Genomic DNA, 56,205 nt, shown 5'->3' with positions numbered 1-56,205 from the left:
AACAAGTATTCGTGCGGCGCCTTCCGCGACCTCACCCCCGGCAACCCTCCGTTTCCCCGGCGCGCCGCCTTTATATCGGGCATACGAGGTTCTGCCGGGCTTCTCAGCCGGCACTCAGGAACGTCTCATGGACGGGCGACAAGCTCGGAGACATGACCGAGAGCTTCCGCCGCAGCGGCGAGTACGAGAACCCCCAGGGGCACGGACACCACGCTGACTACCCCATGCAGTCGGCGGCCCCCCAGCAGCAGCACGCCTCCTCCCCGGTGAACCCGGAGTGGCCGCCCCCGCCCGCGTACGACCCGCAGGCGCCGGCGAACGCCGGGTACCAGGCCGGTGGCACGCACCAGGAGCCCGCCGCGGCGACCACCGCCACGGCCACCGCTCTCCTCAACGAGCCCGTCTCCTCCGGCCCCGCCTCGGCTCCCAAGAAGCGCGCCCGCGGCCCGCTGGCCCTGCTCGCGGCCGTGGCGATCGTCGCGGCGGCCATCGGCGGCGGCACCGCGTACGGCATCCAGGAGCTGACCGGCACGGACACCGCGGCCTCCGCCACCACGAGCACCAGCGTGGTGCCGACCAGCCAGAAGGGCACCGTCGCCGGGGTCGCCAAGGCGGTGAGCCCCAGCATCGTGGAGATCAGCGCGAGCTCGAACGCCGGCGAGTCCACCGGTTCGGGTGTGATCATCACCAGTGACGGCGAGATCATCACCAACAACCACGTCGTCTCCGGCGCCGACTCGGTCAAGGTGACGACCAGCACCGGCAAGGAGTACACCGCCAAGGTCGTCGGCACCGACAGCAAGAAGGACCTCGCGCTGATCAAGCTGGAGAACGCCTCCGGGCTGAAGGCCGCCTCGCTCGGCGACTCCGCCGACGTCCAGGTCGGCGACGAGGTCGTCGCGATCGGCTCGCCGGAGGGCCTGAGCGGCACGGTCACCAGCGGCATCGTCTCCGCGCTGAACCGGGACGTCACGGTCGCCACCGACGAGGGCCGGCCGCAACAGCAGGGCGATGGCTGGCCTTTCGAGTTCGGCGGGCAGCAGTTCAACGGCGACACCGGCTCGTCCACGACGACGTACAAGGCGATCCAGACCGACGCCTCGCTCAACCCGGGCAACTCCGGCGGCGCGCTGATCGACATGAACGGCGACATCATCGGCATCAACTCGGCGATGTACTCGGCGGCCGGCTCGGGCTCCTCCGACGCGGGCAGCGTCGGCCTCGGCTTCGCCATCCCGATCAACACGGTCAAGTCCGACCTGAGCACGCTGCGGGCCGGCGGTTCCGACAACAACTGAGCCGCCCCCGCGGGGCAACGGACCAAGGAGTTCGACATGACCACGCAGATCACACAGATCACACAGATCATGCAGATCAGGCAGGTCGCGCACGAGTACGGTCCCGACGTGTACGGAGACCCGGCCGGGCTCGCTCCGGCCCTCGCCGTGGCGTACGAGCTGCACCCGCCGGCGCCGCGCGCACCCGAAGTGGCCACCGCCCCCGCGGAGGTCCGCCCCACGGCCCGCCGGAACACCGCCGCGCGCACCCGCCGCCGTACGGTCCGCGGCTGACCGTCACTGACCGTACGTACCGCACGGCCACCTGACGTGCGACGCTGAAGGCGCCCGTCAGGTCCCACCGCACCCGAGGAACGACACACCATGAGCCCCGCCGAAGGCGACCGTGAACCCCAGCGCATCCTGATCGTCGACGACGAGCCGGCCGTGCGCGAAGCACTCCAGCGCAGCCTGGCCTTCGAGGGATACGACACCGAGACGGCCGTGGACGGCGCGGACGCCCTGGAGAAGGCGACCGCGTACCGGCCCGACCTGGTCGTCCTCGACATCCAGATGCCGCGGATGGACGGCCTGACCGCCGCCCGCCGTATCCGCGGCGCGGGCGACACGACACCCATCCTGATGCTGACGGCCCGTGACACGGTCGGCGACCGTGTCACGGGGCTCGACGCCGGGGCCGACGACTACCTGGTCAAGCCGTTCGAGCTGGACGAGCTCTTCGCCCGCGTCCGGGCCCTGCTGCGCCGGAGCTCCTTCGCGGCTGCGGCGGCGGCCGGCGCGGTCCGGGAGGACGAGGCGCTCACCTTCGGCGACCTGCGGATGAACCTCGCGACCCGTGAGGTCACCCGCGGATCCCGGCCCGTCGAGCTGACCCGTACGGAGTTCACCCTCCTGGAGATGTTCATGGCCCACCCGCGCCAGGTGCTCACCCGTGAGCAGATCCTGAAGGCGGTCTGGGGCTTCGACTTCGAGCCGAGCTCGAACTCCCTCGACGTGTACGTCATGTACCTGCGCCGCAAGACGGAGGCGGGCGGCGAGCCCCGCCTCGTGCACACCGTGCGCGGGGTCGGCTATGTGCTGCGGTCGGGTGGCGCGGAGTGAGGAAGGTCCTGCGCCGCTACCGGTCGCTCCCGCTGAGGGCGCGCCTGTCGCTGCTGGTCGCGGCGGCGGTGGCGTTCGCGGTGGCGGCGGTCTCGGTGAGCTGCTGGTTCGTGGTGCAGGGGAAGCTGTATGACGAGGTGGACAACGATCTGAAGAAGGCCACGGACAGGCCGCAGATGGCCAGCGCGGTGGCGGGCGTCCTCAACAACTGCGTCCAGGAGCCTTCGGGGACGTTCACCGGCGTACGGGCGCACGACACCTTCTACGTCCAGCTGGTCAAGGAGGACGGCACGGCCTGTGTCTCCGGTCAGTCCGAAGGCACGGTGAAGGTCACCTCCAGCGACGTCAACGTGGTCAAGAACGCGACGAGCCGCCAGGGCGTCCTGCGCAACGGCACGGACTCCGACGGCAAGGACGTGCGGGTGCTGACGGTTCCGCTGCTCGTCTCCGATGGCTTCGGCAGCGAGCCACAGCTGTACCAGGGGGCCGCGTTCACAATCGCCGTCTCGCTCAGGGACACCCAGAACACCCTCAACGACCTCGCCCTCCTGCTCCTCCTCGTCTCCGGCATCGGGGTCGTGGGCGCCGGAGCGACCGGCCTGTTCGTCGCCCGCGCGGCCCTGCGCCCCGTCGACAAGCTCACCGACGCCGCCGAGCACATCGCCCGCACCGAGGATCTGATGATCCGCATCCCCGTGGAGGCCGAGGCGGAGGACGAGATCGCGCGCCTGTCCCGCTCGTTCAACTCGATGACGAGCGCCCTGGCCAACTCCCGAGAGCTGCAACAGCAGCTCATCGCGGACGCCGGCCACGAACTCCGTACGCCCCTCACCTCCCTCCGCACGAACATCGAGCTCCTCACCCGCAGCGAGGAGACGGGCCGCCCGATCCCCGCGGCGGACCGCAAGGCGCTGCTCGCGTCGGTGAAGGCCCAGATGACGGAGCTGTCCTCCCTGATAGGCGACTTGCAGGAGCTGTCCCGCACGGACACGGGCCAGCAGGGCGACCGCGTGCAGGTGGTGGACTTCCAGGACACGGTGGAGTCGGCCCTGCGCCGCGCCCGTCTCCGGGGGCCCGAGCTGACGATCACGGCGGACCTCGACCCCTGGTACGTACGGTCGGAACCGGCGGCCCTGGAGCGGGCGATCGTCAACATCCTCGACAACGCGGTGAAGTTCAGCCCCGAGGGCGGCACCATCGAGGTGGCCCTGGCGGCCGGCGTCCTGACGGTCCGGGACCACGGCCCCGGCATCCCCGCCGACGAACTCCCGCACGTCTTCGACCGGTTCTGGCGCTCGCCTTCAGCACGCGCGCTGCCGGGCTCGGGCCTGGGCCTGTCCATCGTGGCCCGCACGGTCCAGCAGGCGGGCGGCGAGGTGACCCTGACCCGCGCGGAGGGCGGCGGCACACTGGCGACGGTACGGCTGCCGGGGGCGCCTACGCCGCCGCCCGAGGTGCCCTGAGCTACTCCTGGCCGGCCGACTGCCTGGCTACGCGCTCCAGTCGGCTGCGATAGCTCTTCCACCACTCCTGGTCCCGGGGCGGGATGCTGTTGTTGCCCGGTTTCTCTCCCACGGCGCCGTCGATGAGCTCCCGGACGATGTCGGCGTGCCCGGCATGCCGGTGGGTGTCCGCGATCACACGCGTCACGGCGTGGTGCAGGGTCACCTCGTCCTTGCCGTCCGGCCACCACGGCACCCTGCCGGTCGTGTCCAGCGGCAGCGCGTCGATCGTGGCGTCGGCGTGCGCCCAGGCCCTGCGGTACAGCTCCACGATGTACTCACGCGACTCGTCGGCGGCGGCCCACATGTCCGCGTTGTCCTCGGCCCCCTCGTCGAACCAGGGCATCGACTCACCGGACGGCCGCCCAAAAGTGTCCCCGAGGTATCCCAGCTCCACGCTCGCCACGTGCTTGACCAGCCCCAGCAGGTTGGTGCCGGTCGGTGTCATGGGGCGGCGGACGTCGTACTCCGAGAGCCCGTCGAGCTTCCAGAGCAGGGCGTCGCGGGCCTCCTGAAGGTAGCGGTGAAGGTCGGCTTTGGGGTCCGGGGTGGTTTTGGGTGGGGTCATGGGGTCAGTGTGGCGGGTGGGGGATATTTGTCGCCCGTCCTTTTCGTGAGCCGACGGAGCCGGTGCGAGCGCCAGTCACTCGCCGGGCTCCAGTTCTCGGAGCCGGTAGTGAATCTTCGACGCCTCTTCGAGGAGGGCTTTGGCTTCGGCGATGTCGGTGCACTCGTACGCGGCTCGGTGTTCAAGATCGCGAACATGCGCATCCAGCTCGGGGTCGCGGGCGATGGCGTACTCACCCCACCAGCGGGCCATGAAGGCCGGAACCGGACCGAGGTCGTAGGCGTCCGCGATCGCCCCATTCCAGTGCGCGTCGAAATCCGGGAGGAGTTCGGGAGTGTGCTCGGCAACGGCCTCTCGCAGCGCCTTCGGGGTCCGTTCGGGCATGCCAGGGATCCCTGGCGGGGGTTCCGCAGCGGGGGTGGTCACGGTCGATGTGCCCCTAAGCCGAGCATGCCGGGTGCGAGACGTCGCTCACTGCCAGAAAACCTCTTCCACGACGATCTGCGGGTCCTCAGAGCGCCTCACGAAGGTGTGCTTCAGCCAACCGCGATGGTTGTCGAAGAGCAGGATGTGCGCCCCCTTTGGATTGGTGGACTGCACTGGTTCCACGGACATGGCGTCGGGAAGGTCAGCGTCGGCGTCGATTCCCCGGAAGTACGGGTCTTTCGCCGTGACCAGTTCGGCGCGCGCTGCATCGACGGTCTCCCGTACGTGCACAGGCAGCGCGTCGCGTGCTGCGAGAGCATCAAGTCGCCTGCCAAGGCGGCCCCATGAACCCGTCGGTCACTCGCCGGGCTCCAGTTCTCGCACCCGGTAGCGAATCTTCGCTGCCTCTTCGAGGAGGGCCTTGGCTTCGTTGATGTCGGTGCACTCGTATGCGGCGCGGTGCTCAAGGTCGATCACGTGGGCGTCGAGCTTAGGGTCGCGAGCGATGGCGTACTCGCCCCACCAGCGGGCCATGAACGCGGGCAGAGGCCGGATGTCGTATGTGTCAGCGATTGCCCGCTTCCAGTGCCCGTCGAAGTCAGGGAGGAGCTGAGGGGCATGCCGGGCAATGGCCTCGCGCAGCGCCTTCGGATTCCGTTCGGGCATGGGGGGGATGACCGGCTGGGGTTCCGCAGCATGAGCAGCCATGATCGATGTCCTCCTTCGACGCGCCGCATCTACGACCATAGTCGCCTCACATTCCTTGGATCATTCGTTCGTGTCCTGGTCACAAGATCCAGCTTGTTGGCTGCGAGGCCCTGAGATTCAGAGATCCCGGCAGGTATCACCCAAAGGTGTGCAGACCCGCCCCTTGACCCCCTCCACGAAAACGGACCAGGAGGCGGCGGGAATGAGTAGCGGGCGGGCTGTCGGGGTCTTGCTGTCGCGGACGGGGACTGTGCCGGGGTGGCCGTCGGCGACCTCGACGCAGTTGTTGGCTCCCCCGTCGCTGTAGGACGACTTGCGCCACACGGCGGCACCGAGGTCGAGGGTGCGCCTCATGACCTGGGCCCCTCCCTGAGGCCCTTGACGAACGAGGTCCACGACGCGGCGGCGAACACGAGCGCGGGGCCCTGTGGGTTCTTGCTGTCGCGGACGGGGACCATGCCGGGGTGGCCGTCGGCGACCTCGACGCAGTTCGTGCCGCCTCCGTCGCTGTAGGACGACTTGCGCCACGCAGCGGTGCTGAGGTCGAGGCTTCGGTTCATGATCTGCACTCCTCCAGAAGGCGCTTGATGAACGTCGTCGACTCCGTCGGAGTCAGGGCCGCATCCCGGACGAGATCGTAGGACGAACGGTAGGCCAGCACCTTGTCCGGATCGTCGATCAGCTTGCCGAAGCCATTGCCTTCCACGTAGGCAACGGGATCTCCGGTTCGCTGCCAAAAGAGCCAGAGGTGGCTGTCCATGAGGTCATGGACCCCAGCCGCGAAAGGCAGCACCTGAAGTGCGACCGACGGCAGTTCCGCCGCGTCCACCAAGCGCGACAGCTGATCCGCCCACACCTTGGCATCGGGAACCGACCGCCGCAGTGCCCCCTCATCCAGGATCACGCGCACGTTCGGCGCCGAGTCGCGGTAGAGCAACTCCTGCCGTCCCATGCGCGCGGCCACCTGTTCCTCGACTTCGTCGCCGTTGCCAGCCGTTGTCTGGGCTCCAGACAACCCTGACAACACCGTGCGGGCGTAGTCCTCGGTCTGCAACAGGCCGGGCACGCGCAGCTGGAACATCCACATGACGCGCGCCGTCGCCTCCAGCTCCATGAACGCCTTGTACTTGTCCTTGATGACATCCTTGCGCGCGTCCCTCCACAGGCGAACCAGCAGGTCACCGGCCCCGTAATACGCGTCCAGGTCCTCCATGACCGCCACCTTGGACAGTCGCTCCCCCGCCTCCAACCGGTACAGGTAGCTCTTGTCGTAGCCGGTCTCCTCGGCCAGTTGCCCGAGCGACTTCCCCGCCTTCTCCCGCAGGAACTTGAGCGTCCGCCCCAACGCGACCCGCCCTGACTCCCGCTCCCCGTCAACCATTTCGCCCACGTCACCCCTCACCGTTGCCTGGGGCCGCAGACAACGCCGACCCCCTTCCGCAGCGTATGCCGCATCAGTGACGATCTGAGCGCGAACGGTAATCGCCGCTCGTCATCCCCCCTGCGAAAGAGCACCGCCATGCGCGTACGCATCGCCCTCGCCGAACTCTGCGAGTCACTCCTGCTGCTCCTGGTGCGACTCCTGCTGCCCTCAGAAGGACGCCACCGTGCCGTCCCCGACGAGCCCCTCGACCACGAGCGCTCGCCGACTGCCACCCACTCCCCACCCGTACACCCCCGCCCCCACGCCCGCGACGTATGGCCCTTCGAGCCCGACACCTACGACCTCGTACGCCCCTACCTCCTCACCCCGGAGGAGCACCGCGAGCGCAGGCTGCGGCGCCGTACCCACGGAAGCGGAATGGGGGTCGCCGCGTGAACTCCACCGACGACGTACAGCCGCCGGCCCACCTCCGCCTGCTCCCCTGGACCACCCCCGACGGCAAGCCCTGCTACCTCAGCGCCGACCACGACGCCAGCACGCTCTCCCGTCTCGCCGACGACGTCGAAGCGGCCCAACTCCACTCCGGCGAACAGGTACTCGCGGGTGCCAGAGCCGTCCTCGACGACGCCGAAGCGGGTGAGCGGGCCGTGCGTTTCGCGCTCACCCGGGCGACCGAGTCACTCGGGGACGTGATCCGCATCGCAGTCAGCCGAGGTGAGCGCATCAGTGACGTGTACGGCGGCGGGAGACCGTGGGGTTTCTGAGGAATCTCTGATCTTCTCGTAAACCTGATGTGAGATTCTGCGTGTTCACTACAACCTCCCCGGCGGTCGCTGCGAACGCCCCTCCCCGCCGGGCCTGTTCCCCCACAACAGTGTCCCGGGGTTATCCACCCCCTGTGGACAGCAGGAGAGTGCACATTGAGTCTCGTATCCGGAGTGAAGACCGGGCTGAGGACCGGCCTGAAAAAAACCGGACTGAAAACCGGCCTGAAGAAGTGGGCCGTCGCGAGCGCGACCGCCGCCCTCGCCGTCACCGGCCTGGTGGCCAACGCCGGGACCGCCCACGCGGCGGGACCGGGCGGTGCGATGAACGTCCGCGGGGTCGACCCCGGCGACACCGACCTGATGATCGAGCGGCTCTGCAGCCAGGAGACGAGCCTGACCGGCGTCTACGGCGCCCTCAACGTCCGGACCGGTGAGTTCAAGACCCAGGACGAGTACCTGCGTGACGTCGTCGGCCTGTGGGTGCCCGCGGGCGACTGGGAGATCTTCCGCGGCTGGTGCGGCAACGTCCAGGCCTCGACCTGGTCCATCAAGGGCGAGCCCGTCCGCACGTCCCCGTGGATCGGCAACCGGGGCTCGAAGGACGACAAGGAGACCTTCGTCAGCAGCTACAGCACCAAGACGTTCGCGAAGAAGAGCGTCGGGGCCGAGATCGGCTTCTCCGTCGCCAAGAGCATCTTCTCGGGCAGCGCGGGCGGCAGCTTCACCTACGAATGGGGCTGGGAGAAGGAGTCCCGGTACGAGCGCCGCAGCGAGAAGACCATCCCGCCGTGCACGCAGGTCGCCGTGACGTGGACGCCGTACCAGCGCGTGGTGCGCGTGAACCCGGTCTTCTACGTCGAGGACTACCAGTGGAACAAGGGCGACGGCGAGGTCACCGCGCACACCTGGCGCGGACGGGACGCGAGCTGGAAGACGATCTACTCGTACGGCTACTACATCGACGGCATCTCCGACAAGCTCCTCCCCAACGGCCAGCCCGACGGCCGTGAGGACAAGATCGAGCAGAAGCTCGACCCGGACACCTGCAGCAGCTGATCCCCGCATCGCCAAGTGGCTCGCGAGTCCCAGCGACACGCCGCTTCCACGGCGTGTCGCTGGGACTGAGAAGCCAATTGGCGCCATCTGCCCCCGCCCCCGTGGCGCCACCGGAGGAGACCGCCCGGGCGCTGGTTCGTCATGCTGGGCATCGTCGTGGCGAGCGGGGCCCTCCGCCTGACGACCAGCGACCTCGCAGTCTGGCTCGGGGCAGCTTTCGTGGCCGTCCTCGCGGGGCTGGCCCTCTGGTTCACGTTGTTCGTGCGGCGAGCCGCCACCCTCGTGCACGCCGACGGGATCACCGTGCAGGGAGCCCTGCACCGGCGCACGTGGTCGTGGCACGACATCTACGACGTCCGGGTGGAGCCCCTCTCACGCAACCACGCCTCCCCGTCGCCCCGCTGGATCGCCTACCTCTACGGCACCGACGGCCGCAAGTTCTCCCTCCCCCACCTCAACGACTGGCAGCTGGACGCCCCGCACAGCGAGGTCGCCGCCCTGCGTGCCGCCGCCCGGGAGCACGGCGCGACCTGGGACCCCCGCCCGGAAGTGGAGGCCCGTATCCGTCGCCGCGCCGGTCACCGCAAGGCCTGGGAACACGCGCTGGCCGGTGCCGTGGTCGTGCTGCTGTGCATGATCGTGGTCCTGCTGGTGCTGCTCACCCTGATGGACGAGCCGCCGGTGCTCCTTCTGCCGGCCTGGATCCCGCTGGCCTCGTTCGTCCTGCTCGCGGCCCTGCTCAACTGGCAGTGGGAGACCCAGGTGCCCCCGTCACTCCGCGAACCGTGACGCGCGCCGCGACAGCTGTCACCGGCCGACAGCCAGCCCCGACCCGCTCAGCGACACCCGGATACCGTCCTCCTCCACCCGTACGTCCCGCAGGCGCACCTGACCCTCCGTGGGCTTCGGCAGGCTGAAGCCGAGGGAGAGGCGGTCGGCGAGGACCGGGCGGGTGAGACCGGTGAGCGCGTCGAGGAGGGCGGGGTCGACGCCGACGAGGCGCTGCAGCAGTCCGGGGTTGTCGGCGGCGACATCGATGAGGTTCAGGTCCATGGCCTGGCGGGCGAACCGGTCGGAGCCCGTCAGTTCGGCCAGCCGCGTGTCGTCCTGGAGCGCCGCCCGCACCGCGGACTGAGGAACACCGAGACGGTCCACGATGGTCGGCACCGCCAGCATCTCCCGCGCCCTGCTGGTCTCCCTGGCGAGCAGGGCGGCGCCCTTCGGGGTGAGGTGGAGTCCCTCGGACGGCCCGGCGCCCGGCCGGTACGTCGCGAGGTCCCCGATGTCGAGGCGCATCCCGTCGATGTCGGTCGCGATGCCGCGCTCGCCCTCGCGGCGGATACGGGCGTCCGCGCGGACCTTGAGGTCGTGTCCGGCCACGGGCAGCGTGCCGCGCGCCCGCACCTCGTCGCGGCCGTGCCCGGTGAACCGCACCTGGGAGGCGCCCAGTTCGCGGTTCAGGTCGTCGAAGGAGAGCAGGACCTCGCCGTCCAGCTCGGGGATGGAGGCACCGCGTACGGAGGTCAGGCCGTCGGTGTCGAGCCCGACGTCGTGGGCGGTCGCCGAGACCTTCGCCAGCGACACCCGGTCGGCGGCCACGTCCGGGACGGTCACGGACACCGACTCCAGCCGCCTGTCTGCGAGTTGGGTGAGGAAGGGGAAGCCCTCGATGCCCACCTCGGGGGCCGCGCTCAGGTCCAGCTGCTTCTTGAGCGTCTCCCCGGCCCTGTGCTCCGCGTACAGCACCGCCCAGCGGTCGCCGAGGGCGAGGAAGGCGGTGAGGCCGACGACGAGGACGGCGGCCTTCACGGCGAGGGGCAGCCCGGCGAAACGTTTCCTCCGACGGCGGCCGTCGCGGCGGTGGTTGGGCGGGCTCCAGTCGTCCTCGGCCGCACCGCCGGCCTCACCGTCGGGTTCACGCCGGGCCTCGGCGGGCTCGCCCTCGGCGGGCCCGTCCTCCCGGAGGAACTCGTCCAGCGGCCCGTCGTCCAGCGGCCCGTCGTCCAGAGCGCCCAGCTCGTCGTAGGGGTTCGGGCGGGAATGCGTCGGTATGTCGTGGGGGGTACGCATCACCTCATCCCACCACGCGGACCGGCCTGCCCTGCAAGTCGGTTCGGGGATAAGGGAGATAGCTCACGCGGGTCCGCCCCGCACCCCGGGACGGGATGCGGGGCGGACCCAGGCCGGGGATGCTCAGCTCACCACAGTGATCCGGTTCGCCGCCGGAGGGGCGATCGGGTCGCTGGCCGACGAGTTGGCCAGCAGGTACTTCTCCAGCGCGGCGAGGTCGTCCCCGCCCACCAGGTCGTTCGTGCCCTGTCCCAGCGTCGGGAAGCCGTCGCCGCCGCCCGCGAGGAAGCTGTTCGTCGCGACACGGTAGGTGGCAGCCGGGTCGATGGCGGCACCGTTCAGCTTGATGGAGTCGGTGACCACACGGTCCGCGCCGGTCTTCGTCAGGTCCAGCGTGTAGGTGAGCCCGGACGAGACCTGAAGGACCTTGGGCGCGGCGGTGTTGGACCCGCTCACCTGCTCCTTGAGCACCTGGACGAGCTGGGCGCCCGTGAAGTCCTGCAGGTTGACCGTGTTGGCGAACGGCTGGACCGTGAAGCCCTCCGCGTACGTCACCACACCGTCGCCCTCGGCGCCCTTGGCCGCGTAAGTGAGCGGGGCGCGGATACCACCCGGGTTCATCAGCGCCAGGTCGGTCCCGGGGTCGAGTTCCCTGCCGTGGGCGAGCTGCGCGTCGGCGATGAGGTCACCGAGCGGGGACTCGGTGCCGGTGTTGCCGATGTCCCCCGAGATGTAGCCGATGGCGCGGTTGCCGATGGGCGCGGCCAGCGTGTTCCACTTGCTGATCAGCGCGGTCATGTCGGGCGCCTTCGGGACGTCCCGGGTGACCACGTGGTTCGCGGACTCGACGGCCGTACGGGCGATGTCGCCGGTCCAGCGGTCGTACGTCAGCGTGGTGTCGGTGTAGAGGCGGCCGAAGGACGCGGCCGAGGTGACCGTGCGCGGCTTGCCGGCCGGGTCGTTGATCGTGCAGGCGTACGCGGTGTGCGTGTGGCCGGTGACCAGCGCGTCGACCTTCGGCGTGATGTTCTTGGCGATGTCGACGATCGGGCCGGAGATGCCGTCGCCCGCGCCGGGCGAGTCGCAGTCGTAGTTGTACGCCGTCGAGGCGGGGAACCCGCCCTCGTGGATGAGCGCGACGACCGACTTCACGCCCTGGCGCTCCAGCACCTTGGCGTACTTGTTGATCGTCTCGACCTCGTCCTTGAACTTCAGGCCCTTGACGCCGTCGGCGGAGACGATGTCCGGCGTGCCCTCCAGGGTCACACCGATGAAGCCGATCTTGACGCCGTTCTTCTTCCACACCCAGTACGGCTTCAGGATCGGCTTGCCGGTCTTCTCGTCGAGCACGTTGGCGGCGAGGTAGGGGAAGTCGGCGCCCTCGAAGCCCTCGTCCGTGTAGCACCCCTCGGTGGGGTGGCACCCACCGTTCTGCAGCCGGCCCAGTTCCCTGGCGCCCTCGTCGAACTCGTGGTTGCCGACGCTCGTCACGTCGAGGTCCAGCTTGTTCAGGGCCTCGATGGTGGGCTCGTCGTGGAAGAGGCCGGAGATCAGCGGGGAGGCGCCGACCATGTCACCACCGGCCGCGGTGACGGAGTACTTCTGCCCCTCGCGCGCCTTGCGCAGATGGGTCGCCAGGTACTCGACACCACCGGCGTCGATGGTCTTGGTCGTCCCGTCCTCGTGCACCTCGGTGACGCGGCCGGACGAACCGGTCGGCGGCTCCAGGTTCCCGTGCAGGTCGTTGAACGACAGCAGCTGCACGTCCTGGTAGCGGCTCGGCTTCGGATGCCCCGGCTTGTAGGTCGTGGCCTCACCGGCCGAGGCCGGCAGCGCGGCGGCGAGGGCCCCGGCGGTGGCGAGCCCGACGGCCACGGCGGTGATCCGGAACGTACGGCGTCTGCGGCGTTGCGCATGGGGTGTGGCTGACATGTGCCCCCCTGGGAGTCGAATGAGAAACAGGCCCCGTCGGCCCGAAGCGTAGGGTCAACGCGCGTAGCGCGACAGGGGTTTCAGGGTTACGACCTGGTTGCCGTCGAGGATGATTCACCATGAACGGGACAAGACGGCTCGTCATGGCTCGTCATGGCTCGTCAGTGACGCGGGACTGTGCCGATACGCGGCACTTTCACCGCGCAGTCCAGATCCAGCCAGGCCCTGAAGGGGCGCGGGACTGTGCCGACATGGGGCTCCGCCGCGCGGGCGCCCTGAAGGGGCGGGGGACTGTGTCGATATGCGGCTCCGCCGCGCGGGCGCGACAAGCCACAACGAACCCGCACCCTCGACACCACCCCCACCACCCCTCCCGACCGAGCCCACGACCACCCCCACGGAGCTAACCTCGTACACATGACCAGCCACGACACCGCCCCCACCGGCGGAGCCCGAAGCATCGAGAGCCTCTCCTCGCTGACCACCGACCAGGTGGACGCCGTGCTCACCCTGCTCGCGGAGGCCGCCGGTGCCGACGGCCAGCAGGCGGTGTCCGAGCAGGGCCGCCTGCAACTGCGCGGCGGCGAACGCGCGGGCGTCCGGCACCTGCTGCTCACCGTCACGGACACCCCGGCCGGAGACACCCCCGCCCCCGGCACCCTCGTCGGATACGCCCAACTGGAGGACACCGACCCGGTGGAGGCCCCGGCCGCCGAACTGGTCGTCCACCCCGCCCACCGGGGCCACGGCCACGGCCGCGCCCTCGGTACCGCCCTGCTCGCCGAGTCCGGCAAGCGCCTGAGGGTGTGGGCTCACGGCGGCCACTCCGCCGCCCGGCACCTCTCGCAGGTCCTCGGCCTCACCCTGTTCCGCGAACTGCGCCAGATGCGCCGCTCGTTGGCCGACTTCGACCCGCCCGAGCCGGTGCTCCCCGAAGGCGTCACCGTCCGCACCTTCGTACCCGGCAAGGACGACGCCGCCTGGCTGGCGGTGAACGCCGAGGCGTTCGCGCACCACCCCGAGCAGGGCTCCCTCACCCAGCGCGACCTCGACGACCGCAAGGCGGAAACCTGGTTCGACCCCGCCGGCTTCTTCCTGGCCGAGCGCGGCGGCGAACTGATCGGCTTCCACTGGACGAAGGTCCACGCGGCCGAGGGCCTCGGCGAGGTGTACGTCCTCGGCGTGCGCCCCGGAGCCCAGGGCGGCGGCCTCGGCAAGGCCCTCACCACCATCGGCCTGCGCCACCTGGCCGCCCAGGGCCTGCCGACGGCCATGCTGTACGTCGACGCCGACAACAAGGCCGCGGTGAGCGTGTACGAGCGGCTCGGCTTCACCACCCACGAGACGGACCTGATGTACCGCACGGAGACCTGACGGACCGTACCCGAGGACGACTCCGCGAGAGGTCCCCAAGGGCTACCCAGGGGCGGCGACTTGACGCCGCCCCTTCCTTGCACCACCCTTTCACTACTCAATTAGTGAAAGGGTGGTTGTCCGAGTGGTCGAGTACCGCATCGACCGGCGCAGCGGTGTCGCCACCTACGTCCAGATCGTCCAGCAGACCAAACAGGCCCTGCGCCTCGGCCTGCTGGTACCCGGCGACAGGCTCCCCACGGCACGCGAGGTCGTTCAGGCCACGGCGATCAACCCGAACACGGTCCTGAAGGCCTACCGCGAACTGGAGCGCGAGGGCCTGGTCGAGGCACGCCGCGGCCTCGGCACGTTCGTACGGAAGTCACTGGGCTCCGCGCCCGCCGACTCCCCGCTGCGGGCGGAGCTGGACGCGTGGGCGGTCCGGGCCCACGAGGCCGGACTCGAGCGGGACGACGTGGCGGCGCTCTTCACCTCCGTACTCGACGAGCACTTCACCGACGACCACAGCAAGCACGGCAAGGGGGACGAGGAATGACCGACACCGCCATGGAGGCGGCCGCCCTGGGCAGGAGATTCGGGCGGAACGGGGAGTGGGCGCTGCGTGACTGCACGTTCCGGCTGCCCACGGGGAGCGTGTGCGCGATCGTCGGCCCCAACGGAGCGGGCAAGTCCACCCTGCTCGCCCTCGCGGCCGGACTCCTCAGGCCCACCGAGGGCACGGTGACGGTGCTCGGCACGACACCGGCCGAGGCCCGCGAGCGCTTCGCGTACGTCGCCCAGGACAAGCCCCTGTACCCCCAGCTCAGCATTGACGAAACGCTGCGCATGGGCGCCGAGCTCAACCCCGGGCGGTGGAAGCAGGCCGTCGCGACGCGGATCGTGGCGGGCGGCGACCTCGACCCGCACATCCGGGTCCGCACCCTCTCCGGCGGCCAGCGCACCCGCGTCGCCCTCGCCCTGGCGCTCGGCAAACGGCCCGAACTGCTGCTCCTCGACGAGCCGATGGCCGACCTCGACCCGCTCGCCCGGCACCAGCTCATGGGCGCGCTGATGGCCGAGGCCGCCGAGCACGGCACGACGGTCGTGATGTCCTCGCACGTCATCGCCGAGCTGGAGGACGCCTGCGACCACCTGCTCCTCATCGGCGACGGCCACGTCCGCCTCGCGGGCGCGCTCGACGACCTCCTCGCCGCGCACGTCCTGGTCACCGGCCACGACGGCGACCTCGACCAGCACACCGTCGTCGAGTCCCGTACGACGGGGCGTCAGCGCGTCGCCCTGATACGGCCGGACGGGCCGCTGGACGACGAGTGGCAGACCTTCGAACCCACCCTGGAGGAGCTGGTCCTAGCCCACCTGCGTTCCCCCGGGGCCCCGGTGCTCACGCTCACCGGCGAGGACGTGGACGAGTTCGACTTCGAGTTCGACTTCGAGTCCGAGTCCGAGTCCGAGGACGACGAGGACCGGGGCGAGGACGAGGCCGACGAGGCCGACGAGGACGACGACAACGGCGAGGACGACGACCACGGCGACAGCGGCGACAACGGCGACAACGGCGAGGACGACGGCGAGGACAACACCGAGAACAAGGAGACCGCCGTATGACGGCCGTGACCACCGCGCCCGCCAAGGCACCCGTCCTGCGCCGCTCCCTGAGGCCACGCGGCCTCGTCTGGACGATGCTGTGCCTGCACCGCGCGGCCCTGCTGTTCTGGACGCTGCTGGTCGCCGTGGCCGGCGGGGCGCTGCTGTGGGCGTGGGGGCCGGGGACGACGGGAGCCTGGACCGAGTACACGACGATGCGCTGCGCCTTCCCCGGCCAGAACATGAGCTGCGACTACCGGGGCGACGCCTACCTGGCGCTCGACATGGCCACATCCCTCGGCGGCCTGATCATCACGATCACGCCGTTCCTCGTCGCCGTCTGGGCGTCGGGCGCTCTGATCGCCCGGGAACTGGAGACGGGCACCGCCGACCTCGCCTGGACCCAGTCGGTCTCCCCGGCGCGCTGGCTGGCGGCCAAGCTCGCCGTCCCGGCCGCCGTGATCGCCTCCGGCACCGTCCTGCTCACACTGCTGCACCGGCTCGTGTGGCCGTCGGACAGGGAACTGCTCCGGTGGCTGGGCTGGCAGTGGTACGACGACGTGGTCTTCCGGAGCAACGGCACCGTGGCCGTCGCCTATGCCCTGCTGGGCCTCGCGGTCGGCGTGCTCGTCGGCCTGCTCACCCGCCGCTCCCTGCCCGCGCTGGGCATCAGCCTGGTCTGCCTGCTGGTCCTCCACTTCGTCCTCGGCGTGCTGCGCCCGTACCTGTGGCCGCGTGCCACCCTGGTCAACAGGGAGGAGTACTCGATCTTCACCGGCATGCACGTCGACGAAGGAGGCCTCACCTCGACCGGCGCCCGCGTCTCCGACCCCTGCGGCGGCACCCGCCAGTGCCTCGCCCAGCGCGACATCGCCGGCTTCTACACCGACTACCACCCCTCCTCCCATTTCTGGCCCCTCCAGCTCATGGAGACCGGCGTCGTCCTCGCCCTCACCGCGCTCGCGGTCCTGGCCGCCTTCCGGCTGCTGAACCGCCGAACGGGAGACGCCGCATGACCACACCGCCCGCCGTCCCGGCACCCACCCGGCCCTCCGCCCGAACACCGCGCGGCCCCGGGGGCCTGCTCTGGACCGTCCTGCGACTGCACCGGCCGGCCCTGATCCTCTGGGCCGTCGCGTGGGCCGTCGCCGTCGGCTACCTGGTCCGGCTGTACGCCCTCGGGGACGAGGCACGCGCCGGCAACAGGGCCTGCGGCTCACCGGGCACCGGGCTCCCCCTGTGCTCGGCGGTCGACGCGATCACCGCCGACGACACGTACTCCGGCGGCCTGTCCCTGATGGCCACCGCGCTGTCATGGCTGGTGTTCCCCGTGGCCGCCTGGGCCGGCGCCGCACTGATCGGCAGGGAGCTGGAGACCGGCACGGCGGATCTCGCCTGGACCCAGTCGGTCACCCCGGCCCGCTGGCTGGCCGTCAGACTCGCCGTCCCGGCCGCGCTGATCACCTCCGGCACCGGGCTGCTCATCCTGCTGCACGACTGGGCCAGGCAGGACGGCGACCCGAACCTGACCGGGGACTGGTACTACCCGGACGTCTTCCTCGCCACCGGCCCGGCAGCCGTCGCCTACGCCCTCGCGGGCATCGCCCTCGGCGCACTCGCCGGAATGCTGACCCGCAGGGCCCTGCCCGCCGCCGGCCTGGGCTTCGCCGCCTCCCTGGTGCTGTACAACGTGCTGGACCGCTACCGCGAGGACCTCTGGCCCGTGACCACCCCCGCCGACCCCACCGGGCTCGAGCTGCCCAGGAGCGCCTGGCAGACGGACAGCGCGGGCATCGGATGGCCCGCCTCGTTCCACCCCCAGTCCCACCGCTGGCCCCTGCACCTGGTGGAGACCGGCATCGTCCTCGCCGTCGCCGTCGCGGCCACCGCCGCCGCGTTCGCCCTCCTGCGCCGTCGCACGGCCTGACCAGCCGTACGACCGGGCGGGCCGCCCCGAAACCGGTACGCCCCTCTACGGGGGGAGGGGCGTACCACGGGAACCCGCCGGGCCGCCGTGCCCCTCGGGCGCCCCGAGAACTCCCGCGGGCCTCCCCCCGCTATCCCTCACGTCATGTCTCCTTAACCGGCGATTCAGACGGCCTTGCGACGCTCGGTCAATGAACCCCGCCGTGCCCGAGCCCTCGCCGCCCCCGGAGAAGGAGGTGAGCGCGGGGAGCGGCCGTCACGTCGCCGCGCTCCCGCCCGCCGCATCCGACGCGCCCGTTTTCCTGGCGGCGCGGAAGAATGGGTTTATGAGCCAGCAGAACGCCGAGGCAGAGGTCCAGCACGTCCAGCCCTCCGTGGGATCCCTCGCCGCGCACCGCCCGCACACAGTGGCCGCCGTGGTCTCCGACCTGGAACCCGACATCGACGCCGATCTCGACGCGTACGAGGAGGCGCCCTACGACGGCGAGCAGCTGCCCCAGGGCCGCTTCCTCGACCGGGAGCGCAGCTGGCTCGCGTTCAACGAGCGCGTCCTCGAACTCGCCGAGGACCCCAGCACGCCCCTCCTGGAACGGGCGAACTTCCTGGCGATCTTCGCGAGCAACCTGGACGAGTTCTTCATGGTCCGGGTGGCCGGCCTGAAGCGCCGTATCGCCACAGGCGTCGCCACCCGCTCCGCCTCCGGCCTCCAGCCCCGCGAGGTCCTGGAGATGATCTGGGGCCGCTCGCGCGAGCTCATGGCCCGGCACGCGGCCTGCTACCACGAGGACGTGTGCCCCGCGCTGGGCGAGGAGGGCATCCACCTGGTCCGCTGGAGCGAGCTGACCGGCGCGGAGCAGTCCCGCTTCTTCACCCTCTTCAAGAACCAGATCTTCCCGGTCCTGACCCCGCTGGCCGTCGACCCGGCGCACCCGTTCCCGTACATCTCGGGTCTCTCGCTCAACCTCGCGGTCGTCGTGCGCAACCCGGTCTCCGGTCACCGGCACTTCGCCCGGGTCAAGGTCCCGCCGCTGCTGTCCCGCTTCATGGAGGCGTCGCCGAACCGGTACGTCCCCGTCGAGGACATCATCGCCGCCCACCTGGAGATGCTGTTCCCGGGCATGGAGGTGCTGGAGCACCACACCTTCCGCCTCACCCGCAACGAGGACCTGGAGGTCGAGGAGGACGACGCCGAGAACCTGCTCCAGGCCCTGGAGAAGGAGCTCATGCGGCGCCGCTTCGGGCCGCCGGTGCGCCTGGAGGTCGAGGAGTCCATCGACCCGTACGTCCTCAACCTGCTGCGCCGCGAGCTGAAGGTCTCCGAGGCCGAGGTGTACCCGCTGCCGGGCCCCCTGGACCTCACGGGCCTCTTCGGCATCGCCAAGCTCGACCGCCCCGAGCTGAAGTACCCGAAGTTCATCGCGGGCGTCCACCGGGACCTCGCCGAGGTCGAGACGGCGTCGGCGCCCGACGTCTTCGCCGCCCTGCGCGAGCGGGACGTACTGCTGCACCACCCGTACGACTCGTTCTCCACCTCCGTCCAGGCGTTCCTGGAACAGGCGGCGAACGACCCGGACGTGCTCGCGATCAAGCAGACCCTTTACCGGACCTCCGGCGACTCCCCGATCGTCGACGCGCTGATCGACGCCGCCGAGGCCGGCAAGCAGGTCCTCGTGCTCGTCGAGATCAAGGCCCGCTTCGACGAGCAGGCCAACATCAAGTGGGCCCGCAAGCTGGAGGAGTCGGGCTGCCACGTGGTCTACGGCCTCGTCGGCCTGAAGACCCACTGCAAGCTGTCGCTCGTGGTGCGCCAGGAGGGCGACACCCTCGTCCGCTACTCCCACGTCGGCACCGGCAACTACCACCCCAAGACGGCCCGCCTGTACGAGGACCTGGGCCTGCTGACGGCCGACCCGCAGGTCGGCGCGGACCTCTCGGACCTGTTCAACCGGCTGTCCGGCTACTCCCGCCGCGAGACCTACCGCCGGCTCCTCGTCGCCCCCAAGTCGCTGCGCGACGGCCTGATCGCCCGGGTCCACAAGGAAGTCCAGCACCACCGCGCGGGCCGGCCCGCGTACGTCCGTATCAAGGTCAACTCGATGGTGGACGAGGCACTCGTCGACGCCCTGTACCGCGCCTCGCAGGCGGGCGTGCCGGTGGACGTGTGGGTGCGCGGCATCTGCGCCGTCCGGCCGGGCGTACCCGGACTGTCCGAGAACATACGAGTACGGTCCGTGCTCGGCCGCTTCCTGGAGCACTCCCGGATCTTCGCCTTCGGCAACGGCGGCGAGCCCGAGGTGTGGATCGGCAGCGCCGACATGATGCACCGCAACCTCGACCGCCGTATCGAGGCTCTGGTGCGCGTCAAGGACCCGGCCCACCGGGCGTCCCTCAACCGCCTGCTGGAGACCGGCATGTCCGACTCCACGGCCTCCTGGCACCTCGGTCCGGACGGCGAGTGGACCCGGCACGCGACGGACGGCGAGGGCCAGCCCCTGCGCAACGTCCAGGAGATGCTCATAGACGCCCGGAGGCGCCGGCGTGGCAACGCGACACCTTGACCCCACGGACCCCACGGCCGGGCCCGTCACGGCCGACGCCCTGGCGGCCTACCTGCGGGCCCAGGCCACGGAGTTCCTCCGTGCGCTGCGCGCCGGGCGGGAGACCGGCGACGCCGGTACCCCCGCCCGGGCGAAGCCGAAGGCGGGGGAGAACGGTTCCGAGGAGTCCGCCGACGCGGCGCTCGCCCTGCGCCGCTCGGCCCGCCGCATCAGCGGCACGCTGCACACCTACCACCCGCTGCTCAACGCCGACTGGTCCGAGGCCATGCGGCCCGAACTGGCCTGGCTGTCCGGCACACTGGCCCGCGAACACGCCTACGCGGCCCGTCTGGACCGCCTGCTCACGGCCCTGAACCGGCTGTCGGGCGCCTCCGCCTTCCCCGGGCAGTCACCGGGAGCCGCGGCGTCCGCGGGGGACGCCGCGAAGGGCAACCTGACCATCGGCGCGGCCAAGGCGGGCGCCCTGCTGGAGCGCCAGCTGACCCTGGCCCGGACCCGTGCCCACTCCGCCGCCCTCCAGGCCCTCGGCTCCTCCCGCTTCCACGCCGTCGCCGACAGCGTGGCCGTGCTCGCCAGCGAGGTGCCGCTGACCCCGGCGGCGGACAAGGCGGACCTGCGCCCGCTCGCCAGGGCCGCGCACGAGCGGCTGTGCGACGCCGTCTCCGGCCTGCCCCTGGTCGCCGCGGGCCACCCGTACAACGCCGAGGCCCTGATCCACGGCCTCTCCCCCGACCCCGCCCCCCACCCGCAGGACGCCCCGTGGCACCAGGTCCGCCTGCTGCTGCGCCTGCACCGCTACGCCCACGAGGTGCTGCTCGGCAAGGACGCCCCCGTCGACGTACGCCTCGTCGCGGCCGGACAGGCCCTCAACCGGCACCGGGACGCCTCGGAGGCGGCCGCGGCCGCCGCGGCGGCGGCCCGCACCCCCCGCATCGCACCCGCGACGGCGTACGCCCTCGGGGTTCTGCACGCCGACCAGCGTCACGAGGTGGAGGCGGCCCGTTTCGTGTTCCAGCAGTCCTGGGAGAAGGAAGCGGTGAGCACCCGTTGAGCGACGACACCATCCACGCGGCCGGCTGCGTCCTGTGGCGCCGCTCCCCCGCCGACGGGGGCCTGGAGCTCTGTCTGGTCCACCGGCCGAAGTACGACGACTGGTCGTTCCCCAAGGGCAAGTTGAAGCAGGGTGAGGAGCCGCTGGCGGGGGCGCTGCGCGAGGTCGAGGAGGAGACGGGGTTCCGGTGCGAGCCGGGGCCGCGGTTGCCCACGGCCCACTATTCCGTGAACGGGCGGCCCAAGCAGGTGAGTTACTGGGCGGCCGAGGCCGGTGAGGGATACTTCGTGCCCAACGACGAGGTGGACCGGTTGCGTTGGCTGTCGCCGGTCGCGGCGCGTGAGCGGTTGACCCAGGTGCGGGATCGGTACCTGGTGGACGACTTGCTGGCGGTCCTGCGCCACGCGTAGGGGAGTTCGCGTCGGTTCTCGGCTGCGGGCCGCTCCCCGGCTAGAGCGGCTCCGCCACATGCCCCTCCGCGTCCGTTCTCGCCTGACTCCGGGCTCTGCGGGCCGGGCCGCGCCATCCGCAGGTGCACTTGGCCACGCAGAAGCGACCCTGATCGACGGTGGTCGTGCGGTGCTCCGGAGTGGGGGCGATCTCGTGCTGCTGGGCCACGGGCGACAACGTTACCCAAGGCAAGGGAACGAACAGCAAAGCGCGTGACGGCAGCCCCCACCGGTCGTTAGCCCGACGACAGAAGGGACCCGGGACGGACCGGCTGGGGGTTGGCAGGCGATGGTGGCGGGGCAGCACAGACGGTGGGTCGCGACGGCCGTGGCGGCGGGGCTCATGGTCTGCGGTTCGGGCTGCGCGAACGACGGTCACTCCGAGGACGCGCGCGCGGCCGATCCCGTCGAGGAACTGCGCCGGGCCGTCGGCACCTTGGTGCGCGCGGGCTCCTCCAAGGCGCTGACCTCGATGGAGATGGCGACGGGCGGCACCCGCGTCACGATCCGCGGCGAGGGTGTGTACGACTACACCAAGCGGCTGGGCCGGCTCCAGGTGCGGCTCCCGCAGGACCCGGCCGGGACCAGCGAGCACCGCCCGATCACCGAACTCCTCGCTCCGGGTGCCCTGTTCATGAAGAACCGCGGCGCGGGAGTGCCCGCGGACAAATGGGTGCGCGTCGACACGGGCACGCTCTCCGACGGGAACCTGGTGACCGGCGGAGCGACCGATCCGTTCGCGGCGGCCGAGGTGCTGCGCGGGGCGCGTACGGCGACGTACGTCGGGAAGGCGAAGGTGGCGGGCACCTCGGTGCGGCACTACCGGGGGACCGCCGACCTGGCGGTGGCCGCGCGGAGCGCCTCCGAGGGCAACCGGGCTCCGCTGCGCGCGGCGGCGAAAGGGTTCGCCACGGCCGACGTCCCGTTCGACGCCTATCTCGACGACCAGGGCCGCATCCGCAAGATCCGACACCGCTTCAGTTTCGCCAACGGGCAGCGGAAGGACACCGTCGCGGTGGCCTCGACGACCCTGCTGTACGACTTCGGGGTGCCCGTGACCGTGACGCTGCCGGACGCGAAGGACATCTACGCGGGGAAACTCGCCGAGAACTGATCGAGTACCCGCGGAACTCGGAGGAACTGAGCCGAAAACCGGCTGGCGCGACGGTGCGTCGGTACCCTCGACGACGGAACCCCGGACCACGCGGGCCGTACCGGACGGGCGGCAGGAATAGCCCGTTGGTGCCATGCGCGGCGTGGAGGGCGCTCCCTACCCTAGAGAGTCGGTGACGGCAGAGAAGAGGTGATGCACGTGGCTCCGGCAGGCGGTACGACGGTTCAGGACCACGTGGCCCTCGCCGAGATCGAGCTGTGCGGCGAACTGATCATCGCGGCCTCCGCCGCCCACGAGGAGCGGCTCAGCCTGGTGCGCATCGACGAGGTGCTGCGGGTGGCCGAGGAGCGCGAGGAAGCCGCGGGCCGCTGAGCGGCCTCCTCTGCGCAGGCGCCCCGGCCGGCCCATGGACCGTCAGGTCCGCAGCAGTCGCCCGATGGCCTTCGTGGCCTCCTCGACCTTCGCGTCGATCTCGTCCCCGCCCTTGAGCGCGGCGTCGGCGACGCAGTGGCGCAGGTGCTCCTCCAGGAGCTGCAGCGCGAAGGACTGCAGAGCCTTGGTGGAGGCGGAGACCTGAGTGAGTATGTCGATGCAGTAGACGTCCTCGTCGACCATGCGCTGCAGGCCCCTGATCTGGCCCTCGATGCGGCGCAGACGCTTGAGGTGTTCGTCCTTCTGTTTGTGGTACCCGTGCACCCCACGGTCGTGGTCCGTCACCACGGCGTCCCCCGTGTCCACGGTGGTCTCGGAGGGCGCCGTCGCGCCGGCCTCGGTGGTCGTCATGACGTCCTCCCACAGACGTGTTGCGGCATATACCCCAGGTAGGTATATGGTAACGAACTTCTCTGGGTAGGGGGTCCTTCGGCCACTGCCCTTTCGGCGGCCCGACGGCCCCTCGTACCGCCCCCGTGCCGAGCATTCTGACCGATGAGCGAGACTGGGGGACGGCCCGATAGCCGTGGCCGGATGTTGCACCTAGCATCAGCCTGACCGAAACCGAAGCACCCCGAGGACCCCACGTGCGCTTTCGTCTGACCCCCAGGGAGACGAGCTTCTATGACATGTTCGCCGCTTCCGCGGACAACATCGTCACCGGCTCAAAACTCCTCATGGAACTGCTCGGGGCGGACACCGCCGGCCGGGCCGAGATCGCCGAGCGTATGCGGGCCGCGGAACACGCAGGTGACGACGCCACGCACGCGATCTTCCACCAGCTGAACTCCTCGTTCATCACGCCGTTCGACCGCGAGGACATCTACTCCCTCGCGTCGTCCCTCGACGACATCATGGACTTCATGGAGGAGGCCGTCGACCTGGTCGTCCTCTACAACGTCGAGGAACTGCCCAAGGGCGTCGAGCAGCAGATCGAGGTTCTGGCCCGGGCGGCGGAGCTGACGGCGGAGGCCATGCCGCACCTGCGCACGATGGAGAACCTCACCGAGTACTGGATCGAGGTCAACCGTCTGGAGAACCAGGCGGACCAGATCCACAGAAAGCTTCTTGCGCACCTCTTCAACGGCAAGTACGACGCCATCGAGGTCCTCAAGCTCAAGCAGATCGTGGATGTGCTGGAGGAGGCGGCGGACGCGTTCGAGCACGTGGCGAACACGGTGGAGACCATCGCCGTCAAGGAGTCCTGAGCCGTTCATGGACACCTTCGCACTGGTCGTGACCATCGGCGTCGCGCTCTTCTTCACGTACACGAACGGGTTCCACGACTCGGCCAACGCGATCGCGACGTCCGTGTCGACGCGGGCGCTGACGCCGAAGGCGGCGCTGGCGATGGCCGCGGTCATGAACCTGGCAGGCGCCTTCCTCGGCAGCGGGGTGGCGAAGACGGTCAGCGAGGGGCTGATCCAGACGCCCGAGGGCTCCAAGGGGATGGGCATCCTCTTCGCGGCCCTGGTCGGCGCGATCACCTGGAACCTGGTCACGTGGTACTTCGGCCTGCCCTCCTCCTCGTCGCACGCGCTGTTCGGCGGCATGGTGGGGGCGGCCCTGGCGGGCGGTACGACGGTGTACTGGTCCGGGGTCCTCGACAAGATCGTCATCCCGATGTTCGTCTCGCCCCTCGTGGGGCTGGTGACCGGCTACCTGGTCATGACGGCGATCATGTGGATATTCCGCCGCGCGAACCCGCACAAGGCCAAGCGCGGTTTCCGGATAGCCCAGACCGTCTCGGCGGCCGGCATGGCCCTCGGCCACGGCCTCCAGGACGCGCAGAAGACGATGGGCATCGTGGTGATGGCCCTCGTCATCGCGGACGTCGAGGACTACGGCGACCCGATCCCGGTGTGGGTGAAGGTCATGTGCGCGGTCATGCTGTCTCTCGGGACGTACGCGGGTGGGTGGCGCATCATGCGCACGCTGGGCCGCAAGATCATCGAGCTTGACCCTCCGCAGGGGTTCGCGGCGGAGACCACGGGTGCGTCGATCATGTTCACCACGGCGTTCCTGTTCAAGGCGCCGATCTCGACGACGCATGTCATCACGTCAGCGATCATGGGTGTCGGGGCGACGAAGCGGGTGAACGCGGTTCGCTGGGGCGTGGCCAAGAACATCATCCTCGGCTGGTTCATCACCATGCCGGCCGCCGCGGCGGTGGCTGCCGCCAGCTTCTGGATCGTGAACCTGGCGTTCCTGTAGGGCCGCCCGCCGGGTGCCTGTTTTCCTCGCCCCCGCCGCCCCTACCCGTCCCATCCTGTCCCTGGGGGCTGCGCCCCCAGACCCCCGCGTCGGCCTCGCGGCCTCGTCCTCGAACGCCGGACGGGCTGGATGTGCCTGGCCTCGGCTGCAAACCCAAGCCCCGCCTGGGAACTGTCCAGCCCGGCCTCGCCCGATCCAGCCCGGCCCGCACCATCCAGCCCGGCCCGCACCATCCAGCCCCGCCGGCACGACCCAGCCCCGCCCGCACCGTCCAGCGCCGCCGCGCACCCTTCAGCCCCTCCGGCGTTTGAGGAGCGGGGGTCCGGGGGCCGGCCCCCGAAACGGGGTCCGGGGCGGAGCCCTGAAAGGAGGGGTGTCCAGGGGGCGCAGCCCTCTGGGCGGGGTCGAAGGGGCGGAGCCCCTGGGGATGGGACTGGGTAGGGGCGGCGGGGGCGAGCCAAAGACCGCACGAACCCGCCGAACCCGCCCAACCGGCCACACCCGCCCCACCAGCCACAAGCAGCGCCACACCCGCCGCAGGAAACAACGAACGGGCCCGCCCCCGGGAGCCAGGGGCGGGCCCTCGTTCCTCGCGGTGGCACCGCCATGCAGCACCGCGAGGGGTCCTCACACACAAGGAGAAGCGGCTCGGCTCAGCCGAAGCGACCCGAGATGTAGTCCTCCGTCGCCTGAACCGACGGGTTGGAGAAGATCCGCTCCGTGTCGTCGATCTCGATCAGCTTGCCGGGCTGCCCGACCGCCGCGAGGTTGAAGAACGCCGTCCGGTCGGACACACGCGCCGCCTGCTGCATGTTGTGCGTCACTATGACGATCGTGAACTGCTCCTTCAGCTCACCGATCAGGTCCTCGATCGCCAGCGTCGAGATCGGGTCGAGCGCGGAGCAGGGCTCGTCCATCAACAGCACCTTCGGCTCCACCGCGATCGCCCGCGCGATGCACAGACGCTGCTGCTGACCACCGGAGAGACCCGAACCGGGCCGGTTCAGACGGTCCTTGACCTCGTCCCAGAGGTTCGCGCCCCTGAGCGACTTCTCGACGATGTCGTTCAGCTCGGACTTCTTGTACGAGCCGTTCAGCCGCAGCCCCGCCGCCACGTTGTCGAAGATCGACATGGTGGGGAAGGGGTTCGGCCGCTGGAAGACCATGCCGACCTCCCGCCGCACGGTCACCGGGTCGACCCCGGAGCCGTACAGGTTCTCGTCGTCGAGCATGACCTTGCCCTCGACCCGGCCGCCGGGAGTGACCTCGTGCATGCGGTTGAGGGTGCGCAGGAAGGTGGACTTGCCGCAGCCGGACGGTCCGATGAAGGCCGTCACGGAGCGGGGCTCGATGGTCATCGAGATGTCCTCGATGGCCTTGAAGGCGCTGTAGTACGCGGTGAGGCCGCTGACGTCGATTCGCTTGGCCATGTGGATCACTGCTTCTTTCGTCGCTGACTTGGGTTGATGCTGGCCGCGTCAGCGACCGGTCTTCGGGGCCTTCCAGCGGGCGATACCGCGGGCCACCAGGTTGAGGATCATGACGAAGGCGATCAGGGTGAGCGCGGCACCCCACGCACGGTCGACCGACTCCGCGGTGCCGATCGCGTACTCCTGGTACACGTACAGCGGCAGCGAGGACTGGGCGCCTTCGAACGGGTTGTTGTTGATGATCTTGGAGCCGAACACCAGCAGCAGCACGGGCGCGGTCTCACCGGTGATACGGGCGATGGCCAGCATGACGCCGGTGGTGATACCGCCGATGGCGGTCGGAATGACGATCTTCATGATCGTCTTCCACTTCGGCACGCCGAGCGCCAGGGAGGCCTCCCGCAGCTCGTTCGGGACGAGCTTGAGCATCTCCTCGGTGGAGCGGACCACGACCGGCATCATCAGGATCGCCAGCGCCATCGATCCGGCGAAGCCGGAGAAGCTGAACTTGAGGATCAGGATCCAGAAGGAGAGCACGAACAGACCGGCGACGATGGACGGGATGCCCGTCATGACGTCGACGAAGAAGGTGACGGCGCGGGCCAGCCTCCCCTTGCCGTACTCGACGAGGTAGACCGCGGTGAGCAGACCGATCGGGGCGGCGATCACGGTCGCGATGAGCACCTGCTCGATGGTGCCGAGCAGGGCGTGGTACACACCGCCGCCGGGGTCGGTGTTGAGCACGCCGTTCATCGAGTGGGTGAGGAAGTAGCCGTCGACGATCTGCGCGCCGTTGCTGATGGTGGTCCAGGCCAGGGACAGCAGGGGGACGATGGCCAGGACGAAGCAGACCCAGACGAGGCTGGTGACGACCCGGTCCTTGGCCTGGCGCGGACCCTCGATCCGCGCCGTGACCCCGTACGTGCCGATGACGAAGAACAGCGCGGCGATGAGACCCCACTGGACCTTGCTGTCCCAGCCGGCGGCCAGGCTGAGGCCGACGGCGAGCGCGATGGAGACGACGGCGATCACGGCCGGCGCCCAGCGGGGCAGCCGGGCGGTGGAGAAGGCCGGTGCCTTGGCGGGGGTGACGGTTGTCCGGGACATCAGGCGTTCGCCCCCGAGTACTCCTTGCGGCGGCCGATGATGTACCGGGCGGCGCCGTTGACCAGCAGGGTGATGACGAAGAGAACCAGGCCGGAGGCGATCAGGGCGTCCTGGCCGAGTTCGGTGGCCTCCTTGAACTTGGAGGCGATGTTCTGGGCGAACGTGCCGCCGCCCGGGTCCAGCAGATGGCCGGAGATGATGAAGTTCGGGGAGAGCACGGTGGCGACGGCCATCGTCTCGCCGAGGGCGCGGCCGAGGCCCAACATGGAGGCGCTGATGATGCCGGAGCGCGCGAAGGGCAGCACCGACATCCGGATGGTCTCCCACCGGGTGGCGCCGAGCGCCAGCGCGGCCTCCTCGTGCATCCGCGGCACCTGGAGGAAGACCTCACGGGTGACGTTGGTGATGATCGGCAGGATCATGATCGCCAGCAGGATGCCGACGGTGAACAGCGAACGGGCGGGGCCGGTGCCGGACTTGTCGAAGATGTACGTCCAGCCCAGGTACTCGTCGAGCCACTCGTTCAGGCCGCCCAGGTAGGGCACGAGGATGAGCGCGCCCCAGAGGCCGTAGACGATCGACGGCACGGCGGCCAGCAGGTCGACGATGTAGGAGAGCGGCCCGGCCAGCCTGCGCGGCGCGTAGTGCGAGATGAACAGCGCGATGCCGATGGCGACCGGCACGGCGAGCACCATGGCGATGACCGAGCTGACGATCGTGCCGAAGGCGAGGGTCGCGATGCCGAACTCCGGCGGCGAGTTCTGCGGCAGCCAGTCCTGGAAGGTGAGGAAGTTCGCCTTGTTCTCGGACAGGGCGAGGATCGCGCGGTAGGTGAGGAAGACCGCGATGGCAGCCATGATCACCAGCAGCGTGATGCCCGAACCCTTGGCAAGCCCCGAGAAGACGCGGTCGCCGGGCCTGACGACGGCCTTCTGGGAACCCGTGGGCTCTATTCGGTCCGTGGGAGAAGGAGGAGGAGGGGGTGGGGACTGCGTCGTTGTCGTATCCATGGCGTTCTCCGGTCTGCTGAGCCTGCTCCCGGCTCAGACATGGAGCCGGGGCGGCTCCTTGGCGGCGGTGCACCGGACGCGGCGGCCGGCCCGTGACTCTCGGTGGGCCGGCCGCCTTGTGGGGTCAGGCGATGGTCGGAACGATCTCGCGGACCTTGGCCGCGATCTCGTCCGGCAGCGGCGCGTAGCCCGCGTCGCTGAGGATCTTCTGGCCGTCCTCGCTGGCCGTGTAGTTCAGGAACGCCTTGATGGCGGGCAGAGCGTCGCTCTTGTTGCCCTTGTCGCAGACGATCTCGTACGTGACCAGGATGATCGGGTAGGCGCCGTCGGTCTTGGTGTTGTAGTCGAGCTCCAGCGACAGGTCCTTGTCGCTCGTGCTGGCGACCTTCGCGGCGGCGATGCCGGCGGAGGCGGTGTCCGTGGTGGCCTCGACGGGCTCGGAGGCGCCGGTGTCCACCTTGACGGTGGGGATGTTGTTGCTCTTGGCGTAGGAGAGCTCGAAGTAACCGATCGCACCGTCGGTGTTCTTGACCTGGCTCGCGACACCGGAGGAGCCGGAGGCCGACTGGCCGCCCTCGGCCTTCCACGCCTTGTCGGGCTCGTACTTCCAGGACTTCGGGGCGGCGGCCTGCAGGTACTTGCCCAGGTTCTGGGTGGTACCGGACTCGTCGGACCGGTGGAAGGCCTGGATGTCGGTGGACGGCAGCTTCACGCCCGGGTTGAGCTTGGCGATCGCCGGGTCGTTCCACTTCTTGATCTTGCTGTCGAAGATCTTGGCGATCGTGTCGGCGTCGAGGACCAGGTTGTCCACACCGGAGAGGTTGTAGCCGATGGCGATCGGGCCGCCGACCATCGGCAGGTTGATGCCCTGGCCGGTCTTGCAGACCTTCTTCGACTCGGCGGTCTCCTCCTCGTCCAGCGCGGAGTCCGAGCCGGCGAAGGCGGTGGTGCCCTGCAGCCACTTGGTGATACCGGCGCCCGAGCCGTCGGGGCTGTAGTTGATCTCCACGCCGGAGCACGCCGTCTGGAAGGCCTTCACCCAGGCCTGCATGGCGTTGTCCTGGGCGGAGGAACCGGAGGCCAGCAGCTGGCCCTTGGCGTCGTCACACTTGACGTTGCTCGGAGCCGCCGACTTGTCGCCGCCGGTGCTCGCGGTGTTGTCGTCGGAGCCGCACGCCGTCAGGACCAGGGCGCCGGAAATCGCGACAGCACCGAGGGAAAGGGCGCGAAGCCGGTTGCGCTGAAGCTTCACTTTCAGGGATTCCTTCCAGAAGCCGCCGTCCGAGGCGGCGTGCGATGTCGTGTCAGCCCGTCGAGACGGCGTCTCGCCGTGCCCGGGGACCATCTCTCAGACTGCTTTCGTCGGGCGCTGAGGGAGTGCCGTGGGGGGCTGCACGTCGCACCCAGCAAGGCCGAAAGTAGGCAGAACAGGTGAAGCCGCCGATGGCCATAAATGAACGACGGGTGAACCCCTGTCGACGGTGTGGTTAGGTCACGGAAGGCTTACGTCGAGGGCACATGCGGATTCCGACGCCGGCGTTACGCGGGCACGTCGAAACGTGCACCGATAAGGCCCCGGCCACCTGCTGCGGCCACCGCTGCGGCCCCTGCCCCTGGCCGCTGCCCCGGCCATGCGCCCGCCCGGCTCCCCACCTCCAAGTACCGGAGTACCGGAGTACCGGAGTGCCGGAGTACCGGAGTCCCGGCGCTGAGGGCGTGGGGCAGACCCTTGACGGACCAAAGGCCTCCGGCGCCGTGAGGAGTCAGCCGAACCGGCCGGAGATGTAGTCCTCGGTGCGCTGGTCGGAGGGGGTCGAGAAGATCCGCTCGGTCTCGTCGTACTCCACGAGCCGGCCATGACGCTCGCCCCTGTCGCCGACCTCCGTGGTGAAGAAGGCGGTGCGGTGCGAGACGCGTGCGGCCTGCTGCATGTTGTGGGTGACGACGACGATCGTGAACTCCTGGGCCAGGTGCTCCATGAGGTCCTCGATCTTCGCGGTGGCGATCGGGTCGAGGGCCGAGCAGGGCTCGTCCATCAGGATCACCTCGGGCTTGACCGCGATGGTCCGGGCGATGCACAGCCGCTGCTGCTGACCGCCGGACAGGGCCAGCGCCGAGGTCTTGAGCTTGTCCTTGACCTCGTCCCACAGCGCGGCATGGGTGAGCGTCTCCTCGACCAGGTCGTCGAGGTCTCCCTTGAAGCCGCCCACCCGAGGGCCGTACGCGATGTTGTCGTAGATCGACTTGGGGAACGGGTTGGGCTTCTGGAACACCATGCCGATACGGCGCCGCACCTCGATGGGGTCGACGTCCCTCCCGTACAGGTTCTCGTTGTGGTAGCGGATCTTCCCGGTGACGCGGGCGCTGGGGATGAGGTCGTTCATCCGGTTGAAGCAGCGGATCATGGTGGACTTTCCGCAGCCGGAGGGCCCGATCATCGCGGTGATCTGGCGGTCGCCGATGGTCATGTTGACGTCGCGGAGGGCCTCGTGGTCGCCGTAGAACACCGAGAGGCTGCCGACCTCGAAGACCGGGCTGGTGAGCGGGGGCGCGCCGCGGAAGGGAACCTGCGGGGCGGTCGTACCGCCGTCGGCGTCGCCGGCCTCGTGGGAATCGGCAGCCTCATACGGCTCGGCAACCCCGTACAGCTCGAAGGCCTCGTATGGCTCCACAGCCCCCTTGGCATCCGAGGCCTCGGAGACCTCGGAGACCTCGGTGCCTCCCGGAGGCGAGAGCTCGGCGTCCCCCCGCGAGAGCGGGAAAGCCCGCCGGCGGAGACGCTGGAGGCGTTGGTGGCGTTGGAGGCGTCGGGAGGGCTGTGCGGTCATGGCGCGGTCACCAGCGGCGGGAGTAGTGGTTGCGGAGCCAGATGGCCAGGGAGTTCATGACCAGCAGGATCACCATGAGGATCACGATCGCGGCGGCGGCGAGTGAGACGAACTCGGCGCGGGACTGGCTGATCCAGTTGAAGATCTGGATCGGCAGCACGGTGAAGGCGCTGTCGGGACCGGTCGGGTTGAAGGTGATGAAGGTCAGCCCGCCGAGCAGAAGCAGCGGAGCCGCCTCGCCGATGGCCCGGGACAGGGCGAGGATCGAGCCGGTGGCCATGCCGGGCACGGCCGCGGGCAGCACCTGGCGCCAGATGGTCTGCCACTGGGTGGCGCCCAGCGCCAGCGACGCCTCACGAATCGACGACGGTACGGCACGGATCGCCTCCCGCGCCGCGATGATCACCGTCGGCAGCACCAGGAGCGACAGCGTGAGCGAGGCGGTGAGCACCGTCTGCCCGAAGCCGAGGCCGCGGGAGATGATGCCGAGCCCGAGGATGCCGTAGACGATCGACGGGACCGCCGCCAGGTTCTGGATGTTGATCTCGACCGCGCGGTTCCACCAGCGCCCCGGGTCGGCGTACTCCTCCAGGTAGATGGCGGTGAGGATGCCGACGGGCAGGCAGTACAGCGCCGTGAACCCGATCACCCAGATCGTGCCCATGATCGCCGACTGGGCACCGGCGTTGGACGGGTCGATGATGTCCGGGAAGTTCGTCAGGATCCGCAGGTCCAGCCGGGGCCACGCCTCCACCACGATGTACACGAGCAGACAGCCGAGGAAGACCACACCGACGGCGAGCGAGGCCCACAGGCCGAACTGGAACAGCCGCTCCCGCCAGGGGGTGCCGTCGCCCCTGAGCCGCCACCCCTCCGGGACACCGGCCTGCGGCGCCTTGCCGGCCACGGGGGCGCCCATCACTCGTACACCTGCCGGTACCTGCGCACCAGGCGAATGCTGAGCAGGTTCATCACGAGCGTCATGACGAAGAGCAGCGCGCCCACGGCGAAGATCGTCTGGTAGCCGAGGGACCCGGTCGGCAGGTCACCGATACCGGCCGCGGCGATGAACGCGGTCATCGTCTGCATGCCTTCGAGGGGGTCGAAGGACAGGTTGGGACGGCCGCCCGCCGCGACCGCGACGATCATCGTCTCGCCGATCGCCCTGGAGACGCCGAGCACGACGGCGGCGACGATGCCGGACAGAGCGGCCGGGAAGACCACCCGGGTGGAGACCTGCATCCGGGACGAGCCGAGAGCGAAGGCGCCGTCGCGCAGCTCGTTCGGTACGGCGTTCATGGCGTCCTCGGAGAGCGAGGCGATCGTCGGGACGATCATGACTCCCATGACGAAGCCCGCCGAGAGCGCGTTGAACACCTCCGGTCCCTCACCACCGGGCCAGATGTCCTGCAGCAGTGGGGTGACGGCCTGCAGCGCGAAGAAGCCGTACACGACGGTGGGGATGCCGGCGAGCACCTCCAGGATCGGCTTGAAGAACGCGCGGACGCCGGGCCTCGCGTACTCGCTCAGGTACACCGCCGCGCCCAGCCCCAGCGGCACGGCGACCAGCAGCGCGATCAGGGTGACCATCAGCGTGCCGGTGACCAGCGGCAGGACACCGAAGTGCGGCGGCTTGAACAGCGGCGACCACTCGGTGCCGGTGATGAAGTCGGTGAAGCTCACCTTGCCGAAGAACGCGGCGGCGGGCGGAATGAGCGCGATGACGATCCCGACGGTGGTCAGCACGGACACGAGCGAGGCGGCGATCAGCACCACCCTGACGGCCTTCTCCCCGTAGCGCGGCTGGGACCGCCCGAGGAAACCGGGGCTTCCCGCGGCGGCCCTGCGCCCGCTGCCGGTGGGGGTCATGACCGCTGCTGCTCCCGCAGCCTGTCCAGATCCCTGTTCAACTCGGCCTGCTGGCTCCTGTTCAGTGGTACGAACAGCGACTTCTCGGCGATCTCGGCGTTGTTGTCCACGTAGAACTCGACGAACGCCTCGACCTCCGGCCGGTCGAGCGAGGACGCCTTCGGGTAGATGAACAGGGGCCGTGAGAGCGGCTCGTAACTGCCGTTCTGCACGGTCCTGGTGGTCGGCTCGACGCAGCCGTCACCGCCGTCGATCTCCAGGACCTTCAGCTCGTCCTTGTTCTCCTCGTAGTACGACAGGCCCAAGTAGCCCATGCCGCCCCGGGAGCCGGACACGCCCTGCACGGTGACGTTGTCGTCCTCGCTCGGGGAGTAGTCCGTACGGGAGGCCCCCTCCTCCCCGTTGACGGCCTGGGTGAAGTAGTCGAACGTGCCCGAGTCGGTGCCCGGCCCGAAGAGCTCCAGCTCCTCGTCCGGGAAGCTGGAGTCGACCTCGTTCCAATTGTCGACGTCGGAGCCGGGCTCCCAGATGCTCTTCAGCTGCGCGACGGTCAGGCACTCCACCCAGTCGTTGTCCTTGTTCACCACGACCGACAGCCCGTCGTTGGCGATCTGGAGCCGTTCGTACGAGATGCCGTTCCGCTCGCAGGCGTCCTTCTCGTCGTCGTCGATCGAGCGCGAGGCATCGTTGACGTCGGTCTCGCCCGCGCAGAACTTCTCGAACCCGCCGCCCGTACCGGAGGTTCCCACCGTCACCCGGACATCGGGGTTCTCCCCCTGGAACATCTGGGCCGCCGCTGTGGTGAGCGGAGCGACCGTGCTGGACCCGTCCACCCGGATGGTGCCGGACAGATCGCCCTCGACCCCCTCCCCGGAAGCGGAGACACGGCCGGAACCACCACCACACGCACTCGCGGCCAGCAGCGCGGCAGCGGCCACCGCCACGGGGGCCACGGACCTGCGCGACGAAGTGTGGATGCTCACGTGACTCCCCGTTCCTTGCGCTCTCGCGTCGACGTCGACGTCTCTCCGTCCAATATGAAATATCTGAGCAAAGCGCACTACTCGGACAGCCGATCAGAGCCTCGCCCCCCACACACAGCCGCGTCCCGCTCACCACCCAGCCCGTCCGGCGCTTGAGGACGAGACCACAGGCCGACACCACACCCCCCACCGCACCCCACCCAGCCCGTCCGGCGCTTGAGGACGAGGCCGTCAGGCCGACAGCGGGGGTCTGGGGGCGCAGCCCCCAGGGATGGGACGGGTAGGGGCGGCGGGGGCGAAAAAACCCAGGACCCCACCCGGACACGGCACCCCACCCCCACCCGCGCCCCCGCCCCCCAGGCCCCGTGCCCTCGGCCCCCGCCCCCACCCCCACCGGAATGGCCGGAAGTCACCCCACAGCCCCAGAAGCCGGTTACGGCGCCCCTGGAACCCGTCACCCGATGAACCCGTCTCGTTCCACGGGAACACCGGGAGGGCCACATGGAACGGCGCATGTTCATCAGCGGCACGGCAGCCGCGCTGGCGACGGCAACGACGGCAGCCACATCCGCGTGCACCACCACCAGCGGCGCCCCTGACCGAACCACCCCCGGCCGAACCACCCCAGCCGAGGGCACCTCACTCCGCACAACCACGACCAGCACCCGCGCCGCCGCCAACTGGACGGCCCTCGCCCGCGACCTCGACGGCCCCCTCGTCCGCCCCGGCGACCGCGCCTGGCCGACAGCGCACCAGCTGTACAACACCCGCTTCGACACCCTGAAGCCCGCGGCCGTCGCCTACGCGGCCCACACGGACGACATCCGCACCCTCCTCTCCTACGCGAGGGCCCATCGCACCCCCGTATCGATACGCAACGGCGGCCACTCCTACGCGGGCTGGTCCTCCGGCAACGGCCACCTGATCATCGACGTCTCGAAGATCGGCACCATCCGCGCCTCCGCCGGCCAGGCGGTCGTCGGCGCCGGCGCCAAGCTGATCGACGTCTACCGCGCCCTCGCCGCGAGGGGCGTCACGATCCCCGCCGGCTCCTGCCCCACCGTCGGCGTCTCCGGCCTCACCCTGGGCGGCGGCCACGGGGTGGTCTCCCGCGCGTACGGCCTGACCTGCGACAGTCTCACCCAGGCGACCATCGTCACCGCCGACGGCAAGCAGCTCGTCGCGAACGCCACCGACCACAAGGACCTCTTCTGGGCCCTGCGCGGCGCGGGCAACGGCAACTTCGGCGTGGTCACCGAACTGCGCTTCCGTACCCACCCCGCCCCCCAGGCGGTCTCCGCGTACATGACGTGGCCGTGGTCGAAGGCCGCCGCCGTGGTGAAGGCCTGGCAGGAGTGGGGCCCGGACCAGCCGGACGAGATCTGGTCGTCCTGCCACCTGTCGTGCGCGGCCGGCGGCACCCCGAGGATCTCCGTCGCGGCCTTCTCCCTCGGCACGTACGGCGAACTCCAGAACGCCGTGGACCGCCTGGCCGACCGCGTCGGCGCCCCCGCCGGCAGCGTGTCCCTGAAGCGACGCTCGTACGAGGAGTCGATGGAGGTGTACGCGGGCTGCTCGTCCTTCTCGACGGACGCCAAATGCCACCTGCCGGGCTCCACACCGGGCCGCACGCCCACCGGGGCACTCGGCCGGGAGACCTACACGGCCCGCTCGGACTTCTTCGACCGCTCGATCTCGCCGGCGGGCATCCAGACCCTGCTCAGCCAGATCTCATCGGTCCGCGGCGGCGCCGGCAGCATCCAGCTCACGGCCCTCGGCGGCGCGATCAACCGCGTCTCCCCCACGGCGACGGCCTTCGTCCACCGCCGCTCGCGGATGCTGGCCCAGTACCTCGCCTCCTGGAAGGCGGGCACCTCCGGCACGGCGGCCCAGTCCTGGCTCACCACGGCCCACAACGCCATGTCCCGCCACGCCTCGGGCGCCGCCTACCAGAACTACACGGACCCGACCCTCACGAACTGGCGCAAGGCGTACTACGGGGACGCGGCCTCCCGCCTGACGACCGTGAAGAGGCAGTACGACCCGACCGGCTTCTTCACGTTCCCGCAGTCGCTGTAGGAACCACAGCCCGGGGCGAACCCTCACACATGAACCGCTACGCCGCCAGGTCCCGCTCATCCGCCGAGGACTCCACCCGAGTCCCCGAGATCACCGCTCCCCGGCTTTCGGACCCCTTGGCCGAGATCAGCCACCCCACCCGGGGCGACCGCTCGATCGCCTTCGTCAGCGGAGTCAGCAGAGCCATCGCTACCGGCGACAGCAACAGGGCCACAGCCGTCCCCAGGGCGAAGCCACCCACCACGTCCGTCGGGTAGTGCACCCCCATGTACACCCGGCAGAACCCCTCGAGCAGCCCCAGCCCGAGCCCCACCAGGCCGAACTTCCGGTTGGCGACGAACAACGCGACCGCCATCGCCATGGTCAGCGTCGCGTGATCACTCACGAACGAGTAGTCGGTCTTGCCGGAGACCAGCACCTCGAGGCCGTCGTGGTCCACGAACGGCCGCGGCCGCTCCACGAACCCACGTATCGGCACGTTGACGAGGACCGCGATCCCCGCGGCGAGCGGCGCCCACACCAGCGCGGCCACGGACGGCGCGGCATCCTCCCCGCCCCGCCGCCGCACACCCCACCAGCACCACAGCACGAGCAGCACCATGGCGAACAGCAGCCCGTACTCCCCCACGAACTCCATGACCCGGTCGAACCAGGTCGGAGCGTCCTTGGCCAGGCCATTGATGTCGTAGAGCAGACTGACGTCGGGGTTGGACCCGGACTCGGCGAGCGTGTCGGCCCCGGCGAGATGCGCCCCGTGACCGGAGTACTCCCCGGAATACGCCCCGGACTCGGCGAATGCAGCCATCGTGCAGCGGCCCCTTCGTCGTCTGTTCCCTGCTCGGCGGCCGCACCCGTACGTGCGCCGCTGCGGCCACCCCCGTGGTTGTAGGCGTCGTCAGGCGTCGAAGCGCTACGGGACTAGGAACGCACAGTCCCCTTCTCCACGTTCCACATCCACCGAATGATCACGCAGACGTTATCGAAGAGAGATACGTCTGCGCAGCTCAGAGCGGGGGATCACAGAGGATTACGCGCCATCAGACACGCGTGGGCAGCGCTTTCGCGCCATCTTCGGTGACCCGGGTTGCCCCGAAGTAGTCCGGTGTGTCGATCGGGTCGAAGCGGATCACGGCGCCGGGCCTGGGCGCGTTGATCATGTAGCCGCCGCCCACGTAGATCCCCACGTGACGAATGGCCCGGGAATTGGTGAGGTCGTCCGAGAAGAAGACCAGATCGCCCGGAAGCAGCTCGTCCCGCTTCGGGTGCGGTCCGGCGTTGTACTGGTCGTTGGCGACCCGGGGCAGCGTGATCCCGACGCTCTCGTAGGCGGCCTTGGTCAGGCCCGAGCAGTCGAAGCGCCCGCCCTGGTCGGCGGTGCCGTTGCCGCCCCACAGATACGGCGTCCCGAGCTTCTTCTGCGCGTACTCGATGGCGCCCGCGGCCTGCCGCGACGGATCGACCCTGGTGACGGGCGCGGCGAAGCTCTTCTCCAGATCCGTGATCGTCTTCACGTAGTTCTGGGTCTCCTTGTACGGCGGCACGCCCCCGTACTTGATCACCGCGTAGGCGCCCGCGTTGTACGCGGCGAGCATGTTGTGCGTCGGGTTGCCGGGCGCGTCCTTGACGTACTTGGCGAGGGTGCAGTCGTACTGCGCGGCCGAGGGGATCGCGTCGTTCGGGTCCCACACGTCACGGTCGCCGTCCCCGTCGCCGTCGATGCCGTGGGTGGCCCACGTGCCGGGGATGAACTGCGCTATGCCCTGCGCCGCCGCCGGGCTCTGCGCCCTCGGGTTGAACCCGCTCTCCTGGTACAACTGCGCGGCCAGCAGCGCCGGGTTGATGGCGCTGCACAGGTTGCCCCACTTCTGCACGAGCGGGCTGTACGCGGCCGGTACGGCGCCCTTGGCGAGCGCCACGGCGCCCTTCCCGACGCCGTTCGCGAGGTTTCCCGCCGTCATGTAGACGCCGACGACGAGCAGCAGCACGAAGCTGAGGCCGGCGCCACCGAAGGCGATGCCCACGATCCATGCCTTACGCACCGTCAACCGCCCCTCACTGCCCGGCACTCCACCGACACGAAGTGTAGAGGCGCACCCGCCATCACGGAATGATCACTCGCCCTGGGCGGCGCGATACAGACGGGCCGCCTCGTCCCCGAGGACCACGCTGTACGACACGTCGTCCGTGGCCCCGCCCTCCTCGTGCCCACCGAGCACCCCGACGACCTGCCCGTCCCCGTTCACCCAGGGGCTCCCGCTGGTCCCGCTGGGGAAACCGGGGCATTCGATGCGCTGCTGCGTGGCGTTGTGGGCGGTGGGCTTGTTGGTGCAAGTGACCGGCGCCTGCCGGGACTTGGGGTACCCGGTGACGGTGACGGCGGTGGCTCCGGTGGCCCGGTGGGGCGCGAACACGTTCCCCCCGACCAGGTCCTGGACCTCCCGCGCGCCGTGCCGTTCCACTCGCGCGAAGGCGACGTCACTGTCCTCGTCCCGGTCGCCGCCGTCCCACCCGCCCGGTATGTACGCCTTCTCGATCCGCCAGACGCCGTACGGCGCCTCCCCGTCCCGGTAGCCGGGCACGAAGACGAGATCCGTACCCCCGCCGAGACAGTGGGCCGCGGTGACGACGAGGTCGTGTCCGGCGCTGCGCACCACGGAGCCCGTGCAGAAGTGCCCGCCGCTCGGCCAGCTCCGGAAGACGGCCCCCACCCGCGCGGTCGCGGCACTCGCCGGCGCCTCGGCGGTCACCCCGAGGGGCCCGGGCCCGTCGTCGGCCGCGGCGAGGGACGAGGAGGTGACGGCCAGCAGAGCGACGACACCGAGCAGGGACATACGGCTGCGGGTGCCGGTGCGGGGACGGGCGCCGGTGCGGGACATCGCTCACAGGCTGCCCCACGAGCGTGAGAATCCACCTCGGGCGACTCTGAGAATTGTCCTAACCTTTCCGAGCACCCACTCAGGAAGGGCATCCCCTTGGCCGACATCCCCACCGACCTCGACTGGATCCGCGCCGCCCCCGAGGACGCCACCGGCCCCGGCCCCTGGATCGAGATCGCCTTCACCGAGAGCGAGGACCCCGAGGCGCCCGTCTACATCCGGGAGACCAGCGACCCGGACAACGTCGTGACGACGAACCGCCGCAAGTGGGACGCGTTCGTCCTGGGCGTGCAGGCGGGTGAGTTCGACCACTTCGTGGAGGGGGTCGAACTGGACACCGCTCAGGAGCTGTGACACCGAGCCCGCTCACTCGTTGTGCAGGACCTCCGCGATCGTCAGCCGCGCGGCGCCCCGCGCCGGGACGTACGCGCCCAGGACGGCGATCAGGATTCCGGCCGAGGCCAGGCCGGCCAGGGCCGGGGCCTGCCAGACGTCCGTCATGTACGACGGCAGAGTGATGTCCACCGCGTCCGCCATCCGCGGTACGACCGCCTCGTAGCCCGCCACGCCCAGAGGGACGCCGACCAGGGAGCCGAGCGCTCCGAGCACGGCCATCGACGTCACCGTCATCGCCGTGACCTGGCGCGGTGTCATCCCGATGGACTTCAGCATGCCCAGGTCACGGCGGCGATCGCGGGTGTTGAGGGCGACTGTGTTGAAGACGCCGAGGGAGGCGACGACAGCGAGCATCAGAGTGAGGACCGCGGCTGAGCCGATGATCGTCTGGGTCGTGGTGTTGGGGCCCTGCGGTGACGGGCTGATCCCCGGATCGGCGGCCCTCGCCGCGCGCGCGTAGGCGTCCGGGTCGGCTCCCTCGCGGAGTTTGACGTGGTAGGCGATGGGCTTCTCCTGCGGGGCAAGCGCCTGGAGCGTCGCCCAGTCGGCGACGACCGCCTGGGCGTTGCTCTGCATGAACTCCCCGACGACGACCATCCGCTCGCTCCGGTCGCCCTTCGCCAGGCGGATCTCGTCGCCGACGCGCAGGCCGTTCCGGCGCAGGAAGGCCGACCCGGCCACGGCCTCGCCCGTACCGCGCAGCCACCGGCCGTCGGTGAGCACGCTGTCCAGCCGGGGCCGGTCGCCCCGACGGGCTTCGAGCCACACCTGGTCCGCGGAGCCCGCCAAGCGCGTCTCGACGTCCGCCCTCGCGGTGACCCCCACGGCGCCGGGCAACGACCGCAGCAGGGAGTGCAGTTCGGGGTCGGAGTGGACCGGTTCTGTCTCCTTGCCGTCCTTGAAGCTCGACGCGTACACAGTGACCTGGTAGGCGTCCCGGCCCGCGTTGCCGAACCTGTCCATCGTCGTGGCCAGGCCGGTCGCGAACGTCACGGTGGTCACGCCCAGGACCACGGCGGCGAGCGTGAGGGCGCTGCGGCCCGGCCGGGCGAACGGCAGGCCCGCCCCCAGGCTCACCGAGCGCGGCAGCCGGCTGCCCGCCAGCCGGCGCTGGATGCCCAGTGCGCGCCCGGCGCGTGGGGCACTGCCCGCGCTGATCGCCCGCGCCGCGGACAGCCGGTGCGCGCGGATCGCGGGGGCCATCGCGGCGAGGAGGCACACGGCGGGCATGCCCAGCAGGGTGACGGCGTTCACCCAGGCCGCGATGGAGACGTCGCCGTGGAACACCCCGGCGTCCGGCCCCATGAACACGAACTCGAAGAAGGGGCGAGCCAGCAGGTTGCCCACGGCGGTGCCGAGCGCGCAGCCGAGGACCGCGGGGACGGAGATCATCGTGAGGTAGACGGCGAGCACCTGTCCCGGCGTGAAGCCCAGGGCCTTGAGGATGCCGATGTGCCGGAAACCGGAGATCACCGCGCCGCTGACCACGTTGGCGATGATCAGCACCGCCACCGCGACACCGAGGACGCCGAAGGCCATGAGGTAGGGGGTGTACGCCCGCGCCGAACTGCCCACCTGTTCCTTGAGGGTGAGGTACGACCGGGAGGCGGTCAGCGCGCCCGCCGGGAGGCTTTCGGTCACCGTGGCCAGCTGGGCGCGGAGCCGGTCCTCCGAGGACGCGGACGCGTCTGTGAAGCGGAACAGCATCTGAGTGGACGCGGGGTGCAGGGCCGCCATCTGCTCGGGGGCGACCCACGCCTCCGCGGTCCGGCTCAGGTCGAAGGCGAACCCGACGATGGTGAGGTCCGGGCCCGAGGGCACCTTCAGCTTCTTGCCGAGGTCGTCCGCGGTCCAGTCCGACTGCCGGTTGAGGACGACCTCGCCGGGCCGGGTGGCCCAGCGGCCCGCCCACAGGTCCACCCGGTCCACCCGACCTCCGGGGCCGGGACGGCCCACGACCGTGATCTGGCTGCCGAGGCCGTAGTTCATGGCGTCGTCCGGGAGTTCGACCGTGGCCTGGGCGAAGGGCCCGGCGGCCTGCGCGCCGGCCCGCCGGACCGCCCGTTCCAGCTGCGCGTCCGAGGCCTTCGCGGGATCGAACGCGGCGACGACGTGCGGACCCCGCTGCCGCGCGAACGCCTTGTCGAAGGGGGAGGAGGCCGCGTCGACCAGGCCGAGCGCGACCACCATCGCCGCCGTCGAGGTCAGTGTGACCAGTCCGATGACGAGCGTCTGGAGCCTGCGCCGCCGTACCGCCGCGCGCGCGGCCCGCCACACGGCCCTCATGCGGACGGCTCCAGGGCGTGCTCGCCGGTCACCCGGCCGTCGGCGATCTCGACGAGTCTGCTGGCGCAGCGCCGGGCGAGGTGCTCGTCGTGCGTCACCAGGACCAGCGTCTGGCCGATCTGGTTGAGGTCGAGCAGCAGGTCCATCACCTGCTCGCCGGAGCGGCTGTCCAGGGCGCCGGTCGGCTCGTCGGCCAGCAGCAGGGCGGGGCGGTTCATCAACGCCCTGGCCACGGCGACACGTTGTCGCTCACCGCCGCTGAGCACCGCCGGATAGGCGTTGCGCCGGTCGGCGATGCCGAGTTCCTCGAAGAGCTCCAGCGCACGGCGGCGGGCCTGCCGGGCGGGGGTTCCGGTCAGCTGCGCGGCCAGGGCCACGTTGTCGAGCGCCGACAGGTCGTCGATGAGGTTGAAGAACTGGAAGATCATGCCGATCCGGCGCCGCCGGTACAGGGCGAGGCCCTTCTCGCTCAGCTCCCCCACGTTCTCGCCGTGCACGACGACCGAGCCGCCCGTCGGACGGTCCAGACCGGCGATCATGTTGAGCAGGGTGGACTTGCCGCACCCCGAGGGCCCCATCACGGCGACCGCGTCCCCCGCCCGGATCTCCAGCGACACGCCGTCCAGCGCCGTAGTCTCGCCGTACTCCTTGCGTACGCCGTCGAGCCGTACGACGGCATCTTCCCTGCTGCCTTCAGCCCTACTGCCTTCACTGACCATGCACCGGACGCTAAGGGAGGAGCGCGCCCTCAACATCCCTCCGGGGACGGCACTTCGGCCCGCACCTCATTCTGGAGATGCAGCGCCCTGGATCCACGGGCTGATGCGGTCCGGGCGGGCGTCTGCGAAGGTGAACCCCGTGTGGGAGGGGGTCCTGACGTGCTGACGGCGGCGCTGGGGGTGGCGTGTGGGGCCGTGCTGTGGCTGGCGGTGGCGCTGGTGCGTACGCGACGCCGGTGGCAGGCGGCCGTCGGAGAGCGCGGCTGGCTGCTGGAGCGGGAGCGGGAGAGCGCCGCGCGGGCCGCGATCGCGGCCGAACGCGACCGCATCGCCCGTGAGTTGCACGACATCGTCAGCCACAACGTCAGCCTCATGGTGGTCCAGGCCGGCGCCGCCCGCGAGGTGCTGGGCACGATGCCGGACGAGGCCACGGCCGCCCTGCGTGCCGTCGAGGACGCGGGACGCGGCGCGATGACCGACCTGAGGCACCTGCTGGGACTGCTGGCCCCCTCGCAGAACGGCGAGGACACGGCCCTGAGCGCACACGCTGACCAGGACGCGGACCAGGGACAGGGCGCGGACCCACGGTCGGTCGGTCTGACGCCGCAGCCAGGCCTCGACCGGCTGGGCCAACTCGTCGACCGGGTATCGTTCGCCGGCCTGCCCGTCGAGGTCCGGATCTCCGGCGAACCCCGCCCCCTCCCGCAGGGCATCGACGTGACCGCCTACCGCATCGTCCAGGAGGCGCTGACCAACGCGCTCAGGCACGGCGACGGCGGCAAGGCCGAGGTGACCGTGCGGTACGCGGACCACGCGCTGCGCGTGGAGGTGCTGAACACGGGCCCGAGCGTGCTCACCGGCGCCAGCACCGCACCAGCGAGCCGGCACCGGGAGGGCACGGGCCGCGGACTGCTGGGCTTGCGCGAACGGGTCGCGGTGTACGGAGGGGACCTGGACGCCCGGCGCCGCCTCGGCGGCGGTTACCGGGTCCGGGCGCGCATCCCGCTGGACCGCCCGTGACCGGGGCCATGAGCGGGCCCGTGACCGGGGCCGCGGCCGAGCCGGCCCCGCGCGTGCTCGTCGCCGACGACCAGACGCTGATCCGCACCGGTTTCCGGTTGATCCTGACAGCCCGCGGCATCGAGGTGGTGGGCGAGGCGGCCGACGGCGCGGAAGCGGTGGCGGCCGCGCGTGACCTCAAGCCGGACGTCGTCCTGATGGACATCCGCATGCCGACCATGGACGGCCTGGAAGCCACCCGCCGCATCCTGCGACAGGACCCGGACTGCCGGGTCCTCATCCTGACCACCTTCGACCTGGACCGCTACGTGTACACGGCGCTGTCGATCGGGGCCAGCGGCTTCCTCCTGAAGGACGTCACCCCGGAGCACCTTGCGGCGGCCGTACGCCTGGTCGACACGGGCGACGCCCTGCTGTCCCCCTCCATCACACGGCGCCTGGTGGAACGCTTCGCCTCGGACGCGGCGACCCGGCCACCCGCCGTGCACGCCGACCTCGCCGCCCTGACGCCCCGCGAACGCGAGGTCCTCACCCTCCTGGGCCGCGGCCTGTCCAACGCGGAACTGGCCACCGAACTGACGCTGAGCGAAGCCACCGTCAAGTCCCACGTGGCCCGCATCTTCGCCAAACTCGCCCTCCGCGACCGCGCCCAGGCGGTCGTCCTCGCGTACGAGACCGGGCTGGTCAGGCCGAGGGGCGGCGCGGGTGCGGACGAGCGGGGAGCCGGCTGACTGGCCCACGGGCCCCGCCAGGGATCAGCCGCTCCCCTCCGCGCCCTCCTCCTCCACGCCCGTGTACGCCGCCGTCGTCCGGTCCGCCTTCGCCCGGGCCTCCGCCGGATCCTCCCCCGCCGCCACGAACGCCTCGTACCAGCCATCGCTGCTCGACGTCACGAAGCGGCGCCCCTCCTCGCTCCCGAACCACTCCATGGCCTCCTGCGGGTCCACGGCCGCCCCGGTCCGGAGGTGGAGCGTGAGCCCCACGAGGCCCATCTCCCAGCCGATGCCGACCGCGCCGGGGCCGAACTCCGCCCAGCGCGCGTTGTCCTCCACGTGCATGACGTGGTCGAGCTCGAAACGCGTACCGCCCTCGGGGGTCCGCGTCAGCCGCAGCTCGATCCAGCTGACGTCACCGTCGTACTCCCACGTGGCGCCGAAGCCCTCGGGCGGGTCGCAGCGCTCGATCGTGCCGCCCGCGTTGCCCTGAAGCTGATAGCGCCCGCCGAGGCGCAGCTCGCCGGTCACGGGCAGGAACCAGCGGGGGATGCGCTCGGGGTTGGTGCAGGCGTCCCACACGTCCTCGACCGTGGAGTCGTACGTCCGGCTCACGGTCACCACACGTGCCTCGCCCGCCTTGAAGACACGGGAGCCGACCTGCCGCCGTACGGCGTTGATCTGGTGGGTCACGTCGATCATGGGTATCCCCTCGAAGGTTACGGTTCCCCGGAATCCGTCCCATTCCGCCGGCGCTCCCGTCTGCCCCGTGCCAGCTCCGTGGCCAGGGCCTCCAGAGGCGGGGTCCAGAAGCGGCGGAAGCGGTCGAGCCAAGCCTCTATGTCACGCAACGGCTCCGAGTTCACGGCGTACAGACGTCGCGCCCCCTCGGGGCGCACGGTCGCGAAGCCGTTCTCCCGCAGCACCTTCAGATGCTGCGAGACACCGGGCTGCGATATCCCGAACTCCGCCCTGATGACCTCGGACACGGAGCCCGAGGTCTTCTCCCCCTCGGCCAGCAGCTCCAGGATCCGCCGCCGTACGGGGTCCGCGAGCACCTCGAACGCGTGCATGAAGCGAATCTATCACCACCCGCTTATATAAGCGACAACTTATCTACCCTCGCAGGTCGCCGACCGCCGACCGCCGACCGCCTGCCACCTGCCACCTGCCACCTGCCACCTGCCACCTGCCACCACGCACGCTGTGCGCCACCTGTGAGCCAGGTCAAGCCGCCACCAGCCGCACTCCATCCCACGGCCATCGATCGGTAAGCCCCGCACACGCTTCGGCAATGCGGGGGTCAGGATTCCGGAACTGGTCTTGTTGTCGCGTACTCGCCAGGCGGATGGTCGTCCGCGGGCCGCCGCCCGCCGCCGGGGACTCCGCACCGGCGTTCACCCACCCGCACTGCCCCTGCCACCCCACTCCCAGGAGGCTCTACGTTGCGTACCGCACCCCCCGCCAGACCCAACGCCCCGGCAACCCGCCGCAGATGGCACCGCGTCAGCGGCGCGGCCGCGACCGTGGCGGCCCTCGTCCTCGCCGGCCTCGGCATCACGACCCAGGCGACGGCAGCGACCACCCCGGCCAGGTCCGCACCGACCACGAAACCCCACGTCACCTGGACCCGCTCCTGCGCCATCCCCTCGAAGAAGGGCGAGATGGCCTGCAACGCGCTCCGCGTCACCGGCGGAACCACCGCCTTCCAGCTCCAGAAGGCCGCCCGGACAGGAGCGGCCCCCAAGGCCGCCGACGCCTCCTCCCCCTCCGGCTACGGCCCCAGCGACCTCCAGTCCGCCTACGGCCTGACCAGCGCCGCCGCCTCGAAGGGCTCCGGCGCGACCATCGCCATCGTCGACGCGTACGACGACCCGAACGCGGCGTCGGACCTCGCCGCGTACCGCTCCGAGTACGGCCTGCCGTCCTGCACGACCTCCAACGGCTGCTTCAAGAAGGTGAGCCAGACCGGCTCCACCACCTCGCTCCCCTCCGCCAACAGCGGCTGGGCGGCCGAGATCTCCCTCGACCTCGACATGGCCAGCGCGATCTGCCCGAACTGCCACATCCTCCTGGTCGAGGCCAAGTCCGCCACCATGGCCAACCTCGGCACCGCGGTGAACACGGCGGTCTCGCTGGGCGCGAAGTTCGTCTCCAACAGCTACGGCGGCTCCGAGTCCTCCTCCGACGCCACGTACGACTCCTCGTACTTCAACCACCCCGGCGTCGCCATCACGGTCAGCGCGGGCGACAGCGGCTACGGCGCGGAGTACCCGGCGGCCTCGAAGTACGTCACGGCGGTGGGCGGCACGGCCCTGTCCACGTCGTCATCCTCCCGCGGCTGGACCGAGACGGTCTGGTCGACCAGCAGCAGCGAGGGCACCGGCTCCGGCTGCTCCTCCTACGACGCCAAGCCCTCCTGGCAGACCGACACGGGCTGCTCGAAGCGCATGATCGCCGACGTCTCCGCGGTCGCCGACCCCGCCACCGGCGTCTCGGTCTACGACACCTACGGCGCCGACGGCCAGGGCTGGGCCACCTACGGCGGCACCAGCGCCTCCGCCCCCATCATCGCCTCGGTCTACGCCCTCGCGGGCACCCCGTCCGCCGGCTCGTACCCGGCCCGGTTCCCCTACGCCTCGGCCGGCACCCCGGCCCTCAACGACGTCACCTCCGGCAGCAACGGCAGCTGCTCCACCGCCTACTTCTGCGCCGCCCGCTCCGGCTACGACGGCCCGACCGGCTGGGGCACCCCTGAGGGGGTGGGCGCCTTCACGGGCTGACTCGGCTGACACAGCTGAGACATCCAGCACACGCGTACGACGCGCAGAGCGGGCCGCGGTACACCACCGCGGCCCGCTCACGTGCCGTCACCCACCCGGGGCAGCGGACGAGTTCTGGCCAAAGGTGAGCGTTCACGCCACCCCGCACGCGCACCCGGCCGCCACGTCCGGCACACTCGGAATCCGCAGGGACATCGGTTCGACACCCCGTCAAAAGCGGGCCGGGCCAGGCACTTCGCGCTCGGCCGACATCGGCCACCCAGGACCGCGGCGCGAGAGGTGGATAACGACGGAACCACACCACCGGTTCCGCTTCGACCTCATTGCCCGGTGTAACCTGCCGTGATACACAGAGTAACGTTGCAGTATGACGCTGCGACCGCCACCACCGATCCGTACGAAACCCGCCAACCAATGACGCCAAGTCGACATACGACGGTGGAATTGTCGGCGACAATGGGCCCGACCTCTGCGCACCCGTGTAGAGGGTGCAGAACTACCCACTAGGGGCGGTGACTTACATGTTCGTTGCGGCCGAAAAGGGCGACATCACCACCATCATCGGCGGAATCGCCCCTGACTGGGGCCCCTTCGGCAGCCTGGGCAACGAGGCGCGCGTCATGATCGAGGTCGTGATGGCGGTCGCCATCCTCCTCTGCCTCGGCATCGCGATCTGGGGCGCGGCGAAGCAGCGCATCGGCGCGACGGCCCTGCGCGACACCTTCAGCGCCGAACAGGGCAAGGGCCTCATCATCGCGGGCCTCACCGGTGTCTTCATCATCGGTTCACTGGGCACGCTCTTCACGATCGTGTACGGCATGGCCGTGTAGCCCGGTCCAGCAGACCATCAGTCCCGGCCGGGCCCGCCCGGTACCCCACTACCACCACCCGTCCGTCGCGCCCACCGGCTGAGGTTGCGTTCCCCTGATGTCCCTGATGTCGAGTCTCCACACCGCGCCCGCGCGGGAACCAGCACGGCTACCGTCGTACTGCTATGCGTTTCGGTACGAGGTCCTTCCGTACGGAGTCGAGGGGGCGTACGCGGCATGAGTCTCGGTGACGACGGATACGGCGACGGCGGCTCGCGGGGCGGCACGGGCCAGACCCGCACCCGGCTGCCCGAACAGCAGGCCGCCGGCGGCGTGTACGGCGGCGCCCGACGCGGCCGCCAGTCGTCCTCCCGCAGCCTCGTGACCGTGGTCGGCGTGGTGGTCCTCCTCATCGCCGCCATCGCGTTCGCCAACCGCGGCGGAGACGACTCCGGGGGCGGCGACTCGGGCAGCACCGGAGCGGAGAGCACGGCGACGGCGCCGTCCGGGAAGCAGCCGGTGGGGACGAAGACCGGAGGCATTCCGTCCGGGTTCGCGCACAGTGAGCAGGGCGTCGAGTCGGCGGCCGCGAACTACGCGGTGGTGCTGGTCTCGGCCGACATCCTCAAACCCGCCCGACGACCCGAGATCGTCCGCCAGGTGTTCGCAGCCGACAAGGCTTCCGAGCTGGAGAGAAATCTCGACCAGGTGTACGACAAGGCGTTCCTCGACAAGGTGGGCCTGGACGAGAACGGCGACGCGCCCCAGGGCGACACATACGTCTCACGCACGATGCCCGTCGGCACCAAGGTCACCGACTACTCGGAGAGCACCGCCACCGTCGAGGTCTGGTGCACGGGCGTGTACGGAATGACGGGCGAGAGCTCGGACAACCCGGTCACCAGCGACTGGTTCACCATGACCCTCACGTTGCGCTGGACCGAAGGCGACTGGAAGGTCGACGGCTTCTCCCAGAAGGAAGGCCCCGCGCCGGTCAACGGTGACCAGAGGGTGTCGACGTCGGACGAGATCTCGAAGGCAGTCGAGGAGTACGGAGGGTTCACGTATGCCCGGTAGCCCACGCCGCGTACTCAAGGTCACCGCAGCCTTCACCGCCGTACAGACCACCGCGTTCCTGTTCGCCGCACGGGCGTTCGCAGCACCCACACCGTCGCCCTCACCCAGCGACAACAACTGCGGGCTCCTCTCCGGCCAGGCCAGGGAAGTCTGCGAAGGCGACACCGGCAGCCGCAGCGGCACCGGAACCACCCCCGACGTCACCAACCCCCTCGACCCCCTCTCCTCCCTCGCCAAGGGCTGCGCCGACGCCGCCTCCTGGACCGTCGACAAGCTCTCCGACGCCGTCCAGCAGACCGCGAACGTCGACTTCACGAACCCGACGTTCCTGCAGCAGTACGCCGTCGTCTTCGCGGCCTCGACGATCCTCACCCTCCTCCTCTGGCTGCTCGCGGTGGCCAAGCGGGCGGTCCGAGGGGTCCCCCTCACCACCGCCCTGTCGGAAGCGATCGGCTTCCTCTGGCTCACCGTCCTCGCCTCCGCCTTCACCCCGCTGATCCTCTACACCGTCGTCTCCGCGACCGACGGCGTCACCGAAGTCCTGGCCAAGGCCACCGGCGACCAGACCGACACGTTCTTCGGCAACTTCTCCGGCGCCCTCGAAAAGGGCGAAGACATCGGCGGCGGGCCCATCATGCTCATCGTCGTCTCGCTGGTCTCGATCCTCGCCGCCGGCGTCCTCTGGCTGGAGCTGGTGATAAGGGCCGCCCTGCTGTACGTCGGCGCGCTCCTGGGCACCGTCGTCTACGCCGGACTCGTCGACAAGAACCTGTGGGGCCACGTCCGCCGCTGGGCGGGCATCATGATCGCGGTCATCCTGGTCAAACCGGTGATCGTCATCGTGCTCGGGCTCGCCGGCGCACTGGCCGGCGAGGACGGGCCCGACGCCTTCTCCGCGGTCGTCTCCGGCCTGGCCATCATCCTGCTCGCCATCTTCGCCTCCGCGATGATCTACCGCTTCGTACCCGGCTTCGGCGACGAGATCGCCAACTCCCGCAACAACCGCATCATGCGGGGCGCCGAAGGCAAGGCCGCGGCCGTCATCAGCTCCCCGGCCACCCTCGTGGCCCAGGGCATCAAGACCCACAGCACCCGGGCGGACAACAACGGCGGATCGGGCCAGTCGTCCGCAGCCCGCCCCTCCAACCCCGCCTCCGGAGGCGTGGCGGCGCACAGCACGCGGACCTCGGGCGGTGGCGGTGGATCTGTCCCCTCCGCCGCGCCCCCGCCACGCTCCAGCCCGGCCAACACACCCCACGCCAGCAGCACCCGCAACAGCAGCAACAGCAATCGCTCGGGAGGTGAAGGGCGTTGACAACCCAGTCCCACGTGTCCCATCCGGTCACGCCCCGCCGTACGTATCTGATCGGCCGCGCCCGGCCGAACGCCGTGATCGGCCGGAACCGCGAATCCGGCGAGATCGTGCTGATCATCGCGGGCGCGTTCCTCGGCATGATGTGCGGACTCCTCGTCCCGGTCCTCTCCCTGCGGATCGTGCTGCTCATGGGCTTCCCCATGCTGGCCCTGGCCGCCGTGTACGTGCCGTACAAGCGCCGCACCTTCTACAAGTGGTTCGAGATCAACCGCAGCTACAAGCGCACCCTCCGGCAGGGCACGACGTACCGTTCCGCCGCCATGGAGGCCGGCACCGCACTCGACGGACGCGAGGTCGAGGTCGGCCCGCCCCCCGGCATCGGGCGCATCACCTGGCTGGCCGCACCCTTCGGGCCGGACGAGATCGCCGTACTGCTCCACGCCGACCGCAGGACCGTCACCGCCGCCATCGAGATCGAGGGCCCCGGCGTCGGCCTGCGCGACTCCGAGGACCAGGAAGCACTCGTCGACCGCTTCGGCACCCTGCTCAAGCACGTGGCGAACGGCGACGGCTTCGTCACCCGCCTCCAGATGCTCGCCCGCACCCTCCCCGCCGACCCGGACGCCCACGCCAAGGACGTCGCCGCACGCGGCGACGACAAGGCCCTGCCGTGGCTCCAGCAGTCCTACGACCAGCTGCAGTCCATGGTGTCCACCAGCAGCGAGCAGCACCGCGCGTACCTCGTCGCCTGCATGCACTACACGCGCGAGCTCGCCGCCGAGGCCCACGCCATGGCCCGCGCCGCCCGCCCGCACGGCGGCAAGAAGCTCGACAAGGACGCCGGCCTCGCCGTCGTCATGGCCCGCGAGCTCACCGACATCTGCTCGCGCCTCCAGGAGGCCGACATCCGCGTACGGCAGCCCCTCGGCCAGGGACGCCTCGCCTCACTCGTGCACTCCATGTACGACCCGGACCACCCCATCGACCACATCCAGGCCATGACCAAGCGCAACGCCTGGCCGGCCGAGCTCGACGCGATGGAACCGACCTACCTCCAGGCCAAGACCCGCGAGTCCTCCACCCGCGCCCCCTGGTGCCACGCCACCGCCTGGATCAAGGAGTGGCCGATGACCCCCGTGGGCGTGAACTTCCTCGCGCCCCTCCTCGTCCACACCCCGGACGTCATCCGCACGGTCGCCGTGACCATGGACCTCGAACCCACCGAGGTCGCCATCGAACGCATGCTGACCGAGAAGACCAACGACGAGGCCGAAGCCAGCCGCGCCGCCAAGATGAACCGCACCGTCGACCCGCGCGACGTGGCCTCCCACTCCCGCCTCGACCAGCGCGGCGAGGACCTCGCCAGCGGCGCCGCCGGCGTCAACCTCGTCGGCTACATCACCGTCTCCTCCCGCTCCCCGGAGGCACTCGCACGCGACAAGCGCACCATAAGGGCCTCGGCCGGAAAGTCGTACCTCAAGCTGGAGTGGTGCGACCGCGAGCACCACCGCGCGTTCGTCAACACCCTTCCGTTCGCCACCGGAATCCGAAGGTAGGGCTGCTGGATGCGGGATCATACGGATCATGCGGGGGTACGTCAGGAGGTACGGCTCTGATGCGGGATCCGCTGTCCGCCCTCACGGACGCCTTCACGTCCTTCCTCTTCGGCAAGGTCGAGACGACCCGGCTGCCGGTGCGCACGTCGACAGGCCAGGCCCAGGCGGTCTACCTGCCGACGGCCGCCCCCGGCCTCGGCGACTCGGGCGTGATCATCGGCCGTGAGGTGTACTCCGGAAAGGGCTACATCTACGACCCGTTCCAGCTCTACGGGCAGCAGCTCCCCGCCCCCCACTGGCTGGTCCTGGGCGAGTCCGGCAACGGAAAGTCGGCGCTGGAGAAGACCTACGTGCTCCGCCAGCTCCGCTTCCGCGACCGCCAGGTCGTCGTCCTCGACGCCCAGGGCGAGGACGGCGTCGGCGAGTGGAACCTCATCGCGCAGGAGCTGGGGATAACGCCCATCCGGCTCGACCCGACGGCGGCCCTGGACATGGGCATCCGCCTCAACCCCCTCGACCCCGCGATCACGACCACGGGCCAGCTCGCGCTGCTCCGCACCATCATCGAGGTCGCGATGGGCCACGGCCTCGACGAGCGCTCCGGCTTCGCCCTGAAGGTCGCCCACGCCTACGTCAACGAGACGATCGTCGACCGCCAGCCCGTCCTCACCGACATCGTCGAGCAGCTGCGCCACCCCGAACCGGAGTCGGCGGAGGCGATGAACGTCGCCATAGACGACGTACGCGCCTGGGGCCTGGACGTGGCCCTGGTCCTCGACCGTCTGGTCGACGGCGACCTCAGGGGCATGTTCGACGGCCCCACGACCGTCGGCATCGACCTCGACGCGCCCCTCATCGTCTTCGACCTGTCCCACATCGACCGCAACTCCATCGCCATGCCCATCCTCATGGCGATCGTCGGCGTGTGGCTGGAGCACACCTGGATCCGCCCCGACCGGAAGAAGCGCATCTTCCTGGTCGAGGAGGCCTGGCACATCATCAACAGCCCGTTCGTGGCCCAGCTCTTCCAGCGCCTGCTGAAGTTCGGCCGCCGCCTCGGCCTGTCCTTCGTCGCGGTCGTCCACCACCTGTCGGACGTGGTGGACGGAGCGGCGGCGAAGGAGGCCGCCGCGATCCTGAAGATGGCGTCGACCCGCACGATCTACGCCCAGAAAGCCGACGAGGCAAGGGCGACCGGCCGCGTACTGGGCCTGCCCAGGTGGGCCGTGGAGATCATCCCGACCCTCACACCCGGTATCGCGGTGTGGGACGTCAACGGCAACGTACAGGTGGTCAAGCACCTGGTCACCGAGACCGAACGCCCCCTCGTCTTCACGGACCGCGCCATGACCGAGTCGTCCACCGACCTCGCCGACGACGCCCTGCACGCCGCGGAACTGGAGGCGGAAGAACGGGCGGCGGCATTCGTGGAGCAGCATCTCAGCGAGGTCGACGGGTACGGACCGTCCGAGTCGACGGTGGCGTGAGCACGGGCGGTGACGTGGGATGAGACCGGACAGGCGTGACCCGCGCCGCGAGGATCAGGGCGGGATCCCCGACGGACTGCTGATCGGGGTCCTCGCCTTCCTCCTCGGTATGACCCTGATGGTGTGGACGGCGACGGGCCTGGCCGGCTGGTTCGCCCGGGACGCGTGGCCGGACGGCGTCACCTTCGCCCGTACGCCCCTGGCGATGCGCCACCTCATCGGGCAACCCCACGACATCGCGGGCGCCTGGCCGGACACCCCCGCCGACCAGCTCTCCGGGTACGGCCTCTTCTGGGGCCTGTTCATCAGCCAGCTGATGGTGCTGGTGGTGATGACCGTCTTCCTGCTGGGCACAGTGGCCCGCTGGCGGGCGGTGCGGGCCCGGCGCAAGGCGGAGGAAGCGGACCCCGAACGGCACGAGGCCGGACCGCCCGGGCAACCCGGGCAACCCGGGCAACTCGAGCCGCGAGAGACCGTACGCCCGGCAGACCCCGGGGGAGCCGTAGCCCCGGCCGAGCCGCAGAACACCGCGGGCTCGCCCCCACCACCGCACCCGACCCTCACGAAACCAGCCGCAGAAACAGCACCAGCACCCGAACCACCACCGGTACACGCGCCGCCCCTGCCCGAGGCCCCCGGCGCCGTGCCCGCGCCACGCGTCCCGCGCGGCCCGATGATCCTGGGCCCGGCCGAGACCCGCCACCCCCTCGCCGCCCAGGCGGTACGCGACGCCGAGGGCCCTGCCCTCGTCATCACCTCGAACCCCGTGCTCTGGGCCGAGACCAAGGACGCCCGCGCCAAACTCGGTCCGGTCCACCTCTACGACCCCTCACACCTCTGCGACACCCCCGCCCGCCTCCACTGGTCGCCCTCAAGAGGCTGCGAGGTCAAGGCGGTCGCCGCGGCCCGGGCAGCCGCGCTTCTCTCCCCGGTACGACCCACCGCCAAGATCGACCAGGCCCTCGCCGACCTCGCTGAAACGCTCCTGCGCAGCTATCTGCACGCCGCCGCCGTGGACGGCCGCACCGTCCGCCACATCCATCGCTGGGCCCAGGGCACGCAGGTGCAGGAGGCCGTACGGGTCCTGCGCACGAACCCCAAGGCCGCGGCCGGCACGGCGGGCGAACTGGAGTCCGCGCTCACCTCGTACCCCGAACGCCGCGACATGGCCCAGGAGCTGACGACCCGTGCCCTGTCGTCCCTGTCCACGATCAACGTCAGGGAATCCTGCACTCCAAACCGAACAGACTCCGTTGCCTTGGATTCCTTCGTGGGTGAAGGGGGAACGCTTTATGTGGTCGGTGAACCCATCGAGGACCCCAGGGCAGCCCCAGGGGCCATGCCTCTGCTCACCGCCCTGACCGCAAGCGTGGTCGAGCGCGGCCGTCGCATGGCCGAACGGTCATCCTCCGGCCGCCTCGACCCACCACTCACCCTCATCCTGGACGACGTGGCAGCGGTGGCGCCCCTCCCCCAGCTCCCCGACCTCCTGGCCACCGGAGCGGACCGCGGCATGCCGACGCTCGCGCTGATGAGGTCAAGGGAACAGGGCCGCTCACGGTGGCCCCAGTACGAGTTGCCGGTCTAGAAGCCTGAAGATACCCGCCCACCACAGGCGCCCCTAGCTGTGGCGCTCGACCACGTACTCCACCTCGCGGCCCCCAACTCCCGCCGGCCCCGGCACGATCACCCCGCTCGCCGTGAACCCGGCCTTGCGGTAGAACGCCTCGGCGCGCGTGTTCCGCTCGTGCACGAACAGCCGCGTCCGCTCGGCGCCGGCCCTCCAGGCCCACTCCAGCGCCGCCTCGAACAACGCGCCGGTCACCCTGGCCTCGCCTCCCCGGTACTCGGGCCGCACGAACACCCCCACGACATGGGCCTGCCGTCGCTCGACGGTGCCCCCGAAGTAGTCGAGCGACCCGGCCTCCTCGACGAGCACCGTCACGGTCCCGACCCACTCCCCACCGGCCGTTTCCGCGACGAACTGCTGCCGCTCCAGCGTCCCCTCGGCCGCTCCCTCCGCCCGCTCCTGCCAGAAGGAGTCAGGCTTGGCGGCAGCCTCCTCGTACGTCTCCAGGAACGCCAGGTCCGCCACCGGATCCCTGAGCGCCTCCAGCCGCAATTCCCTCACCCGCGGCCACTCGTCGGCCCGAATCGCCCGTATGACCACGCCTTCTCGCATATCCTCAAACTCCATACGGGCCACTAAAGCAGAAAACCCCCGCACCGTGAGGTGCGGGGGTTTTCCCAATAATTGTTCGGCGGTGTCCTACTCTCCCACAGGGTCCCCCCTGCAGTACCATCGGCGCTGTAAGGCTTAGCTTCCGGGTTCGGAATGTAACCGGGCG

56 protein-coding genes, 1 rRNA gene and 1 pseudogene are annotated in these 56,205 nt (G+C 70.3%); 31 read left to right on the top strand and 27 right to left on the bottom strand.

What is annotated here, in order from left to right; all coding sequences use genetic code 11:
* The first annotated feature begins 152 nt into the window (after positions 1-152).
* The 4 genes from ACZ49J_RS36455 to ACZ49J_RS36440 all read left to right on the top strand — a co-directional run bounded on the left by ACZ49J_RS36455 (position 153) and on the right by ACZ49J_RS36440 (position 3,862).
* The gene (locus ACZ49J_RS36455; RefSeq protein ID WP_467455190.1) at positions 153-1,298 is read left to right on the top strand and encodes a S1C family serine protease; all 1,146 of its coding nucleotides are present in this window, start codon (positions 153-155) and stop codon (positions 1,296-1,298) included.
* A 36-nt stretch (positions 1,299-1,334) separates the two neighbouring features.
* Positions 1,335-1,571 (top strand): hypothetical protein, encoded by a 237-nt coding sequence (locus ACZ49J_RS36450; protein ID WP_467455191.1) that lies wholly within the window; start codon positions 1,335-1,337, stop codon positions 1,569-1,571.
* 90 nt (positions 1,572-1,661) lie between these two features.
* Entirely contained in the window at positions 1,662-2,399 is a 738-nt protein-coding gene (locus ACZ49J_RS36445; protein ID WP_467455192.1) for a response regulator transcription factor, read from the top strand.
* A complete protein-coding gene (locus ACZ49J_RS36440; protein ID WP_467455193.1) occupies positions 2,396-3,862 on the top strand; it encodes a HAMP domain-containing sensor histidine kinase in 1,467 nt (488 codons plus the stop codon). The genes ACZ49J_RS36445 and ACZ49J_RS36440 overlap by 4 nt, the downstream gene beginning before the upstream one ends.
* A gap of 1 nt (position 3,863) precedes the next feature.
* On the opposite strand, the gene ACZ49J_RS36435 is transcribed toward ACZ49J_RS36440, so the two are convergent.
* The 7 genes from ACZ49J_RS36435 to ACZ49J_RS36405 all read right to left on the bottom strand — a co-directional run bounded on the left by ACZ49J_RS36435 (position 3,864) and on the right by ACZ49J_RS36405 (position 6,993).
* Positions 3,864-4,469: a DinB family protein gene (locus ACZ49J_RS36435; RefSeq protein ID WP_467455195.1), complete on the bottom strand. Its 606-nt coding sequence runs from the start codon at positions 4,467-4,469 to the stop codon at positions 3,864-3,866.
* Positions 4,470-4,544: 75 nt separating this feature from the next.
* Positions 4,545-4,853, bottom strand: a complete 309-nt coding sequence (locus ACZ49J_RS36430; protein ID WP_467455196.1) for a DUF6247 family protein — start codon at positions 4,851-4,853, stop codon at positions 4,545-4,547.
* An 87-nt stretch (positions 4,854-4,940) separates the two neighbouring features.
* Positions 4,941-5,186 carry a hypothetical protein gene (locus tag ACZ49J_RS36425; RefSeq protein WP_467455197.1) on the bottom strand — a complete coding sequence of 82 codons (246 nt, stop codon included), beginning with the start codon at positions 5,184-5,186 and terminating at the stop codon, positions 4,941-4,943.
* Positions 5,187-5,252: 66 nt separating this feature from the next.
* Positions 5,253-5,603 carry a DUF6247 family protein gene (locus ACZ49J_RS36420; RefSeq protein ID WP_467455198.1) on the bottom strand — a complete coding sequence of 117 codons (351 nt, stop codon included), beginning with the start codon at positions 5,601-5,603 and terminating at the stop codon, positions 5,253-5,255.
* 117 nt (positions 5,604-5,720) lie between these two features.
* Positions 5,721-5,957 carry a DUF397 domain-containing protein gene (locus ACZ49J_RS36415; RefSeq protein WP_467455199.1) on the bottom strand — a complete coding sequence of 79 codons (237 nt, stop codon included), beginning with the start codon at positions 5,955-5,957 and terminating at the stop codon, positions 5,721-5,723.
* On the bottom strand, positions 5,954-6,163 hold the full coding sequence (locus ACZ49J_RS36410; protein ID WP_467455201.1) for a DUF397 domain-containing protein: 210 nt from the start codon (positions 6,161-6,163) through the stop codon (positions 5,954-5,956). The genes ACZ49J_RS36415 and ACZ49J_RS36410 overlap by 4 nt, the downstream gene beginning before the upstream one ends.
* Entirely contained in the window at positions 6,160-6,993 is an 834-nt protein-coding gene (locus ACZ49J_RS36405) for a helix-turn-helix domain-containing protein (protein ID WP_467455202.1), read from the bottom strand. The genes ACZ49J_RS36410 and ACZ49J_RS36405 overlap by 4 nt, the downstream gene beginning before the upstream one ends.
* 129 nt (positions 6,994-7,122) lie before the next feature.
* On the opposite strand from ACZ49J_RS36405, the gene ACZ49J_RS36400 reads away from it, so the two are divergent.
* From ACZ49J_RS36400 to ACZ49J_RS36385, 4 genes are all read left to right on the top strand, one after another.
* Complete coding sequence (locus ACZ49J_RS36400; protein ID WP_467455203.1) at positions 7,123-7,422, top strand: hypothetical protein; 300 nt, start codon at positions 7,123-7,125, stop codon at positions 7,420-7,422.
* Positions 7,419-7,751: a hypothetical protein gene (locus ACZ49J_RS36395; RefSeq protein ID WP_467455204.1), complete on the top strand. Its 333-nt coding sequence runs from the start codon at positions 7,419-7,421 to the stop codon at positions 7,749-7,751. Before ACZ49J_RS36400 ends, ACZ49J_RS36395 begins: the two co-directional genes overlap by 4 nt.
* 156 nt (positions 7,752-7,907) lie before the next feature.
* On the top strand, positions 7,908-8,810 hold the full coding sequence (locus tag ACZ49J_RS36390) for a hypothetical protein (RefSeq protein WP_467455205.1): 903 nt from the start codon (positions 7,908-7,910) through the stop codon (positions 8,808-8,810).
* Positions 8,811-8,951: 141 nt separating this feature from the next.
* Positions 8,952-9,599: a PH domain-containing protein gene (locus ACZ49J_RS36385; RefSeq protein WP_467455206.1), complete on the top strand. Its 648-nt coding sequence runs from the start codon at positions 8,952-8,954 to the stop codon at positions 9,597-9,599.
* 18 nt (positions 9,600-9,617) lie between these two features.
* Here the strand turns inward: ACZ49J_RS36385 and ACZ49J_RS36380 are convergent, their stop codons facing one another.
* Positions 9,618-10,880 (bottom strand): LmeA family phospholipid-binding protein, encoded by a 1,263-nt coding sequence (locus ACZ49J_RS36380; RefSeq protein ID WP_467455208.1) that lies wholly within the window; start codon positions 10,878-10,880, stop codon positions 9,618-9,620.
* Between the two features lie 123 nt (positions 10,881-11,003).
* Positions 11,004-12,812 (bottom strand): bifunctional metallophosphatase/5'-nucleotidase, encoded by a 1,809-nt coding sequence (locus ACZ49J_RS36375; protein WP_467455210.1) that lies wholly within the window; start codon positions 12,810-12,812, stop codon positions 11,004-11,006.
* A gap of 417 nt (positions 12,813-13,229) precedes the next feature.
* Between ACZ49J_RS36375 and mshD the strand changes: the two genes are divergently transcribed.
* From mshD to ACZ49J_RS36325, 10 genes and pseudogenes are all read left to right on the top strand, one after another.
* A complete protein-coding gene (gene mshD, locus ACZ49J_RS36370) occupies positions 13,230-14,186 on the top strand; it encodes a mycothiol synthase (RefSeq protein WP_467455211.1) in 957 nt (318 codons plus the stop codon).
* 124 nt (positions 14,187-14,310) lie between these two features.
* Positions 14,311-14,721 (top strand): GntR family transcriptional regulator, encoded by a 411-nt coding sequence (locus ACZ49J_RS36365; RefSeq protein WP_467455212.1) that lies wholly within the window; start codon positions 14,311-14,313, stop codon positions 14,719-14,721.
* Positions 14,718-15,575, top strand: a pseudogene (locus ACZ49J_RS36360) (ABC transporter ATP-binding protein); the annotation flags it as partial. The gene ACZ49J_RS36365 and the pseudogene ACZ49J_RS36360, both read left to right, overlap by 4 nt.
* Before the next feature lie 212 nt (positions 15,576-15,787).
* Complete coding sequence (locus ACZ49J_RS36355; RefSeq protein WP_467455213.1) at positions 15,788-16,786, top strand: ABC transporter permease; 999 nt, start codon at positions 15,788-15,790, stop codon at positions 16,784-16,786.
* Positions 16,783-17,697 carry a hypothetical protein gene (locus tag ACZ49J_RS36350; RefSeq protein ID WP_467455214.1) on the top strand — a complete coding sequence of 305 codons (915 nt, stop codon included), beginning with the start codon at positions 16,783-16,785 and terminating at the stop codon, positions 17,695-17,697. The genes ACZ49J_RS36355 and ACZ49J_RS36350 overlap by 4 nt, the downstream gene beginning before the upstream one ends.
* Positions 17,698-17,887: 190 nt before the next feature.
* Positions 17,888-20,254, top strand: a complete 2,367-nt coding sequence (locus tag ACZ49J_RS36345; protein WP_467455216.1) for an RNA degradosome polyphosphate kinase — start codon at positions 17,888-17,890, stop codon at positions 20,252-20,254.
* Positions 20,235-21,305 carry a CHAD domain-containing protein gene (locus ACZ49J_RS36340; RefSeq protein WP_467455217.1) on the top strand — a complete coding sequence of 357 codons (1,071 nt, stop codon included), beginning with the start codon at positions 20,235-20,237 and terminating at the stop codon, positions 21,303-21,305. Before ACZ49J_RS36345 ends, ACZ49J_RS36340 begins: the two co-directional genes overlap by 20 nt.
* On the top strand, positions 21,302-21,715 hold the full coding sequence (locus ACZ49J_RS36335) for an NUDIX hydrolase (protein ID WP_467455218.1): 414 nt from the start codon (positions 21,302-21,304) through the stop codon (positions 21,713-21,715). Before ACZ49J_RS36340 ends, ACZ49J_RS36335 begins: the two co-directional genes overlap by 4 nt.
* Positions 21,716-22,043: 328 nt before the next feature.
* Entirely contained in the window at positions 22,044-22,868 is an 825-nt protein-coding gene (locus tag ACZ49J_RS36330) for an SCO4651 family lipoprotein (RefSeq protein WP_467455219.1), read from the top strand.
* Positions 22,869-23,060: 192 nt separating this feature from the next.
* Positions 23,061-23,240, top strand: a complete 180-nt coding sequence (locus ACZ49J_RS36325) for a hypothetical protein (protein ID WP_467455221.1) — start codon at positions 23,061-23,063, stop codon at positions 23,238-23,240.
* A gap of 42 nt (positions 23,241-23,282) precedes the next feature.
* Here the strand turns inward: ACZ49J_RS36325 and ACZ49J_RS36320 are convergent, their stop codons facing one another.
* On the bottom strand, positions 23,283-23,651 hold the full coding sequence (locus ACZ49J_RS36320; RefSeq protein WP_467455222.1) for a metal-sensitive transcriptional regulator: 369 nt from the start codon (positions 23,649-23,651) through the stop codon (positions 23,283-23,285).
* Positions 23,652-23,887: 236 nt separating this feature from the next.
* Between ACZ49J_RS36320 and ACZ49J_RS36315 the strand changes: the two genes are divergently transcribed.
* Both ACZ49J_RS36315 and ACZ49J_RS36310 read left to right on the top strand, forming a co-directional pair.
* Positions 23,888-24,508, top strand: a complete 621-nt coding sequence (locus tag ACZ49J_RS36315) for a DUF47 domain-containing protein (RefSeq protein ID WP_352246668.1) — start codon at positions 23,888-23,890, stop codon at positions 24,506-24,508.
* A gap of 7 nt (positions 24,509-24,515) precedes the next feature.
* Complete coding sequence (locus ACZ49J_RS36310; RefSeq protein WP_467455224.1) at positions 24,516-25,514, top strand: inorganic phosphate transporter; 999 nt, start codon at positions 24,516-24,518, stop codon at positions 25,512-25,514.
* 653 nt (positions 25,515-26,167) lie between these two features.
* On the opposite strand, the gene pstB (ACZ49J_RS36305) is transcribed toward ACZ49J_RS36310, so the two are convergent.
* The 8 genes from pstB (ACZ49J_RS36305) to ACZ49J_RS36270 all read right to left on the bottom strand — a co-directional run bounded on the left by pstB (ACZ49J_RS36305) (position 26,168) and on the right by ACZ49J_RS36270 (position 34,741).
* Positions 26,168-26,944, bottom strand: coding sequence for a phosphate ABC transporter ATP-binding protein PstB (pstB, locus tag ACZ49J_RS36305; protein WP_467455225.1), 777 nt, complete (start codon positions 26,942-26,944; stop codon positions 26,168-26,170).
* Between the two features lie 48 nt (positions 26,945-26,992).
* A complete protein-coding gene (gene pstA / locus ACZ49J_RS36300; RefSeq protein WP_467455226.1) occupies positions 26,993-28,051 on the bottom strand; it encodes a phosphate ABC transporter permease PstA in 1,059 nt (352 codons plus the stop codon).
* Positions 28,051-29,061: a phosphate ABC transporter permease subunit PstC gene (gene pstC, locus ACZ49J_RS36295; protein ID WP_467455228.1), complete on the bottom strand. Its 1,011-nt coding sequence runs from the start codon at positions 29,059-29,061 to the stop codon at positions 28,051-28,053. The genes pstA (ACZ49J_RS36300) and pstC (ACZ49J_RS36295) overlap by 1 nt, the downstream gene beginning before the upstream one ends.
* Before the next feature lie 124 nt (positions 29,062-29,185).
* Positions 29,186-30,313, bottom strand: coding sequence for a phosphate ABC transporter substrate-binding protein PstS (gene pstS, locus ACZ49J_RS36290; protein WP_467455229.1), 1,128 nt, complete (start codon positions 30,311-30,313; stop codon positions 29,186-29,188).
* A 511-nt stretch (positions 30,314-30,824) separates the two neighbouring features.
* On the bottom strand, positions 30,825-31,709 hold the full coding sequence (gene pstB / locus ACZ49J_RS36285) for a phosphate ABC transporter ATP-binding protein PstB (RefSeq protein WP_467455265.1): 885 nt from the start codon (positions 31,707-31,709) through the stop codon (positions 30,825-30,827).
* A 187-nt stretch (positions 31,710-31,896) separates the two neighbouring features.
* Positions 31,897-32,808 (bottom strand): phosphate ABC transporter permease PstA, encoded by a 912-nt coding sequence (gene pstA, locus ACZ49J_RS36280; protein WP_467455231.1) that lies wholly within the window; start codon positions 32,806-32,808, stop codon positions 31,897-31,899.
* Positions 32,808-33,758: a phosphate ABC transporter permease subunit PstC gene (gene pstC, locus ACZ49J_RS36275; protein ID WP_467455232.1), complete on the bottom strand. Its 951-nt coding sequence runs from the start codon at positions 33,756-33,758 to the stop codon at positions 32,808-32,810. Before pstC (ACZ49J_RS36275) ends, pstA (ACZ49J_RS36280) begins: the two co-directional genes overlap by 1 nt.
* Entirely contained in the window at positions 33,755-34,741 is a 987-nt protein-coding gene (locus ACZ49J_RS36270) for a PstS family phosphate ABC transporter substrate-binding protein (RefSeq protein ID WP_467455233.1), read from the bottom strand. The genes pstC (ACZ49J_RS36275) and ACZ49J_RS36270 overlap by 4 nt, the downstream gene beginning before the upstream one ends.
* A 501-nt stretch (positions 34,742-35,242) precedes the next feature.
* On the opposite strand from ACZ49J_RS36270, the gene ACZ49J_RS36265 reads away from it, so the two are divergent.
* On the top strand, positions 35,243-36,820 hold the full coding sequence (locus ACZ49J_RS36265) for an FAD-binding oxidoreductase (protein WP_467455234.1): 1,578 nt from the start codon (positions 35,243-35,245) through the stop codon (positions 36,818-36,820).
* Positions 36,821-36,857: 37 nt separating this feature from the next.
* Here ACZ49J_RS36265 and ACZ49J_RS36260 read toward each other — a convergent pair whose 3' ends face one another.
* From ACZ49J_RS36260 to ACZ49J_RS36250, 3 genes are all read right to left on the bottom strand, one after another.
* Entirely contained in the window at positions 36,858-37,625 is a 768-nt protein-coding gene (locus tag ACZ49J_RS36260) for a phosphatase PAP2 family protein (RefSeq protein ID WP_467455235.1), read from the bottom strand.
* Positions 37,626-37,857: 232 nt separating this feature from the next.
* A complete protein-coding gene (locus tag ACZ49J_RS36255; RefSeq protein ID WP_467455266.1) occupies positions 37,858-38,859 on the bottom strand; it encodes a C40 family peptidase in 1,002 nt (333 codons plus the stop codon).
* Positions 38,860-38,931: 72 nt separating this feature from the next.
* A complete protein-coding gene (locus tag ACZ49J_RS36250) occupies positions 38,932-39,696 on the bottom strand; it encodes a trypsin-like serine peptidase (RefSeq protein WP_467455236.1) in 765 nt (254 codons plus the stop codon).
* A gap of 96 nt (positions 39,697-39,792) precedes the next feature.
* On the opposite strand from ACZ49J_RS36250, the gene ACZ49J_RS36245 reads away from it, so the two are divergent.
* Positions 39,793-40,050 (top strand): DUF397 domain-containing protein, encoded by a 258-nt coding sequence (locus ACZ49J_RS36245; protein ID WP_467455237.1) that lies wholly within the window; start codon positions 39,793-39,795, stop codon positions 40,048-40,050.
* Positions 40,051-40,062: 12 nt separating this feature from the next.
* Here the strand turns inward: ACZ49J_RS36245 and ACZ49J_RS36240 are convergent, their stop codons facing one another.
* Positions 40,063-42,378 (bottom strand): ABC transporter permease, encoded by a 2,316-nt coding sequence (locus tag ACZ49J_RS36240; RefSeq protein WP_467455238.1) that lies wholly within the window; start codon positions 42,376-42,378, stop codon positions 40,063-40,065.
* Entirely contained in the window at positions 42,375-43,097 is a 723-nt protein-coding gene (locus ACZ49J_RS36235) for an ABC transporter ATP-binding protein (protein WP_467455240.1), read from the bottom strand. Before ACZ49J_RS36235 ends, ACZ49J_RS36240 begins: the two co-directional genes overlap by 4 nt.
* A 141-nt stretch (positions 43,098-43,238) precedes the next feature.
* On the opposite strand from ACZ49J_RS36235, the gene ACZ49J_RS36230 reads away from it, so the two are divergent.
* Entirely contained in the window at positions 43,239-44,117 is an 879-nt protein-coding gene (locus ACZ49J_RS36230) for a sensor histidine kinase (protein ID WP_467455242.1), read from the top strand.
* An 8-nt stretch (positions 44,118-44,125) separates the two neighbouring features.
* Positions 44,126-44,848: a response regulator gene (locus ACZ49J_RS36225; protein ID WP_467455243.1), complete on the top strand. Its 723-nt coding sequence runs from the start codon at positions 44,126-44,128 to the stop codon at positions 44,846-44,848.
* A gap of 24 nt (positions 44,849-44,872) precedes the next feature.
* On the opposite strand, the gene ACZ49J_RS36220 is transcribed toward ACZ49J_RS36225, so the two are convergent.
* Complete coding sequence (locus ACZ49J_RS36220) at positions 44,873-45,532, bottom strand: SRPBCC family protein (RefSeq protein WP_467455244.1); 660 nt, start codon at positions 45,530-45,532, stop codon at positions 44,873-44,875.
* Positions 45,533-45,549: 17 nt separating this feature from the next.
* A complete protein-coding gene (locus ACZ49J_RS36215; RefSeq protein WP_467455246.1) occupies positions 45,550-45,903 on the bottom strand; it encodes an ArsR/SmtB family transcription factor in 354 nt (117 codons plus the stop codon).
* 372 nt (positions 45,904-46,275) lie between these two features.
* Here ACZ49J_RS36215 and ACZ49J_RS36210 point away from each other — a divergent pair, with 372 nt between their 5' ends.
* From ACZ49J_RS36210 to ACZ49J_RS36180, 7 genes are all read left to right on the top strand, one after another.
* Positions 46,276-47,613 carry a S53 family peptidase gene (locus ACZ49J_RS36210; protein ID WP_467455247.1) on the top strand — a complete coding sequence of 446 codons (1,338 nt, stop codon included), beginning with the start codon at positions 46,276-46,278 and terminating at the stop codon, positions 47,611-47,613.
* A 521-nt stretch (positions 47,614-48,134) separates the two neighbouring features.
* Entirely contained in the window at positions 48,135-48,443 is a 309-nt protein-coding gene (locus ACZ49J_RS36205) for a hypothetical protein (RefSeq protein ID WP_351416155.1), read from the top strand.
* A 216-nt stretch (positions 48,444-48,659) separates the two neighbouring features.
* The gene (locus ACZ49J_RS36200; RefSeq protein ID WP_467455248.1) at positions 48,660-49,499 is read left to right on the top strand and encodes a DUF8175 domain-containg protein; all 840 of its coding nucleotides are present in this window, start codon (positions 48,660-48,662) and stop codon (positions 49,497-49,499) included.
* A complete protein-coding gene (locus ACZ49J_RS36195) occupies positions 49,489-50,814 on the top strand; it encodes a hypothetical protein (protein WP_467455249.1) in 1,326 nt (441 codons plus the stop codon). The genes ACZ49J_RS36200 and ACZ49J_RS36195 overlap by 11 nt, the downstream gene beginning before the upstream one ends.
* Complete coding sequence (locus ACZ49J_RS36190; protein ID WP_467455250.1) at positions 50,811-52,370, top strand: SCO6880 family protein; 1,560 nt, start codon at positions 50,811-50,813, stop codon at positions 52,368-52,370. Before ACZ49J_RS36195 ends, ACZ49J_RS36190 begins: the two co-directional genes overlap by 4 nt.
* Positions 52,371-52,429: 59 nt before the next feature.
* Positions 52,430-53,857: an ATP-binding protein gene (locus tag ACZ49J_RS36185; RefSeq protein ID WP_467455252.1), complete on the top strand. Its 1,428-nt coding sequence runs from the start codon at positions 52,430-52,432 to the stop codon at positions 53,855-53,857.
* 19 nt (positions 53,858-53,876) lie between these two features.
* Positions 53,877-55,445 (top strand): type IV secretory system conjugative DNA transfer family protein, encoded by a 1,569-nt coding sequence (locus tag ACZ49J_RS36180; RefSeq protein ID WP_467455253.1) that lies wholly within the window; start codon positions 53,877-53,879, stop codon positions 55,443-55,445.
* 33 nt (positions 55,446-55,478) lie between these two features.
* On the opposite strand, the gene ACZ49J_RS36175 is transcribed toward ACZ49J_RS36180, so the two are convergent.
* Positions 55,479-56,054 carry a GNAT family N-acetyltransferase gene (locus ACZ49J_RS36175; protein ID WP_467455254.1) on the bottom strand — a complete coding sequence of 192 codons (576 nt, stop codon included), beginning with the start codon at positions 56,052-56,054 and terminating at the stop codon, positions 55,479-55,481.
* A 59-nt stretch (positions 56,055-56,113) separates the two neighbouring features.
* Positions 56,114-56,205, bottom strand: a 5S ribosomal RNA gene (gene rrf / locus ACZ49J_RS36170); the annotation flags it as partial.

The sequence above is a fragment of the Streptomyces sp. NPDC030840 genome (genome assembly GCF_055572015.1).
Note: the sequence above shows the minus strand (reverse complement) of the source record. Positions and strands in the feature narration are given on the sequence as shown.

Coding starts and splice junctions, on each gene's coding strand:
- ACZ49J_RS36455 (WP_467455190.1), top strand. CDS start 153: ATGACCGAGAGCTTCCGCCGCAGCGGCGAGTACGAGAACCCCCAGGGG.
- ACZ49J_RS36450 (WP_467455191.1), top strand. CDS start 1,335: ATGACCACGCAGATCACACAGATCACACAGATCATGCAGATCAGGCAG.
- ACZ49J_RS36445 (WP_467455192.1), top strand. CDS start 1,662: ATGAGCCCCGCCGAAGGCGACCGTGAACCCCAGCGCATCCTGATCGTC.
- ACZ49J_RS36435 (WP_467455195.1), bottom strand. CDS start 4,469: ATGACCCCACCCAAAACCACCCCGGACCCCAAAGCCGACCTTCACCGC.
- ACZ49J_RS36430 (WP_467455196.1), bottom strand. CDS start 4,853: ATGCCCGAACGGACCCCGAAGGCGCTGCGAGAGGCCGTTGCCGAGCAC.
- ACZ49J_RS36420 (WP_467455198.1), bottom strand. CDS start 5,603: ATGGCTGCTCATGCTGCGGAACCCCAGCCGGTCATCCCCCCCATGCCC.
- ACZ49J_RS36415 (WP_467455199.1), bottom strand. CDS start 5,957: ATGAGGCGCACCCTCGACCTCGGTGCCGCCGTGTGGCGCAAGTCGTCC.
- ACZ49J_RS36410 (WP_467455201.1), bottom strand. CDS start 6,163: ATGAACCGAAGCCTCGACCTCAGCACCGCTGCGTGGCGCAAGTCGTCC.
- ACZ49J_RS36400 (WP_467455203.1), top strand. CDS start 7,123: ATGCGCGTACGCATCGCCCTCGCCGAACTCTGCGAGTCACTCCTGCTG.
- ACZ49J_RS36385 (WP_467455206.1), top strand. CDS start 8,952: ATGCTGGGCATCGTCGTGGCGAGCGGGGCCCTCCGCCTGACGACCAGC.
- ACZ49J_RS36380 (WP_467455208.1), bottom strand. CDS start 10,880: ATGCGTACCCCCCACGACATACCGACGCATTCCCGCCCGAACCCCTAC.
- ACZ49J_RS36375 (WP_467455210.1), bottom strand. CDS start 12,812: ATGTCAGCCACACCCCATGCGCAACGCCGCAGACGCCGTACGTTCCGG.
- mshD (WP_467455211.1), top strand. CDS start 13,230: ATGACCAGCCACGACACCGCCCCCACCGGCGGAGCCCGAAGCATCGAG.
- ACZ49J_RS36355 (WP_467455213.1), top strand. CDS start 15,788: ATGACGGCCGTGACCACCGCGCCCGCCAAGGCACCCGTCCTGCGCCGC.
- ACZ49J_RS36350 (WP_467455214.1), top strand. CDS start 16,783: ATGACCACACCGCCCGCCGTCCCGGCACCCACCCGGCCCTCCGCCCGA.
- ACZ49J_RS36345 (WP_467455216.1), top strand. CDS start 17,888: ATGAACCCCGCCGTGCCCGAGCCCTCGCCGCCCCCGGAGAAGGAGGTG.
- ACZ49J_RS36330 (WP_467455219.1), top strand. CDS start 22,044: ATGGTGGCGGGGCAGCACAGACGGTGGGTCGCGACGGCCGTGGCGGCG.
- ACZ49J_RS36325 (WP_467455221.1), top strand. CDS start 23,061: ATGCACGTGGCTCCGGCAGGCGGTACGACGGTTCAGGACCACGTGGCC.
- ACZ49J_RS36320 (WP_467455222.1), bottom strand. CDS start 23,651: ATGACGACCACCGAGGCCGGCGCGACGGCGCCCTCCGAGACCACCGTG.
- ACZ49J_RS36310 (WP_467455224.1), top strand. CDS start 24,516: ATGGACACCTTCGCACTGGTCGTGACCATCGGCGTCGCGCTCTTCTTC.
- pstB (WP_467455225.1), bottom strand. CDS start 26,944: ATGGCCAAGCGAATCGACGTCAGCGGCCTCACCGCGTACTACAGCGCC.
- pstA (WP_467455226.1), bottom strand. CDS start 28,051: ATGTCCCGGACAACCGTCACCCCCGCCAAGGCACCGGCCTTCTCCACC.
- pstC (WP_467455228.1), bottom strand. CDS start 29,061: ATGGATACGACAACGACGCAGTCCCCACCCCCTCCTCCTCCTTCTCCC.
- pstA (WP_467455231.1), bottom strand. CDS start 32,808: ATGGGCGCCCCCGTGGCCGGCAAGGCGCCGCAGGCCGGTGTCCCGGAG.
- pstC (WP_467455232.1), bottom strand. CDS start 33,758: ATGACCCCCACCGGCAGCGGGCGCAGGGCCGCCGCGGGAAGCCCCGGT.
- ACZ49J_RS36265 (WP_467455234.1), top strand. CDS start 35,243: ATGGAACGGCGCATGTTCATCAGCGGCACGGCAGCCGCGCTGGCGACG.
- ACZ49J_RS36260 (WP_467455235.1), bottom strand. CDS start 37,625: ATGGCTGCATTCGCCGAGTCCGGGGCGTATTCCGGGGAGTACTCCGGT.
- ACZ49J_RS36250 (WP_467455236.1), bottom strand. CDS start 39,696: ATGTCCCGCACCGGCGCCCGTCCCCGCACCGGCACCCGCAGCCGTATG.
- ACZ49J_RS36240 (WP_467455238.1), bottom strand. CDS start 42,378: ATGAGGGCCGTGTGGCGGGCCGCGCGCGCGGCGGTACGGCGGCGCAGG.
- ACZ49J_RS36235 (WP_467455240.1), bottom strand. CDS start 43,097: ATGGTCAGTGAAGGCAGTAGGGCTGAAGGCAGCAGGGAAGATGCCGTC.
- ACZ49J_RS36225 (WP_467455243.1), top strand. CDS start 44,126: ATGAGCGGGCCCGTGACCGGGGCCGCGGCCGAGCCGGCCCCGCGCGTG.
- ACZ49J_RS36220 (WP_467455244.1), bottom strand. CDS start 45,532: ATGATCGACGTGACCCACCAGATCAACGCCGTACGGCGGCAGGTCGGC.
- ACZ49J_RS36215 (WP_467455246.1), bottom strand. CDS start 45,903: ATGCACGCGTTCGAGGTGCTCGCGGACCCCGTACGGCGGCGGATCCTG.
- ACZ49J_RS36205 (WP_351416155.1), top strand. CDS start 48,135: ATGTTCGTTGCGGCCGAAAAGGGCGACATCACCACCATCATCGGCGGA.
- ACZ49J_RS36200 (WP_467455248.1), top strand. CDS start 48,660: ATGAGTCTCGGTGACGACGGATACGGCGACGGCGGCTCGCGGGGCGGC.
- ACZ49J_RS36195 (WP_467455249.1), top strand. CDS start 49,489: ATGCCCGGTAGCCCACGCCGCGTACTCAAGGTCACCGCAGCCTTCACC.
- ACZ49J_RS36185 (WP_467455252.1), top strand. CDS start 52,430: ATGCGGGATCCGCTGTCCGCCCTCACGGACGCCTTCACGTCCTTCCTC.
- ACZ49J_RS36180 (WP_467455253.1), top strand. CDS start 53,877: ATGAGACCGGACAGGCGTGACCCGCGCCGCGAGGATCAGGGCGGGATC.
- ACZ49J_RS36175 (WP_467455254.1), bottom strand. CDS start 56,054: ATGGAGTTTGAGGATATGCGAGAAGGCGTGGTCATACGGGCGATTCGG.